The organism is Kocuria sp. WRN011 (genome assembly GCF_002295155.1).
GTDB lineage: Bacteria > Actinomycetota > Actinomycetes > Actinomycetales > Micrococcaceae > Kocuria > Kocuria carniphila.
Window position 1 is genome coordinate 1 of record NZ_NSGI01000009.1, and the last position, 57,671, is coordinate 57,671.

47 protein-coding genes are annotated in these 57,671 nt (G+C 64.5%); 26 read left to right on the top strand and 21 right to left on the bottom strand.

Annotated features, from left to right (window positions below; translation table 11 throughout):
* Positions 1 to 213: 213 nt before the first annotated feature.
* The 3 genes from CKW39_RS12535 to CKW39_RS15330 form a co-directional block, all read right to left on the bottom strand.
* Positions 214 to 2,100: an FAD-binding monooxygenase gene (locus CKW39_RS12535; RefSeq protein WP_095798463.1), complete on the bottom strand. Its 1,887-nt coding sequence runs from the start codon at positions 2,098 to 2,100 to the stop codon at positions 214 to 216.
* A 246-nt stretch (positions 2,101 to 2,346) separates the two neighbouring features.
* Positions 2,347 to 2,757, bottom strand: a complete 411-nt coding sequence (locus tag CKW39_RS12540; RefSeq protein ID WP_095798464.1) for a rhodanese-like domain-containing protein — start codon at positions 2,755 to 2,757, stop codon at positions 2,347 to 2,349.
* A 315-nt stretch (positions 2,758 to 3,072) separates the two neighbouring features.
* Positions 3,073 to 3,564 carry a DUF4352 domain-containing protein gene (locus CKW39_RS15330; protein WP_143469999.1) on the bottom strand — a complete coding sequence of 164 codons (492 nt, stop codon included), beginning with the start codon at positions 3,562 to 3,564 and terminating at the stop codon, positions 3,073 to 3,075.
* Positions 3,565 to 4,201: 637 nt separating this feature from the next.
* On the opposite strand from CKW39_RS15330, the gene CKW39_RS12550 reads away from it, so the two are divergent.
* From CKW39_RS12550 to CKW39_RS12580, 7 genes are all read left to right on the top strand, one after another.
* The gene (locus CKW39_RS12550; RefSeq protein ID WP_095798466.1) at positions 4,202 to 5,713 is read left to right on the top strand and encodes a fumarylacetoacetate hydrolase family protein; all 1,512 of its coding nucleotides are present in this window, start codon (positions 4,202 to 4,204) and stop codon (positions 5,711 to 5,713) included.
* A gap of 40 nt (positions 5,714 to 5,753) precedes the next feature.
* Complete coding sequence (locus CKW39_RS12555) at positions 5,754 to 6,431, top strand: GntR family transcriptional regulator (RefSeq protein ID WP_016997169.1); 678 nt, start codon at positions 5,754 to 5,756, stop codon at positions 6,429 to 6,431.
* A gap of 40 nt (positions 6,432 to 6,471) precedes the next feature.
* Positions 6,472 to 7,983, top strand: coding sequence for a 5-carboxymethyl-2-hydroxymuconate semialdehyde dehydrogenase (gene hpaE / locus CKW39_RS12560; RefSeq protein WP_095798467.1), 1,512 nt, complete (start codon positions 6,472 to 6,474; stop codon positions 7,981 to 7,983).
* Positions 7,984 to 8,093: 110 nt separating this feature from the next.
* Complete coding sequence (hpaD, locus tag CKW39_RS12565) at positions 8,094 to 9,260, top strand: 3,4-dihydroxyphenylacetate 2,3-dioxygenase (protein WP_095798550.1); 1,167 nt, start codon at positions 8,094 to 8,096, stop codon at positions 9,258 to 9,260.
* A gap of 106 nt (positions 9,261 to 9,366) precedes the next feature.
* On the top strand, positions 9,367 to 10,152 hold the full coding sequence (locus CKW39_RS12570; protein ID WP_095798468.1) for a fumarylacetoacetate hydrolase family protein: 786 nt from the start codon (positions 9,367 to 9,369) through the stop codon (positions 10,150 to 10,152).
* Complete coding sequence (locus CKW39_RS12575) at positions 10,137 to 10,970, top strand: HpcH/HpaI aldolase/citrate lyase family protein (protein WP_095798469.1); 834 nt, start codon at positions 10,137 to 10,139, stop codon at positions 10,968 to 10,970. The genes CKW39_RS12570 and CKW39_RS12575 overlap by 16 nt, the downstream gene beginning before the upstream one ends.
* A 21-nt stretch (positions 10,971 to 10,991) precedes the next feature.
* Positions 10,992 to 11,633 (top strand): DUF1345 domain-containing protein, encoded by a 642-nt coding sequence (locus tag CKW39_RS12580; protein WP_095798470.1) that lies wholly within the window; start codon positions 10,992 to 10,994, stop codon positions 11,631 to 11,633.
* A gap of 166 nt (positions 11,634 to 11,799) precedes the next feature.
* Here the strand turns inward: CKW39_RS12580 and CKW39_RS12585 are convergent, their stop codons facing one another.
* The 3 genes from CKW39_RS12585 to CKW39_RS12595 form a co-directional block, all read right to left on the bottom strand.
* Positions 11,800 to 12,447, bottom strand: coding sequence for a hypothetical protein (locus tag CKW39_RS12585; RefSeq protein WP_143470000.1), 648 nt, complete (start codon positions 12,445 to 12,447; stop codon positions 11,800 to 11,802).
* A 240-nt stretch (positions 12,448 to 12,687) separates the two neighbouring features.
* Positions 12,688 to 13,698: a hypothetical protein gene (locus CKW39_RS12590; RefSeq protein WP_095798472.1), complete on the bottom strand. Its 1,011-nt coding sequence runs from the start codon at positions 13,696 to 13,698 to the stop codon at positions 12,688 to 12,690.
* 238 nt (positions 13,699 to 13,936) lie between these two features.
* On the bottom strand, positions 13,937 to 15,232 hold the full coding sequence (locus CKW39_RS12595; protein WP_143470001.1) for a hypothetical protein: 1,296 nt from the start codon (positions 15,230 to 15,232) through the stop codon (positions 13,937 to 13,939).
* Between the two features lie 201 nt (positions 15,233 to 15,433).
* On the opposite strand from CKW39_RS12595, the gene CKW39_RS12600 reads away from it, so the two are divergent.
* A complete protein-coding gene (locus CKW39_RS12600; protein WP_216823179.1) occupies positions 15,434 to 17,089 on the top strand; it encodes an AbgT family transporter in 1,656 nt (551 codons plus the stop codon).
* A gap of 130 nt (positions 17,090 to 17,219) precedes the next feature.
* Here the strand turns inward: CKW39_RS12600 and CKW39_RS12605 are convergent, their stop codons facing one another.
* The 3 genes from CKW39_RS12605 to CKW39_RS12615 all read right to left on the bottom strand — a co-directional run bounded on the left by CKW39_RS12605 (position 17,220) and on the right by CKW39_RS12615 (position 19,942).
* A complete protein-coding gene (locus CKW39_RS12605; RefSeq protein ID WP_095798474.1) occupies positions 17,220 to 17,840 on the bottom strand; it encodes a hypothetical protein in 621 nt (206 codons plus the stop codon).
* A gap of 182 nt (positions 17,841 to 18,022) precedes the next feature.
* The gene (locus CKW39_RS15335) at positions 18,023 to 19,048 is read right to left on the bottom strand and encodes a hypothetical protein (protein WP_143470002.1); all 1,026 of its coding nucleotides are present in this window, start codon (positions 19,046 to 19,048) and stop codon (positions 18,023 to 18,025) included.
* A gap of 75 nt (positions 19,049 to 19,123) precedes the next feature.
* Complete coding sequence (locus CKW39_RS12615; protein WP_095798476.1) at positions 19,124 to 19,942, bottom strand: sulfurtransferase; 819 nt, start codon at positions 19,940 to 19,942, stop codon at positions 19,124 to 19,126.
* Positions 19,943 to 20,021: 79 nt separating this feature from the next.
* On the opposite strand from CKW39_RS12615, the gene CKW39_RS12620 reads away from it, so the two are divergent.
* Positions 20,022 to 20,414 carry a hypothetical protein gene (locus tag CKW39_RS12620; protein WP_254049410.1) on the top strand — a complete coding sequence of 131 codons (393 nt, stop codon included), beginning with the start codon at positions 20,022 to 20,024 and terminating at the stop codon, positions 20,412 to 20,414.
* A 114-nt stretch (positions 20,415 to 20,528) separates the two neighbouring features.
* On the opposite strand, the gene CKW39_RS12625 is transcribed toward CKW39_RS12620, so the two are convergent.
* Positions 20,529 to 21,698, bottom strand: coding sequence for an MFS transporter (locus tag CKW39_RS12625; RefSeq protein WP_095798477.1), 1,170 nt, complete (start codon positions 21,696 to 21,698; stop codon positions 20,529 to 20,531).
* A 40-nt stretch (positions 21,699 to 21,738) separates the two neighbouring features.
* Here CKW39_RS12625 and CKW39_RS12630 point away from each other — a divergent pair, with 40 nt between their 5' ends.
* The 7 genes from CKW39_RS12630 to CKW39_RS12660 all read left to right on the top strand — a co-directional run bounded on the left by CKW39_RS12630 (position 21,739) and on the right by CKW39_RS12660 (position 29,955).
* On the top strand, positions 21,739 to 22,539 hold the full coding sequence (locus tag CKW39_RS12630; RefSeq protein ID WP_095798553.1) for a carbon-nitrogen hydrolase family protein: 801 nt from the start codon (positions 21,739 to 21,741) through the stop codon (positions 22,537 to 22,539).
* A 191-nt stretch (positions 22,540 to 22,730) separates the two neighbouring features.
* Positions 22,731 to 23,852 (top strand): Gfo/Idh/MocA family protein, encoded by a 1,122-nt coding sequence (locus CKW39_RS12635; protein WP_095798478.1) that lies wholly within the window; start codon positions 22,731 to 22,733, stop codon positions 23,850 to 23,852.
* A 155-nt stretch (positions 23,853 to 24,007) separates the two neighbouring features.
* A complete protein-coding gene (locus tag CKW39_RS12640) occupies positions 24,008 to 25,420 on the top strand; it encodes a TIGR01777 family oxidoreductase (protein WP_095798479.1) in 1,413 nt (470 codons plus the stop codon).
* 108 nt (positions 25,421 to 25,528) lie between these two features.
* Positions 25,529 to 26,017, top strand: a complete 489-nt coding sequence (locus tag CKW39_RS12645) for a pyridoxamine 5'-phosphate oxidase family protein (protein WP_158222949.1) — start codon at positions 25,529 to 25,531, stop codon at positions 26,015 to 26,017.
* 623 nt (positions 26,018 to 26,640) lie between these two features.
* Complete coding sequence (locus CKW39_RS12650) at positions 26,641 to 28,191, top strand: hemolysin family protein (protein ID WP_095798481.1); 1,551 nt, start codon at positions 26,641 to 26,643, stop codon at positions 28,189 to 28,191.
* Entirely contained in the window at positions 28,188 to 29,258 is a 1,071-nt protein-coding gene (locus CKW39_RS12655) for a hemolysin family protein (RefSeq protein WP_095798482.1), read from the top strand. Before CKW39_RS12650 ends, CKW39_RS12655 begins: the two co-directional genes overlap by 4 nt.
* A 121-nt stretch (positions 29,259 to 29,379) precedes the next feature.
* Complete coding sequence (locus tag CKW39_RS12660; RefSeq protein WP_311198964.1) at positions 29,380 to 29,955, top strand: DUF3817 domain-containing protein; 576 nt, start codon at positions 29,380 to 29,382, stop codon at positions 29,953 to 29,955.
* A gap of 3 nt (positions 29,956 to 29,958) precedes the next feature.
* Here the strand turns inward: CKW39_RS12660 and CKW39_RS12665 are convergent, their stop codons facing one another.
* The gene (locus tag CKW39_RS12665; RefSeq protein WP_143470003.1) at positions 29,959 to 31,440 is read right to left on the bottom strand and encodes a hypothetical protein; all 1,482 of its coding nucleotides are present in this window, start codon (positions 31,438 to 31,440) and stop codon (positions 29,959 to 29,961) included.
* Positions 31,441 to 31,602: 162 nt separating this feature from the next.
* On the opposite strand from CKW39_RS12665, the gene CKW39_RS12670 reads away from it, so the two are divergent.
* Complete coding sequence (locus tag CKW39_RS12670; RefSeq protein WP_095798484.1) at positions 31,603 to 32,826, top strand: sensor histidine kinase; 1,224 nt, start codon at positions 31,603 to 31,605, stop codon at positions 32,824 to 32,826.
* Between the two features lie 80 nt (positions 32,827 to 32,906).
* Positions 32,907 to 33,611: a response regulator gene (locus tag CKW39_RS12675; protein WP_254049418.1), complete on the top strand. Its 705-nt coding sequence runs from the start codon at positions 32,907 to 32,909 to the stop codon at positions 33,609 to 33,611.
* A gap of 75 nt (positions 33,612 to 33,686) precedes the next feature.
* Here CKW39_RS12675 and CKW39_RS12680 read toward each other — a convergent pair whose 3' ends face one another.
* A complete protein-coding gene (locus CKW39_RS12680) occupies positions 33,687 to 35,018 on the bottom strand; it encodes an MFS transporter (protein WP_095798486.1) in 1,332 nt (443 codons plus the stop codon).
* Between the two features lie 225 nt (positions 35,019 to 35,243).
* Here CKW39_RS12680 and CKW39_RS12685 point away from each other — a divergent pair, with 225 nt between their 5' ends.
* From CKW39_RS12685 to CKW39_RS12695, 3 genes are all read left to right on the top strand, one after another.
* A complete protein-coding gene (locus CKW39_RS12685) occupies positions 35,244 to 36,053 on the top strand; it encodes a PaaX family transcriptional regulator C-terminal domain-containing protein (protein ID WP_095798487.1) in 810 nt (269 codons plus the stop codon).
* A gap of 134 nt (positions 36,054 to 36,187) precedes the next feature.
* Positions 36,188 to 37,009, top strand: a complete 822-nt coding sequence (locus CKW39_RS12690) for an ABC transporter ATP-binding protein (protein WP_254049411.1) — start codon at positions 36,188 to 36,190, stop codon at positions 37,007 to 37,009.
* Entirely contained in the window at positions 37,009 to 39,285 is a 2,277-nt protein-coding gene (locus CKW39_RS12695) for an FtsX-like permease family protein (protein WP_095798488.1), read from the top strand. Before CKW39_RS12690 ends, CKW39_RS12695 begins: the two co-directional genes overlap by 1 nt.
* Positions 39,286 to 39,498: 213 nt before the next feature.
* Here CKW39_RS12695 and CKW39_RS12700 read toward each other — a convergent pair whose 3' ends face one another.
* Entirely contained in the window at positions 39,499 to 40,284 is a 786-nt protein-coding gene (locus CKW39_RS12700) for a VOC family protein (protein ID WP_095798489.1), read from the bottom strand.
* Positions 40,285 to 40,429: 145 nt separating this feature from the next.
* Here CKW39_RS12700 and CKW39_RS12705 point away from each other — a divergent pair, with 145 nt between their 5' ends.
* A complete protein-coding gene (locus CKW39_RS12705) occupies positions 40,430 to 41,623 on the top strand; it encodes a M20 family metallopeptidase (RefSeq protein WP_095798490.1) in 1,194 nt (397 codons plus the stop codon).
* A gap of 156 nt (positions 41,624 to 41,779) precedes the next feature.
* Here CKW39_RS12705 and CKW39_RS12710 read toward each other — a convergent pair whose 3' ends face one another.
* Positions 41,780 to 42,319, bottom strand: a complete 540-nt coding sequence (locus CKW39_RS12710) for a TetR family transcriptional regulator (RefSeq protein WP_095798491.1) — start codon at positions 42,317 to 42,319, stop codon at positions 41,780 to 41,782.
* 197 nt (positions 42,320 to 42,516) lie between these two features.
* Here CKW39_RS12710 and CKW39_RS12715 point away from each other — a divergent pair, with 197 nt between their 5' ends.
* The 3 genes from CKW39_RS12715 to CKW39_RS12725 all read left to right on the top strand — a co-directional run bounded on the left by CKW39_RS12715 (position 42,517) and on the right by CKW39_RS12725 (position 47,038).
* Complete coding sequence (locus tag CKW39_RS12715) at positions 42,517 to 44,061, top strand: MFS transporter (protein WP_254049419.1); 1,545 nt, start codon at positions 42,517 to 42,519, stop codon at positions 44,059 to 44,061.
* A 119-nt stretch (positions 44,062 to 44,180) separates the two neighbouring features.
* The gene (locus tag CKW39_RS12720) at positions 44,181 to 44,705 is read left to right on the top strand and encodes a DinB family protein (RefSeq protein WP_095798493.1); all 525 of its coding nucleotides are present in this window, start codon (positions 44,181 to 44,183) and stop codon (positions 44,703 to 44,705) included.
* 140 nt (positions 44,706 to 44,845) lie between these two features.
* Complete coding sequence (locus CKW39_RS12725; RefSeq protein WP_095798494.1) at positions 44,846 to 47,038, top strand: peptidoglycan DD-metalloendopeptidase family protein; 2,193 nt, start codon at positions 44,846 to 44,848, stop codon at positions 47,036 to 47,038.
* A gap of 103 nt (positions 47,039 to 47,141) precedes the next feature.
* Here CKW39_RS12725 and CKW39_RS12730 read toward each other — a convergent pair whose 3' ends face one another.
* The 5 genes from CKW39_RS12730 to CKW39_RS12750 all read right to left on the bottom strand — a co-directional run bounded on the left by CKW39_RS12730 (position 47,142) and on the right by CKW39_RS12750 (position 53,119).
* Positions 47,142 to 48,140 (bottom strand): hypothetical protein, encoded by a 999-nt coding sequence (locus CKW39_RS12730; protein ID WP_143470004.1) that lies wholly within the window; start codon positions 48,138 to 48,140, stop codon positions 47,142 to 47,144.
* 232 nt (positions 48,141 to 48,372) lie between these two features.
* Positions 48,373 to 49,557, bottom strand: a complete 1,185-nt coding sequence (locus tag CKW39_RS12735) for an MFS transporter (RefSeq protein WP_254049412.1) — start codon at positions 49,555 to 49,557, stop codon at positions 48,373 to 48,375.
* Positions 49,558 to 49,659: 102 nt separating this feature from the next.
* On the bottom strand, positions 49,660 to 50,865 hold the full coding sequence (locus CKW39_RS12740) for a DUF4097 family beta strand repeat-containing protein (RefSeq protein ID WP_143470005.1): 1,206 nt from the start codon (positions 50,863 to 50,865) through the stop codon (positions 49,660 to 49,662).
* 9 nt (positions 50,866 to 50,874) lie between these two features.
* Positions 50,875 to 51,531, bottom strand: a complete 657-nt coding sequence (locus tag CKW39_RS12745) for a response regulator transcription factor (protein WP_095798498.1) — start codon at positions 51,529 to 51,531, stop codon at positions 50,875 to 50,877.
* Positions 51,532 to 51,535: 4 nt separating this feature from the next.
* Positions 51,536 to 53,119, bottom strand: a complete 1,584-nt coding sequence (locus CKW39_RS12750) for a sensor histidine kinase (protein ID WP_095798556.1) — start codon at positions 53,117 to 53,119, stop codon at positions 51,536 to 51,538.
* 194 nt (positions 53,120 to 53,313) lie between these two features.
* Between CKW39_RS12750 and CKW39_RS12755 the strand changes: the two genes are divergently transcribed.
* On the top strand, positions 53,314 to 54,621 hold the full coding sequence (locus CKW39_RS12755; protein ID WP_254049413.1) for an acyltransferase: 1,308 nt from the start codon (positions 53,314 to 53,316) through the stop codon (positions 54,619 to 54,621).
* Here CKW39_RS12755 and CKW39_RS15640 read toward each other — a convergent pair.
* Both CKW39_RS15640 and CKW39_RS12765 read right to left on the bottom strand, forming a co-directional pair.
* Positions 54,578 to 57,055: an alpha/beta fold hydrolase gene (locus CKW39_RS15640; RefSeq protein WP_095798499.1), complete on the bottom strand. Its 2,478-nt coding sequence runs from the start codon at positions 57,053 to 57,055 to the stop codon at positions 54,578 to 54,580. The genes CKW39_RS12755 and CKW39_RS15640 overlap by 44 nt on opposite strands.
* Positions 57,056 to 57,092: 37 nt before the next feature.
* Positions 57,093 to 57,515, bottom strand: a complete 423-nt coding sequence (locus CKW39_RS12765; RefSeq protein WP_095798500.1) for a hypothetical protein — start codon at positions 57,513 to 57,515, stop codon at positions 57,093 to 57,095.
* Between the last annotated feature and the right edge of the window lie 156 nt (positions 57,516 to 57,671).

A 57,671-nucleotide genomic window follows, 5' to 3' on the forward strand; every position in this document is an offset into this window, starting at 1 on the left:
CGGCCAGTTCCATCACCGGCACCAGCCCGGCGGACCCGATGAGGTTCGGCTCGTCGAAGGAAACTGACACGGCAGCAGGCGTGTGGGAAACTTGCATCTGCGAGATGCCCTCTCATCGCGGTGGAACGGAACCCTGAACAAGTCCCATTCTTCCCGGTCAGACGGGCATCCCGTCTTTAATTGCGACCCAAGCCCAGCATGCTCATCGGTGGATCAAGGCTTAGTGAGGACGCCCTCGAAGAACGAGGCCAGTTCGCCGGTTGCGTCCAGGGGTAGGACGGCGGCGACGTAGTGATCGGGACGGACGACTACGACGGCGCCGTCGCGGCTGATCTGGCGCTCCTCGTAGATGTCCTCGTCCGGCAGCGTGGCGTAAACGCGCTCCCAGTAGTTCAGCTCCAGCGGGCCGATCTGCGGCCGGAAGACCCGGGGCACCTGGGTGACGTCCATGTCCGTGTACTGCTGCTGGTAGGTGACGTCCACGTCGAAGAGGGTGGCGTCGTCGTCGCCCTCGCGGCGATAGGCAACCAGCGGGGACTTGGGATCGTTCTGCAGCCACTCGGCGAAGCGCGACGTCGCCGTTTCCTCGCCTGCCGCGGCGCGGTCCGCGTAGACGTGGATGCGCCAGCGGCCGTCCGCGGTGGCCTGGTGACCCTGGTGCAGCGCGTAGGCGTCGCACACGCGCATGACACGAGCGGATTTGAAGCGCTTGCCCACGGGGTAACCGGCGGCCAGGTCCTGGTGCTCGGTGCCCGCGGTGATCAGGGACGGCTGGTACTCGGTCATGAACCCGGCCGGGAACTCCGCCGTCTTGACGTAGAAGTCCTCCAGGTATTTGGGGTCAGGCAGCTTGTCCTGCGGGGTGGCCATCAGGGTGGACCACTCACGGTCGAAGTCGATCAGGTTCTTGGCGATGACCTGGCGTTCCTCGGAATAGGTGTCCAGCAGCGACTCGTTGGCGCGACCGGAAAGCACTGCACCCAGCTTCCACCCGAGGTTCCAGCCGTCCTGCATGGACACGTTCATACCCTGGCCGGCCTTCGCGGAGTGGGTGTGGCAGGCATCGCCGGCAATGAAGACGCGGGGCACGCGGGTGCCGCGGTCCTCGGTGTCGACGTCGTCGAAGTGGTCGGTCAGACGGTGACCCACCTCGTAGACCGAGGACCATGCCACGGACTTCACATCAACGCTGTACGGGTTGATGATCTGGTTGGCGCGCTTGATGATTTCTTCGACCGGGGTCTGGCGCACCTTGCGGTTATCGTCCGCGGCGACCTCGCCCAGGTCCACGTACATGCGGAAGAGCAGACCACCCTCGCGGGGGATCAACAGGATCGAACCGTTGCGGGAGTTGATCGCGCACTTGGTACGGATATCCGGGAAGTCGGTGTTGGCCAGAACGTCCATGACGCCCCATGCGTGGTTGGCGCCCTTGCCCTCGAGCTTGCGACCGATTGCCTTGCGCACGCCAGAGCTTGCGCCGTCGCAACCGAAAACGTACTTGGCGCGGATGGTGCGCTCTTCGCCTTCGCGCTCGCCGGCCACGTAGCGAACCGTGACGGACACGGGGTACTCGGCGTCCTGGCCGACCTCCAGGCCGACGAACTCGATGCCGTAGTTGGGCTCGATCTTGGCGGGCCCGTTGGCTGCAGCCTCCAGGAAGTAGTCGAGCACGCGAGCCTGGTTCACGATCAGGTGCGGGAACTCGGAGACGCCGTGCGGGTCATCCGCGGGGCGCCCGGTGCGCACAATGTTTTCCGGGTTTTCCGGATCCGGGTTCCAGAAGCACATCCCGGTCAGGTGGAACGCTTCCTGGGTGATGCGCTCGGCGAACCCGAAGGACTGGAAAGTCTCCACACTGCGGGCCTGGATGCCGTCCGCCTGACCGATTTCCAGACGGCCGGGGCGGCGTTCGATGACGCGTGTGTTCACATCGGGATACTGGGTCAGCTGGGCGGCGGCGATCACGCCAGCCGGGCCGGTCCCGACGATCAGGACGTCCATTTCATCGGGGAGGTCTTCGGGACGGTCGATTCCGTAGCCCTGGGGCGTTGCAATCCGCGGGTCCTCGGAAACATATCCGTACTGGTGAAACTGCATGCCTTGCTCCTCGAGGTACGTGACGGCGCGCGTCGCTGCGTGCGGCTCTGCTGGTTGAAGTTCAGGTGAGGGGACCCGGCTGGATGTGGCCGGCGTCTCAGGAATGCACACTAAGTCGCATCCGAATCGTGATCCACGTTACTACAAACTAGTACATGAGTGTAATAGTTTTTCGGACTGTTTCTGTGGGTCTGCTCAGCGGTCGGGCTGATGTGCGTTTGGCTGTGGGTCTCGACGAAGTGGCGTTCAGGGCCGTTCGTCAGCCGGATCGGTGGTGGTGGGCAGCCCGGCTTCCACCCATGCGTCGTAGCCACCAACCATGTCGGTGGCGCGGGAGAGCCCCAGCTGGCGGAGGTTCCATGCGGCCAGGGACGACGAGTAGCCATGGCGGCAGAACAGTATGTAGCGGTTATCCCAGCCGGTGGCCTCGGGGATGCGGTACTCGAACGTGGGGTCCAGGCGCCACGGCAGCACGGTCAGATCGATCACCAGCGAGCCGGGGATGATCGCGCTCGTGGCCCGGTGCGTGCTGGTGCGCAGGTCGATCAACAGGGCACCGCGTTCCTGTTCGGCCAAGGCCTGTTCCGGTGTCAGCCGATCCAGTTCCGCGCGGACACGATGAAGCATGGACATAGAGCCGCGCGTATCGAGAGCCATGCGGTGATCCTAGTTGCCGTCGCAATCTGGTCGACGCTACGGCCGCTCCTTGGCGGCCCGTTGCAGCTTGATCGACGGTAGGGCCATCGGCTCACAACGGGATGCAGCCCGATCGACGGTGCGACCACAACTTGGTGGTCCGTTGCAGTCTGATCGACGGTACGGCCAGAAAAACGGGGTTTCGTGGTCGCACAGTCGATCAGAGCGCATGGCATGCGCGCGGGGTGGTCCTAATGTCGAGCAGATTGCGCGATGCCATGAATGGTGCTTGCGGGAGTTTATTAGCAGTTGGCTGGCTGCCGATCGCCAGGGAACCTATTGGGCGGGGTAAGCCCATTCCCAGCCGTTGTTGTCAGAAGCTGGTTCCAAGAGTTCCGGGAGGATGATGACTCCCTCGGCGGTCGGAACATCGAAGATGATCTTGCCGGAAGTTTTCTCGCCAGCATTTACATCGACCGGGACGGTGTCTTCTTCAGGGAGGCATCCGTAGCCGTTGCCGATGATGTCATTGCCTGGCGTTACATTGCCGTCATTGTCCACCGCGCGGAACCCTCCCTGACGCAAACTCACGGAGGGGTGGTAATTCCCCGCTGCGCTCAAGGTGCTCTGAGGTGCAACCTTCACAGATACATCCATGACTACAAAGTGCCCATTTTTGGGTGGCCGGGCGTACGGCCCGGTGCAGACGGGATCGACTTCGATCGAATGCACCATCATCGAGGCAAGTTCACCATGTTCTGGGGTTGATGTGGTGATTGAAGAGCCAGGCACCGTGGGGATGGTTCCCCGGTCGGTCAGCCCGGCCATCTGGGGAGTCTGAAGATCGGAACGTGAGGCAGGAGAGGCTTCATCGCTTGACGCGGGAGCCTCGTTGGCGGGTGCGACGCTCGGGGCTGCCGCGACAGGCTCCTCTGTTTCCCCATTTGAGGAACTACCTACTTTACCCACCGCAATTCCGATGATCAGCGTGAGGACGAGGAGTACCACGGCGCCTATAGCTGCCAGGATCCACGGCCACACCTTCTTTTTCTGAGGTGCAGGTGAGGGGTGGGTAGGAACGTAGGGCATGTCTGACTCCGGGGTTGCGCTGGGAATAATTTCGAAATCTACATGACGCTTCAAGTATTCGATCGGCCAACACGTATGTAAACGTCGACAAAGGGCAAGTATGGGACAGTCAGCTTGGCCGGCCTGGGGTTGAGTGAACGCTTCCTGGGCCACGGGTGGCCATCGGCAGTGGCGCATGTCATACACGCCGCGAAGAAGACCCCGCAACAACTAGTCAAAGCGTGTACAAGTTGGATACGATCAAATCGCGTAGTTCCAGCGATTTTCAGTTACTCCACGCCCGTCTCGTGAGCAAACAGCGCGATCAACCCTTGTCGCCCCGCCGCAGATAATATACGATTTCGAATAACATCCGAGGATAACCAGAGGAGGCTCCATGACTGAGAGCACTCAGAACGTTCCTTCCCAGGTCGCGGCAGTTCCGGTGAAGCCGGGCAAGATCATCGCCGTGCATCTGGCCTACGAATCCCGTGCTGCACAGCGCGGTCGCAAGCCGGCGGTTCCTTCGTACTTCATCAAGCCCTTCAGCTCCCTGGCCGGTTCCGGCGCAGAGGTGGAGCGCCCCGCGGGCACCGAGCTGCTCGCTTACGAGGGCGAGATCGCCCTGGTGATCGGCAAGCCAGCCAAGAACGTCTCCCTGGAGAACGCCTGGGACCACGTTGCCGCTGTGTCCGCCGCCAACGACTGGGGCGTTTACGACCTGCGCGCCGCGGACAAGGGTTCCAACCTGCGCAATAAGGGCCGCGACGGCTACACCCCGGTCGGCCCCGAGCTGATCGACGCCCGTAAGGTCAGTCCGGACCAGTTGCGCGTGCGCACGTGGGTCAACGGCGACCTGGTTCAGGACGACGTCACCGCCGACGACCACATGATCTTCCCGCTTGCCCAGTTCGTCGCGGACCTCTCCCAGCACGTCACGCTCGAAGAGGGCGATGTCATCCTGACCGGCACCCCGGCGGGATCGTCGGTAGCCCAGCCGGGCGACGTCGTCGAAATTGAAGTTGACGCACCCCAGGCCGACGGCGCTCCGAGCACCGGCCGCCTGATCAGTCGCGTCACCGAGGGCACCGCGAGCTTCGATTCAAACCTGGGCGCAATGCCCGCGGTGGACGATAAGCAGCGCGAAGAAGCATGGGGCTCCCGCGAGGAGGCAGGTCTCCCGGCCGAAGATAGCAAGGGCCTGCCCGAGGACCTACGTGCCAAGCTCGAGCAGGCGCCCACCGCTGGCCTGTCCGCGGAGCTGCGTAAGCGCGGCCTCAACAACGTGGTCATCGAGGGTGTCTACCCGCAGAAGGCCGGCACCAAGATGGTCGGCACGGCCAAGACGCTGCGCTTTGTCCCGAATCGCGAGGACCTCTTCAAATCCCACGGCGGTGGGTACAACACCCAGAAACGAGTTTTCGACGCCGTGGGCCCGGGTGAAGTCATCGTGATCGAGGCCCGCGGATCGGCCGGTTCTGGAACACTCGGCGACATCCTTGCCCTGCGCGCGCAGTTCAACGGTGCAGCAGGTGTGGTCAGCGACGGCGGCGTGCGCGATTACGAGGCAGTCAAGGAGATCGGCCTGCCGGTCTTCGCCCAGACCGCACACCCCGCCGTGCTCGGGCGCCGTCATGTCCCGTGGGACCAGGACATCGCCGTGGCCTGCGGCAACGCGACCGTTCTGCCCGGCGACGTGATCGTGGGCGACGACGACGGCGTGATCGTGATTCCGCGCGACATCGCCCAGGAGGTCGTGGACGCGGCACTGGCCAAGGAACACGAGGATGCCTGGGTGGCCGAGCGCGTGGCCGAGGGCAACCCCGTCGACGGCCTGTTCCCGCCCACCGGCGAGTGGAAAGAAAAGTTCCAGCAGTGGCTGGCCGAGAACCCGGTTCCGGGTAACTGAACCGGCTGACACGGAACTGATCAAGGACAGAGGCAACCCCATGACCACCCCGGCTCGTACGGAAGCAACTCAGAAACTCGGTAAGGCCCAGTACGCCTACGAGTGGATCAAGGTGCAGATCCTGGAGCAGGCGTTCACGCCCGGATACCGCTTGGTGCTTGCGAACATTGCCCAAACCCTGGGCATGTCCGTGGTGCCGGTGCGCGAAGCGATCCGTCGGCTGGAGGCCGAAGGACTGGTGACGTTCGAGCGCAACGTGGGTGCCCGGGTGTCCATGGTGGACGGTGAGCAGTACCGCTACTCCATGGAGGCCCTGGGGATCCTGGAGGGTGCGGCCACCGCCCAATCCGCAGCGCACCTCACGGCGAAAGAACTCGCCGAGGCCCGCGAACTCAACGCCAAGCTCGAAGAGTCACTGGAGAACTTCGACCCGGAAACCTTCACCGCGGTCAACCACCAGTTCCACCAGATTCTGGCGTGCCGGTGCCCCAACCAGCGCCTCAACGACATGATCGCCGTGGAATGGGAACGCCTGAATCACCTGCGCACCTCCACATTTTCTTTCGTGCCCAACCGCGCTCGCGCTTCCGTGAACGAGCACTACCAGATCCTGCATTTGATCGAGACCCACGCCCCCGCGGACGCCGTGGAGAAGGCAGTGCGCGAACACCGCACCGCCACACTGCGCAGCTACCTCAACAGCCGCGGAACCAACTGACCAACCGTCCACACCCAGCACACACATTGGGAGTACTCACATGACTACGAACACCGATGCCAAGCCCCAGGGCCTGCCCGATTCCATCCGCCACTACATCAACGGCGAATGGGTGGATTCCATTGACGGAGACACCTTTGATGTTCTGAATCCGGTCACCAACGAGCCCTACATCAAGGCCGCCTCCGGTAAGAAGGCGGACATCGAGGCCGCTGTGGCCGCCGCCAAGACCGCGTTCGAAGAGGGCCCCTGGCCCAAGATGCTGCCCCGCGAGCGCTCGCGGGTGCTGCACAAGATCGCGGACATCGTGGAGTCCCGCGGTGACCAGTTGGCGGCCATGGAGTCCTACGACTCCGGTCTGCCGATCACCCAGGCACTGGGCCAGGCGCGCCGCGCTGCGGAGAACTTCCGTTTCTTCGCGGACCTGATCGTCGCCCAGAGCGATGACACCTACAAGGTCCCCGGCCGCCAGGTGAACTACGTGAACCGTAAGCCCATCGGTGTGGCCGGTCTGATCACCCCGTGGAACACCCCGTTCATGCTCGAGTCCTGGAAGCTCGGTCCCGCGCTGGCCACCGGTAACACCGTGGTGCTCAAGCCCGCAGAGTTCACTCCGCTCTCGGCCTCCCTGTGGCCGGGCATCTTCGAGGAAGCCGGCGTCCCGGCCGGTGTGTTCAACCTGGTCAACGGCTATGGCGAAGAAGGCTACGCCGGCGACTCGCTGGTCAAGCACCCGGACGTCCCCTTGATCTCCTTCACGGGTGAGTCCCGCACCGGCCAGATCATCTTTGCCAACGCGGCCCCCTACCTCAAGGGCCTGTCCATGGAGCTGGGCGGCAAGTCCCCGGCCATCGTCTTCGACGACGCCGATCTGGAAGCCGCCATCAACGCCACCATCTTCGGTGTGTTCTCCCTCAACGGCGAGCGTTGCACGGCCGGTTCGCGCATCCTGGTTCAGCGCGGCATCTACGACGAGTTCGTGGAGCGCTACGCCGCCCAGGCCAAGCGCGTGAAGGTGGGCACGCCCTCGGATCCCAAGACCGAGGTGGGCGCCCTGGTGCACCCCGAGCACTACGACAAGGTCATGTCCTACGTGGAGATCGGCAAGCAGGAGGCCCGTTTGGTCGCCGGCGGTGGCCGCCCCGAGGGCTTCGACACCGGCAACTACGTGGCACCCACCGTGTTCGTGGACGTCAAGCCGGATGCCCGGATCTTCCAGGAGGAGATCTTCGGACCCGTCGTGGCGATCACCCCGTTCGACACGGATGAGGAAGCCCTGGAGTTGGCCAACAACACCAAGTACGGCCTGGCCGCGTACGTGTGGACCAGCGACCTGAAGCGCGCCCACAACTTCGCGCAGGATGTCGAGGCCGGCATGGTCTGGCTGAACTCCAACAACGTGCGTGACCTGCGCACCCCGTTCGGCGGTGTGAAGGCCTCCGGTCTGGGTCACGAGGGCGGCTACCGCTCCATCGACTTCTACACCGACCAGCAGGCCGTGCACATCAACCTGGGCGAGGTCCACAACCCGGTCTTCGGCAAGCAGGACTGACGCCGCGCCGCGGGCCGGTTGGCGCGACCGGCCCGCGGCCTCGCAAGCCCACTGTGCTCGAAAACTTTCGAACCCACCACCTGATCACCCTCATCACGAAGGACACCATCATGACGAATCCCGCTGACCGGACAATGACGTCCTCGGGCTTCTACGTTTCGCAGGAAGCTCCGATCTCCACCGACAACCCGATCAAGACCCCTTCGGTTCCCGCGCCAGACATCCTGCGCTGCGCCTACATGGAGCTCGTGGTCACCGATCTCAAGGTCTCCCGCGATTTCTACGTGGACGTGCTGGGTCTGACCGTGACCGAAGAGGACGAGAACACCATCTACCTGCGCTCCATCGAGGAGTTCATCCACCACAATCTGGTGCTGCGTCAGGGGCCGGTGGCCGCCGTGGCGGCGTTCTCCTACCGCGTGCGCAGCCCAGAGGAACTCGACAAGGCCGTGGCCTTCTACGAGGAGCTCGGCTGCCGCGTGGAGCGCAAGAAGGAAGGCTTCACCAAGGGCATCGGCGATTCGGTGCGCGTGGAGGACCCGCTGGGCTTCCCGTACGAGTTCTTCTACGACGTGGAGCACGTTGAGCGCCTGGCCTGGCGCTACGACCTCTACACCCCCGGCGCCCTGGTGCGCCTGGACCACTTCAACCAGGTCACCCCGGATGTTCCCCGCGCCACCAAGTTCATGCAGGACCTGGGCTTCCGCGTGACCGAGGACATCCAGGACGAAGAGGGCACCGTGTACGCCGCGTGGATGCGCCGCAAGCCCACCGTGCATGACACCGCCATGACCGGTGGCGACGGCCCCCGCATGCACCACGTGGCTTTCGCGACCCACGAGAAGCACAACATCCTGGCGATCTGCGACAAGCTCGGTGCGCTGCGTCAGTCGGACAAGATCGAGCGCGGCCCCGGTCGCCACGGTGTGTCCAACGCGTTCTACCTGTACCTGCGCGACCCGGACGGTCACCGCGTGGAGATCTACACCCAGGACTACTACACCGGCGACCCGGACAACCCCGTGGTCACGTGGGACGTCCACGACAACCAGCGCCGCGACTGGTGGGGCACCCCCGTGGTCCCGTCCTGGTACACCGAGGCCTCCCTGGTGCTCGACCTGGACGGCAACCCCCAGGAAGTCATCGCCCGCACGGACGAGTCCGAGATGGCCGCGACCATCGGCGCGGACGGCTTCTCCTACACCCGCGCCTCCGAGGGCGAGGAGTCCATGCCCGATTGGAAGAAGGGCGAGTACAAGCTGGGCAACCAGCTCTGACCACTCGATTTTCATTATTGGCGACGACGCCGCCGGGCCGTTCCGCACGCGGGGCGGCCGAGCGGCGTCGTCGCCAGTGATATCCGACCAACGCGAGGGAGACCCCATGCTGGAGCAGGAACGCATCACCAAGATCGCGGACGATCTGGCCGCGGCCGAACGCGACCGCACCATGATCCCGCGGCTCACGCAGCAGTACCCGGAGATGACCGTGGAGGATTCCTACGCGGTGCAGAACGAATGGCGCCGCCGCAGTGAGGAATCCGGGCGCCGCCTGGTGGGCCGCAAGATCGGGCTGACGTCCAAGGTCATGCAGGAGGCCACGGGCATCAGCGAACCCGATTACGGTGCGATTTTCGCCGATCAGGTCTACGAGAACGGCTCCGTGATCAAGCACGATCAGTACTCGAACGTGCGCATCGAGGTGGAGCTGGCGTTCGTGCTCAAGGACGAGCTCAAGGGTCCGAACGTGAGCATTTTCGACGTGCTGCGTGCGACCGAATACGTGGTCCCCGCCCTGGAGATCCTGAGCTCGCGCATCGAGATGGAGGGCCGCACCATCGTGGACACCATCTCGGACAACGCCGCCCTGGGCGCCATGGTCTATGGCGGCAATCCTGTGGCTCCGGATGCCGTGGACCTGCGCTGGGTCTCCGCGTTGCTGTACCGCAACGAGACCATTGAGGACACCGGCGTGGCCGCGGCCGTGCTCAACCACCCGGCCAACGGTGTGGTGTGGCTGGCCAACAAGCTGGCCGCTCACGACGACTCGCTGCCCGCCGGGAGCATCATCCTGGCCGGATCGTTCACCAAGCCCATGTGGGTCTACCCCGGTGACACCGTGCACGCTGACTACGGAGATTTGGGAGCCATTACATGTCGGTTCGAGTGAACAATCTGATCCAGTCCTTCCGAGCAGAGGACGCGGCCAACCTGCCGGGAGCGCTGCCGAGCCTCAAGGACCTCTTCCCGCTGGCTGACGGTGAGCAGCCGGTCGTGGGCATCTTCCTCTCGTCCGGTGACCCCACGGCTGCCGAAATCCTGGCCGGTACCGGGTTCGATTACCTGTTGATCGATGGCGAGCACTCGCCGCCGTCGCTGGAGACCATCCAGTCCCTGCTGCGGGCTATGGCCGCCTATCCCACGCTGGGCATGGTTCGGGTCCCCGTCAACGACGAGGTCATCATCAAGCAGTACCTGGACCTGGGCGTTCAGACCCTGGTGGTGCCGATGGTCGATTCGGTCTCCGAAGCCCAGGCCGCCGCGCGTGCGGTGGCCTATCCGCCCGAGGGTGTGCGCGGCGTCGGCTCCGCATTGGCCCGTTCCGGGCGCTGGAACCGCATCCCCGACTACCTGGCGCGAGCACGCGAGACCATCACGCTGATCGTGCAGGCCGAATCCGCGGCCTCGGTGGAGAACATCACCGAGATCGCGGCGGTCGAGGGCGTCGACGGCGTGTTCATCGGCCCGTCCGACCTGGCCGCCTCCATGGGGCTGCTCGGTCAGCAGACCCACCCGGACGTGGTCGCCGCGGTCAAGCACGTGATCAGCGAGGCCAAGGCCGCGGGCAAGTTCGTGGGCGTCAACGCCTTCGCCCAGGACCAGGCGCGGGACTACCTGGCCGCGGGCGCGGATTTCGTGAACGTGGGCGCCGACGTCGCTCTGCTCGCCAACGGCAGCCGAGCCCTGTTGGAGGCTTTCCAGAAGTAGGCGTCTATTTAGACTGGTGACATGGCCACCAAGTTCAAGAAGCCGCCGTCCGGGCACTTGCGACTCGCGCTCGCCGTGCTCACGGGGGTGATCGCCTGCTTGATTTCCACGTTCTTTCTGACCCTGCCCATGAGTCTCCTGGTGGGACTCGTGTTCATGGCGGGACTGTTCGTGGTGGCTTCCGTCGCGGTGCTGTGGCCGATGTCCTCCGAAGGGACGCGTGCGAACGCCAACCGGGAGGACTTCAACCCGCTCCTGGAAGAGACACTGGTCGTCTCGGTCGCCCTGATCGGCTTGGTGGGGATCGTGGTGATCCTGCTGCGTGGACACGACCAGGAGCGAACCGCCGCCGCGGCGCTCGGGCTGCTGGGGATCTTCCTGTCCTGGGCCATGCTGCACCTGATGTACGGGGCGCGCTATGCCAACTTGTACTACGCGGAGCCGAAGGGCGGCATCGACTTCAATAGTTCCGATCCGCCCAAGTATGTTGACTTCCTGTACATGGCCTTCACCCTGGGCATGACCTACGCGGCGTCGGACACCAACGTGTCCCACACGGCCATTCGCTCCGTGGTCACGCGGCACGCGTTGCTGTCCTACATTTTCGGAACCGTGGTGCTGGCGGCCGCGATCAACCTGGTGCTGGGTGTGGTCGGGGGCTAGTTCGCAGTGAACCTGGCCAGCTGGCTCACGTGATGTGCAGCTTTGACCACCAGACATGAGAAAGGGCTTCGAGGAAGATTCCTCGAAGCCCTTTCTCATCCGGTCCTTGTCGTCCGGTTCAAGAGTTGGATGGTGCTGTGGGGTGGTGCATGAATTCATTCGGCGATCAGTAGTTGTAGGTCTTGGTGGTAACCCAGGACATGATCTGTGCGGCCTCTCGTGCATCGAAGGAGCCGAGTTCTCGGTCCATGGCCGCTTTGATCTGGGCATTGGTCATGGGACGTTTCTTGTTTCCCACGAAGGTGCTGATGCGCATGTCCAGAACCTCACCGGTCCCCAATCGAATGCCGTTGTGGGCAACCGCGGGGTTGTCCACGAAGCGCCACTCAAGGGTGTCGTACCCGGGAGCACGTCCCGGGGTGTGAACCAGCACCACTTTCACGGGATGGTCCGTACGCGGGGTGACATTCAGGACGCGTGCGTGATCCGCGCGCGGCTCCCACTTGACGGGGTCGGACTCGGTGCGCACGTACACCGTGCCTTTCAGAGTCCGGGACGGGTTCCACATGGTGGTGATGTCAGTCGACTCATATCCGAAGTGGCTGGTCCACCGCGAGAAATAGGTGACGACGGCTTGTTGACTGGCGAAGGAGATCTCGGTGAAGCACTTGGAGGCCCGAACGGGCTGAGATGGTGCCGTCACGCAGGTATCCGGCAGGGGGTCCGCCGCCTGCGCGGCTCCTACCGGAGCGAACGTGAAGGTCATGGCGATGATTGCTGAGCTAGCCCCGATACGGGCTTTCATGTGTGTCATGAGTAAAGAGTGAACCCACCGACATACGTTTGCAATAGTAAATACATAGTGTGACTAAACTGTGACATTAACTCTGCTTGGCGATGGATCTGCAAGTCGGAAGGGGTTCCGTGCGGATGTCTGGCTCTTGTTCGCGTCCAGTCTTGGGGTCATCCGACGGCGCGCGAAGCCCCCGGGTGGCGTTGTCGCTACCCGAGGGCTTCGTGTTCCGGTCCTCTCAGGGCCGGGTCGGTGGTGACATTAGTTGACGCGGATCGACTGCAGCATGGCCTGGACGGCGGGCACGTCCTGGTGGGTGTTGACGTGGCCGGTCAGGGCGGTCCTGACTTCATCGTCCGTCAGGTGCCTGCCGGTGGTGTTGATCGGTTTGTAGATGAATTCGGCCGACAGTTCACGCCGCTGGTTCGCTTCCCCAAAAGCGACCAGTCCGGAGGAATTGACCTGGGTCAGTCCGAAGAGAATGGCGTCCTCGTCAGGGGTGTCTGCGTCGCGGTGGTACGCCGAGTAGGTGCTCACTCGCGAACCCAATCGCTCGGTCAGTGGCGTATCCTCACCGGGCATCATGTACCGGGGTGAGGTGAGCCAGTCGTCGCGCAGGGGTCGAACGTCCGTAGTGGCAATTCGGCCCACGGTCTGTCCGGTCTTGCTGGTGACTTCCAGATAGCCCTGGTCGGTCCTAACCGTCCACGTGGAGGGGTGGTTCATCGTGAAGGCCCCGTCCGGTGAGGTGTAGGTCTGATCGAGGATCTCGGGGTGGCCGCCCGGGGGTGTTTCACCGGACAGGTCTTCCACAAGTTGCACCGATTGCAGGATCGCTTCCACGGTGGCCCCGTTCTTGGAGTGCACCGCCTTCTGGGCAACCTGTGCGGCCTTCTTGTCGTTGAGGGCCTTGCCGGATTTATTCACGCCGGCCTGCTCGAAGTAGGCCCACAATTCGTCGTCGCTGTCTGCGGCAGCCATCGAGACCAGGCCGCTCGCATTGACCTGCGAGAGCCCCCAGCCCATGCTGTCCTGCGTCGGGTTGGCGGCGGAGTTGTAGCCGGAGTAGGAGGCCACGTGATCGCCCACGATCTCACTCATGACCACCGCCGGGTTCGACTTGTACTGAGTGACATGGCGCCCCATCCAGGCCGCATCCGGTCCGTTGAGGCTCTTGGGTGAAACGTGACCGGTGACGGAGCCGTCCGGGCTGGTCAGTTCCAGGTACTCCTTGTCTGTGGAGACCGTCCATGAGGCGGGGTAGTTGAGCATGTACTTGCCGTCCGGCGAAGTGTAAGTCTGAGTGAGCGCTTCCGCCTTCTGCGCCTTGCCTCCCTTGTTGGAGTGGCCGGCCTTCCTGGTCGACGGTGCAGGATGAAGTTGTGATCCGGGACGCTTCAGCCGTCGTATGTGAGCATGGGAAGGCCCGAGTAGCGATCGCTACCCGGGCCCTCGGTCTCCGGTCCTTTCGGTGCCGGATCGGGGTTCGTCCACTGTCTGGACGAAGTGATTAGCCAACGGACACCGCGGCGTCGACCAGGCGGATGGACTGCAGTATGGCCTTAACCGTCGGGACATCCTGGAAGGTCGTATCGACCTTGTTCAAAATCTCCTTCGCCTCCTCATGGGACAGCGCCTGGTTGGTCACGGTGGGAGGCGTAGCGGTGAACTCAACCCAGAGTTCACCCGTGCCGGAGCCGTCCAGTAGCGACACCATGCCCGAGGAGTTGACCTGTGTCAGCCCATAGAGCGCCAGGTCCTTGTCGGCTGACTCAGGGCTGTGAACATACGCGGAGTAGGTGCTGACCTGGCTCCCCAGCTGTTCGGTGATCGGCGATTCAACTCCACCATCTCCCATGGTCCTGGTGGTGGTGAACCACTCCTCGGTGGCCGGTCGGACGTCCGTGGTGGCAACGCGTCCGGTGAACTCTCCCGAGGGGCTGGTCAGCTCCAAGTACCCCTTGTCGGTCTTCGCGGTCCAGGATGCGGGGTACTTCAGCGAGTAGCGACCGTCGGGCGCCGTGTAGGTCTCCGTCAACGCCTCCGCTTCACCCTGGGCGGGCGGTTCGGGCGAGGCCTCCGGGGTGATCGCGACCGACTTCAGGATGGCCTGAGTCGTGACACCGTTCTCTGATTTCACCGCCTTCTCGGCGGCCTTCGCCGCCTCGGCGTCCGTCAGGGCCTTGCCGGTTGTGTTCACGCCGGTCTGTTCGAAAGAGGCCCACAGTTCTTCCTTGCTGTCGGTTTTCCCCAGCGACACCATGCCGCTGGCGTTGACCTGGCTCAGCCCGTGCGCCACGAAATCTTGTTCAGGGCTGTCCCCGGCCTTGAAGCCGGAGTAGAGGCCCACCGTGGTGCCCAGAAGTTCGGTGAGGCGCTCGGCGGGATAGGAGGTCATGTGATCGAGGTGGCGATCCGTGAACCATTCCTCACCTGGGCCGTGCGTTCCGGTTGCGGACACGTGGCCGGTGACTGAGCCGTCAGGGCTAGTCAGTTCCAGGTAGCCCTTATCGGTCGTGGCCTGCCACGAGGACGGGTACTTCACGGAGTAACTCCCGTCGGGTGACGTGTAGGTCTCCGTGAGGGCACCGGTCGTCTGTTTCGCACCCCTCGAGGCGGCCTGCGTGTTCTCGCTCTGCGCCGGGGACGACGTCGCTTGCGACGCAGTCGCGGATGCGTCCTGCGCCGTGGTGTGTTGCGTTTCGGACGCTGTGCTTGCCGGGGTCGAAGTGCCGCACCCGGTCAATGCGATAGTGGTGGATATTCCGAGGGTTACAGCCCAGTCGCGGGCTTTTCTGTGTGCCATGTCTCCGAGTCTTTCGAGACTCCCGCTGGTTTGCAATGGTAAACAGTGGATCGTAATAGACCTGTGATGTGTGCCACTAAGCTGCTATGACATGGGTAATTGCTCTCGGGAGGAGTGTGAAAGCCCCGTCTTGATAGTGTCGTGGGGCACTCGGGCATGAGCGCCGCGCCCCTTCGACCTGACAGCCGATGAGAGAACTCCATGACTGAAACCGAGGCCGCTACCACGGCGAAAAAGACGAACGGTTCATCCACGAGCGCGGCGGATGAAACCCAGGAAAAGCCACCGAAAAACGGGCCCATGATCCGCGCGCTCAGCGTGGTGGAGGTGTTGGGAAATAAGCTGCCGGACCCGTTCTGGTTGTTCGTGATTCTGGCCGGCGCGGTGGTGGCGCTGTCCGCACTGCTGTCGAGCATCGGCATCACGGCCGTGAACCCCGCCGACGGCGAAGAGGTTGCGATTCAGAACCTTCTCACCCCCGAGGGCGCCCAGCGCATGGTGGGGGAGGCCGTCGAAAACTTCGCGACATTCCCGCCACTGGGCGTGGTCATCACCGTGCTCCTCGGTGTTGCCGTGGCCGAACGCACCGGCCTGATCAACACCGCGGTCAAGCTCGTGGTGTCGCGGGTATCCGCCGGTTGGTTGACCTTCGTTCTGGCCCTGGCCGGTGTGACCGGCTCCGTTGCCTCGGACGCCATTGTCGTGGTGCTGATTCCCTTGGGCGCCGCAGCGTTCAAGGCCGCCGGCCGCTCCGCCGTGCTGGGTGCGGTGATCGCATTCGTCTCGTCCTCCGCCGGCTTCAACGCCTCGCTGGTCGTGAACCTGACCGACCCGCTGTTGGGCGGCATCACTCAGTCCGCTGCGCAGCTCGTGGATCCCGAGTACACGGTCTCTCCGATCGCCAACTATTTCTTCTCCGCGGCATCCGCAGTGGTCCTGGCCCTGGTCATCACCGTGGTTTCCGAATTGGTGCTCACCAAGCTCTCCAAGCGCTACGAAGCCGATGAGCTGAGCCAGCAGGAAGCGGCCGAGCAGGCCGCTGACGAGAACGGCAACGGCGACGAGGCCGAAACCCTCACCGAAGAGGATCTCTCATCCACCTCCCCGCGTGAGATCAAGGGACTCGTTGCGGCAATGATCGCGCTGGCCATCGGCTTGGCTATTTACTTCACCCTCATGTTCATGCCCAACACTCCGTTCCCCGGTGAGGACGGATCCCCGCTGACCTCGGTGCTCATCAGTGGTGTGGCCGTGCCGATCGCACTCCTGTTCTTCCTGTGTGGCTCCGTCTATGGCTGGGTGGCCGGCACCCTGAGCAAGCCCTCCGATATACCGCCCATGATGGCCTCGGCCATCACCCAGGTGGCCCCGCTCATCGTGCTGTTCTTCGCGGCATCGCAGTTCATCGCATGGTTCGATTGGTCCAACATGGGCACGGTGCTCGCGATCAAGGGCTCGGAGTTCCTCGGCGACGCCGACGTGCCCACCGTGGTCCTGTTCGCCGGCTTCGTGCTGTTGGTCGCCGTGGTGAACATCCTGATCACCTCCGGTTCCGCGCAATGGACGCTGACCGCTCCCGTGGTCGTGCCCATGTTCATGTACCTGTCGATCCCGCCGGAGACCACGCAGATGCTATTCCGTATCGGCGATTCACCCTCGAACGTGGTGTCCCCGCTGAACCCGTTCTTCGCCATGACCTTGGGCTTCATGCAGCGGTGGTACCCCAAGGCGGGCATCGGCACGCTCATGTCCCTGACCATTCCGGTGTCCCTGGCGATGCTGGTGGTCTGGTTCCTGTTCTTCCTCGCGTGGTGGGGTCTGGGAATCCCGCTGGGCCCCGGCTCGCCCACCCGCTGATCGCGCACGACGGCGCCCGAGCGGCGTCGTCGGCGTGGCCAGACCACGAAAAAAGGTTCCGTATCCCCGATTCCAACGCTGGAATCGGGGATACGGAACCTTAAATCGCACCTGGGCGGTGTGAAACGCGCTAGTGGCCCTCACGAGGAGTCATGTAGCGCTCGCCGTCCTCGGTTTCTTCCAGGTTGTAGTCGTGCTCCTGCTGCTGCACCCGGTCTTCGACGGCGCGAGAATGCGTAATCGGCTCGGGGCCACCCGTGTTCTCCGGGGTGCCGTAAGTCTCGGCCTCCGAGCTGTCGCCGTCGCGGTCGTTGCGGGCAGCCTCAGTGAGGTCGCGGCCTTGAGGGCTGTGCAGGTCCTCGCCAGCGGGCGGGAGGTTGGGGACATTGGGGTCCTTCCGACCGACGGGCGGTTGGAACTTGCGTCCCGCCGCCATGGCCGACGAATCGACGTCATGACCGTGCTGGGCCTCGACTTCGGCCGCGTCCACGTTGGGGAAACCCGTCTCCTTGATGGCCTTGGGCGGCTTGCCACTGCCTCGAGCGGCGCGTTCGTCGGAGCGGGAGGCTTTCGCGTTGGTGGCTCCGTCTGCGCGACGATCTCGGGCTTGATGCCCGGGGTTGTCGGCTTCTTCGTCGGACTTCTCGCGCTGACCGGTCTCGTGATCGTCGTCGCGGCTCACGGGCTGGTCGGGGTCGTCGATTTGGCCGGCCGAAGCAATGGGGTCGGAATTCTCGGGTCGCTTGGTCATGGCTGCCTCCTCGTCAGGGGTGTCACGGATGACACTCGTTGATTCCAATATTGGCACTGAACTGCATAAAACGTAAGCATCCTGACTGGGCGTCGCGCCGCCTGGACGCAGAGAAGGGCCGGGGACCGCGTATGCGATCCCCGGCCCTCTCCCGGCGATGACCTCTCCCCGTCAACGCGGTGTCAGCCCAAGTGGTGGACGGTTCCCAAGATGTTCTGGGCCGCCAGGTGGTCCGGGTGCTGGGGGATCCCGTCGATCACCTGCTCGATCTCCGGGCCCGTCAGCTGGGGCTCGCCCTCGCCAATGATGGCGTACAGCTGGGCATCGACCACTCGCCCGTCACTCAGTGCCAACCCCGATCCACCTGTGGTCGGGTCCTGAAGGCGCCAGCTCAGCCGATCGGTGTTGAACGGGCCGTCCGTACGACCCACCACTACGTTCGCCGCGTGATCCGACCCCTGCGCCTGGCCGTAGACCGTGCGTGTGTGACTCATTTGGGGCATCTCGGGCTTGGTGGCGCCGGCCTGTCGGATGTCGATCCCGCCCTCGACGGAGCCGTCCGGGGAGCTGATGCTCATGGACGAGTCAGACGTGGCAATCACGGTCCAGTGCTCCGGGTAGGCGAAGAACAGGCGCCCCTGATCCATCGCGGCCAACTTCAGACCCGGGGCGTACTTGCCGTTCGTATCCAGACCCACCCGGGGTGAGTTCTCCGGAGTCACCACGGGGTAGCCACCGGGGCCCTGCGTCGGGGGCTCCGCGGCGGGGGTCGACGGCGCTGCCGGCGCCTCGGTCGCGGGGGTTCCGGGCTTCGGGGCCGACGGCGTTCCCGCAGTGGGTGCCGGGTCTCCGGTCACGGCGGGGGTCGCCGGAGCGGGGTTACCCGAGTTGCCCGTAGACGGTGCTGCTGCTGGTGGGGATGCTGCGGGTGCAGCGCTGGCCGGGGCCGATGAAACAGGAGCTGAAGTAACAGGTGCCGTGGTAGCGGGCTGGGTGCCGGTGGTGCGGGCGGGTGCGGGGTTCTCGGTGATGCGGGTAGTAGCGGTATCGGTGGAGGTATTCGGGGTCGAATCGGAAGGCGCGGCGACTGATGTGCCGTTCCCCTGATTCGACTGCGGAGCGGCGGTCATGGCCCCGCATCCGGTGAGAGCGACAACAGCGGTGAGTCCGAGGAAGGTGGCCCAGAACCGGGCCTTCATGTGGGTCATGTCACATAGCTTGGACGGCCTCGCATTACTTTGCAATAGTGAATGTGCTTAAGTTACCAAGCTGTGACTTGGGGTTCAGTTCGGTAACGGACTGGTCTCGGCCGGGCGGTCCGTGTGGGCGTACTGGGACCAGCTTCCGGGGAATAGTCGTCCGCGCCCCAGCCCGGCGAATTCGGCCACCAGTAGGTTGTGGCACGCTGACACGCCGGAACCGCAGTAGGAAATCATGTCGTTCGCGTCCGTCACGCCGGCGTCCTGGAAACGCTTCCGCAGTTGCTCGACGGGCTGCAGGGTCTTGTCCTCGGCCAGGTGCTCTCGGGCAGGTACGTTGTGCGCGCCGGGGATGTGCCCCGACCGCGGGTCCACGGGGTCCGGTCCGTGACCGTCGAAACGGGTTCGATCGCGCGCGTCAATCACCGTGCCGCCGCCGGCTGCTTCGTCAATGGTGGCCAGTGCCTCACGGGGCCAGGGGGTGGGTGTGAAATGCGCCGGTTCGGGGTTCTCGAAGTGCGTGTCCAAGGAGTCGGGTGGGAAGGCGTCGATGCCGCCGTTCAGGAGCGCGGCGTCGTGTCCCGTGGTGCGCAACATCCAGACGAGACGCGCGGCCATCACGCCACCGGCATCGTCGTAGGCGACCACCGTGGTGTCATCGCCGATGCCCGCAGCGGACATGGCCGCAGCGAAGTCTTCGGAAGTGGGGAGCGGATGGCGGCCGCCCTCCGGGGATGCGGGCGCCGCTAAGGCTCCGGAGACATCCACGAACACGGCGCCGGGCAGGTGGCCTTGCAGGTAGGCGGCGCGGGCGCTGCGGCCATCCAGGTACATGCGGGCGTCCGCGAGTACGACTGAATCGCGGTGTTCCTGCAGCCAGTCGGCGGTGACGAACGGTTCCATGTGGGTCTCCTTCGAGCGTGTTATCGCCACTTTACGACGCTGCCCAGCTTGCCGGAATGCGCTCGGGTTACCGTTTCCCATGACCAACAATCTGATGCAGAAGCGCAAAGGCGCACATAAGTCCGCACTGTTCACGGGCCTGGCGCTCACGGGAATGGGTGTGCTTCACCTGGTGCAGCCGCGGCCGTTCGAACGACTGATTCCCGAGCAGTTGCCCGGAACCGCGCGGCAGTGGGCCATCGGATCGGGGTATGCAGAACTCGCAACGGCCGGACTGTTGCTCGTGCCCGCCACCCGCAAGCTGGGCGGTGTCGCGGCCACGGCGCTGTTCCTCGGGGTGTGGCCGGGCAACATGAAAATGGCGTGGGACTGGCGCCACCGGCCGATGGACAAGCAGCTCATTTCCCTGGGTCGCTTGCCGTTGCAGATCCCTATGATTGCGAGCGCGGTGAAGATCGCCAAGTACGCCTGACCGCCGAGTGCACCCCACACTGGACAGCTGGCTGATGCCCATGTGCGGGGTGCCCGGAGGCTCAGCAGCGGTGGCGCGTTTGTCCCGCCAACGCGGTCAGGACATGGCGCGCGGTCAGGACGTAGCTGTGGAGCGCACCCACCGTGCGTGGGCCGTGCTGGCAAACACCGTGATCCCCAGCCCCGCGATCGCCCCGATGCCGAAGATGGTGCCGAACCGAGCGGCGTCGGCGAGACCGGCCGTGACGAACGTGCCGGCAGCGGCACCGAGGAACAGCGACGTGACGAAGAACGAAACGGTCGTGGCACGGGCGTTGGGGGAGACCTCGGTGGCCCAGCCCTGCACGGACGAATGCAGGATCGCATTGGTCAGGCCGATGCACACGGCCGTGATCGTCAGGGGAATAGGTGTGGCGGACAGGGCGGAGGCGCCCATGCCCAGCACCATGAACACGCCGCCCCACACCATGCACTGGGTGCGCGAGAACCGCCGCGAGAGCACCCGCATGATGGGTGCGCCCACCACCACGCCCAGGCCATAGGTCGCGCCCAGCACGCCGGCCAGGGCCACGCTCACGCCCACGCTCTGCAGCGCGGGAACCACGTAGGTCAGGATGCCCACGAGCACCACGCCCTCGGTGAAGGCCACGGCGTAGACCACGAGCGGCCACTTGGTGAAGGCGCCTCCCTTGGCGGTGGACGTGCGTTCGGGTCTGGGAGCGCGCACGTGACGCAGCAGAATCAGTAGCGCCAGGCACGCGACAGCCACGATGCCGAAGACCACGCGCCAGCTGAGCCACGCCGCAATCGCCCCGGTGGTCAGCGTGGCCACCGCGTTGCCGATCGATGAGTACGCGAGCAGATCCGAGAGTGCATGCACCTTGGCCGGGCCGATCCGGGTGTCCCCGATGAGGGTGAGCAGCGTGGGATACAGCGCACCCACCGTGAGTCCCACGAACCCTCGGGCGATCAGCAGCGCGACGTAACCACTGGCCAGAACGCTCGCGATCGAGCCGAACACCACGCCGATCAGCGCAACCCGCAGCACGATGTGGCGCCCCCACCGGTCACTCAGCACGCCCCACAGCGGTTGCCCCAGGGCGTAGAGCAGCGAGTAGACGGTGAACAACTGGACGACTTGGCGCACATCCAGGCCGGTGTCGTTGGACATGATCAGCAACATGGGTGGCGTGCCGAAGCGGTCGAAGAAGGACACAAAGCCCACGGCGCCCAACGTCCATGTGGGGACCTGTTGGGGATTTCCGGCGCTCGCGGGTGAATTCATGCTCTCCATCCTGCACCCCGATCCGGATACGCTGGAAAACATGCGCATCGCCATCGGACAGATCCTCAGCTCGCACGATCCGCAAGAAAACTTGGAACAGGTGCAAGAGCTTGCCGCTCGCGCCGGGCAGGACCGCGCGGACGTGCTGGTGCTGCCAGAGGCCACGATGTTCGCCTTCGGTCGCAGCCTCAAGAACGTTGCCGAGCCGGTCGATGGCCCGTGGGCGCAGGCGGTCTCGCAGGCTGCTCAGGAGCACGGCGTGGCGATCGTGGCGGGCATGTTCAGCCCCGGCGACGAGGGCCGCGTGCGCAACACCGCGGTCATCGCGCTCGCGGACGGTCGAGTGCTCAGCTACGACAAGACCCACCTTTACGACGCGTTCGGCTTCAAGGAATCGGACACCGTACAGGCCGGCGCTGCACCGGTCACCTTTGATCTGGCCGGCGTCACCGTGGGCGTGGCCACCTGCTACGACATCCGCTTCCCCGCACTTTTCACGCACATGGCCGCCGACGGCGCTCAGGTCGTCCTGCTCGGCGCCTCCTGGGGCGATGGTCCCGGCAAGGTCGAACAGTGGGAACTGTTGGCGCGCGCGCGAGCCCTGGATGCGACGTCGTACGTCGTGGCCGTGGGGCAGGCAAACCCGGCGTCGGTGGGTCGCAAAGTTGAGGGCAACGCACCGCTGGGTGTGGGGCACAGCCTGGTCGCCGCACCGAACGGCTCCGTGGTCGCGTCGCTGGAGGATGCACCCGATTACCTGGTGGTGGACTTGGATCTGGACCTGGTCGAGAAGACACGCAAGTCCATTCCGGTGCTGGAGAACGCGCGCGACTTCTCGTAACGGTTTTGGGGTTCCCTATTACCGAAATCCATGGGTAGAAGTGGAATAGGGAACCATAAATCGCGGGTGTTGTGCGCGCTGGGTGAACGACCCCTGACAAGGCTGAGAGCCGCACGTAGGGTGGAAACAGTTGTCCCGATAAGCACGCTGACTGACTCGGCGTGGAAGCGACACCACTCTTGGAGGTTCACATGTCCCAGAAGATTGACGGCCCCGTGCGTTTTGCCGTGGTGGGGGTCGGCCAGATTTCCCAGCAGGCGTTCATCCCGGGTCTCACCCAGATCAAGGATGCCGAATTGGCTGCGTTGGTGACGTCCAGCGCGGAAAAGGCTGAGGAGATCGGCCAGGAGTTCGGCGTGGCCGCTTATTCCTACGAGGAATATCCGGCGCTGCTTTCTTCCGGCGATATTGACGCCGTCTATGTTGCCACCCCCGTTTTCCGGCACCGCGAGTTCGCGGAACCGGCTCTCGAGGCCGGGTTGCACGTGCTGCTCGAGAAGCCCATGGAAACCTCAGTGGAGGACTGCCAGGCCATTATCGACGCAGCCGATAAGTCCGGTGCCACGCTGATGGTTGCCTACCGGCTGCACCAGGAACCAGGCACCGTGGAGATGATCGAGAAGGTCCGCGACCAGAAGGTCATTGGCGACCCCCGCTATTTCTCATCCGTGTTCTCGCAGGATATTGCGGAGGAGAACCACCGCGGCCACTCCGGCTACTGGGGTGGGCCGATTCCGGACATGGGCACTTACCCGCTCAACGAGGTGCGCAACCTGTTCGCGTCCGAACCCATCGCGGTTCACGCCGTGGGTGTGCGTACTCCGGGTCGGGAGTTCAACTTCGACGACACCGTGGCCGTGACCCTGCGCTTCCCGGAGGACCGGCTGGCCCAGTTCACCATTTCGTACGCGTCCGAATCCGCTGAACGCTTCACGATTGCCGGTACCGAGGGGGAAATTACCGCGGAGCCGTGCTTCGGTTTCGGAGAAGGCGTGGGCATCAGCTACACACTCACCAAGGACGGTAATTCGGAAAGCTTCGCCCACGACCCGGTGGAGCAATTCGGAGGGCAGACCCAATACTTCGTGGACTGCATCCGCGATGGCGTACAGCCCGAACCGTCCGGTGAGGAAGGCCTACTGGACACCCGCGTTCACGAGGCCGTACTGCGCTCACTGGAGACCGGTGAGGTCGTGAGGTTGGATCCGTACGAGCGCGACCGCCGCATCACCTCTGATCAGGTGCGCAAGGTGGCCCCGGCTGACGAGCCTGAAGACGACGAGCTCGTGGATCAGGTTCCGCAGAACGGTTGATCACTGCGGCGATTTCAGCTCGCTGAGTTCAGGTTTCATGCACCCCGTCCCAACACGGGTAGGGATCCTGGGCTCAACGCCTTTAGCCTTGAGAACTCGCTTTTCAGCCCCGAACGTCGCCCGAGAATTTCCGCTCACAGAACGGACGCCCCGCCATGGCACAGCAGTTCGAGTACGAAACCCGACTGACCCAGCCTCGTGATGAGGTATTCGCGTGGCATCAACGTCCCGGCGCCCTGACCCGGCTCACCCCGCCCTTCGGCGGTGGGCCGGACAAGGTCACGGAGGCACCCACGGACGGGATCGAACCCGGCTCGCGCGTGAAGTTGGGCGTGTCCGTGCCCGGAACCTTCGGCACGGTGCACGTGCCTTGGACGGCTCGTCACGGTGACTGGGATCCGCCGCACTACTTCACCGATCGCATGGAACGCGGGCCACTGGGGGAGTGGGAGCATCGGCACAACTTCGAAGAAACGTCGTCCGGTGGCACGCTCGTCCGTGACCAAGTTACGGTGCGTGCACTGCCCACCTCCCTGGACAAGGCCAGCGGCCCGAGTGACAAACTCATGCGGGGTCAGTTGGAACGCATCTTCGCCTACCGGGAGCGGCAGTTGCGCGGGGACCTGGACTTCCATGACGAGCACCGCGGACCTCGGCTGCGGATCGCCGTGGGCGGAGCCTCCGGGCTGATCGGATCGCAGGTGTGCGCGCTCCTGGAAACCGGCGGTCACGAGGTGGTGCAGCTCAAACGCGGTGGTTCCACCGGTCCGGGAGTGATCGGCTGGGACCCGGCCAAGGGTCGACTGAACCCGCGGGATCTGGCGGGGATCGACGTCGTACTCCACCTGGGCGGGTCGAGTATCGCCACGCGCTTCACGGACAAGAACAAGGCCGAGATCCTGCGCTCGCGCGTGGCCAGCACCAAGCTACTGGTGCGGGCGATCGGGCAGGTTCCGGCCGACCAGCGGCCGCGCGCCCTGGTGGTCGGATCGGCCGTGGGCTATCACGGGACCGATCGCGGGGACGAGATCCTGGCCGAGGAACAGCCTCCCGGTGAGGGATTCCTGGCGCACGTGTGCGACGAGTGGGAGAAGGCCGCTCACGGTGCGGAGGTCTTTGGCGTGCGCGTGGTCAACGTGCGCACCGGTCTCGTGCTGACCCCGAGCGGTGGTCTGCTGCGACCCCAACTGCCCCTCATGACGGCGGGGTTGTCCGGGCCGCTGGGTGGCGGTAAGCAGTGGCAGAGCTGGATCGGAATCGACGATATGGCCGGTGCGGTGGCGCACCTGGTGCTGTCGGAGGACGCGTCCGGTCCGTACCACCTGGCCGCGCCCAATCCGGTACGGCAGAAGGATTTCGCGCGGATCGTCGCGGGGGTACTGCACCGACCCGCCATGGTGCCCACGCCGCTGGCCGGACCGCGAGCGTTGCTCGGCAAGGAAGCCACCGAGGAACTTGTGGCCGCAAGCCACCGGGTGGACGTGTCCAAGTTGTTGGGGGCCGGCTACCGCTTCCGGCACGCGGACCTGCGTGCGTGTGCCGAGCACATTTTGGGGCGGGTGGGCTGAGCCTCGTTGGCCCAGGCAGCACTTGCCGATTAATGACGCACGATTTTGTCCGGCTGATCAGAGTCGTGAGATCGGGTCAGCACCATCAAATACGCAATGGAGGAACACATGGGAAACACGGACGGCAAGACCCAGGCAGTAGAAACCATCAAGGAACTGATCGACGGAATTAGCACGTGCGTCATCGCCACGCACACCGCGGACGGCGGCATCGTGACCCGTCCGATGGGTGTGCAGGACAAGGATTTCGACGGCGATTTGTGGTTCATGACCTCCCGCGATTCGGACCTCGTTGAGCAGATCACCGCCAACGACCAGGTCAACGTGACATTCGTGGGGAAGGGTACCTGGGTGTCGCTGCGCGGTCGTGCAGAGTTGGTCGAGGATCCGCAGCGCAAGGAAGAACTCGCCAGCGCACTGACCGGTGCGTTCCTGCAGGCGGACCCCAAGTCTCCCGAAGCCGCACTGATTCGCGTGAACACCGAGGCCGGTGAGTACTGGAGCTCCGAGGGCGTCAAGACCGTGCTCTCCCTGATCAAGGCCCGCGTCACCGGCGAACGCCCGGACGCCGGCAAGAATGACACCGTGCAGCTCTAATTCTTCGGTAGCGATGAGCGAGGCCCCGCGGTTACGGATTTTGAGTCCGTGACCGCGGGGCCTTGTGACGTCCGGGGCCAGTGACGTCAGGGGCCCGGGGGTGCCTTGTGACATCTCGGGCAGAGGTTAACATGGCTGTACATCTGGGGTAGAGGTTCGCAGCGAAACCTGGGATAAATCTACGTCCCTCTGCCAATAATGTTCAGGGCACCGATAACGGCGCTAACCTCTACCCCAGATGTTCACCTGGAAGCCAGGAGCGCTAACCTCTGCCCCGGATGTTCACGGGCCGATACGTGGGGACTTGTACGCGAGCTCGGAACCCGGCGACCCGGTGCCAGAGGTTCCAAGCCCCATGGCTGGCCCCCTACACCATGCCCCATCCCCCGAGGCCGCCCCCGCCTCACCCACTTGACCAACGTCACTCGGCATGGTTCGGCGAGTTTCTGTATTCTTTTCTCCGTGACATCTCAACTCTCCCGGCACGCGGCGTACTTCGGTGTACCCGCCTCCGCCGATGACAAGGAGTCGGACAGTCCGAAGAGGCGCAGTCCTCTTCCCCGATCCGGCACAGCCCCCAGCCCGCGCTGCATTGCAGCCCCCATGTCGAGTGAGGTGGTCTGGTGCTGACAGCCTGGTTCCTCCTTCTCGTTTTCCTTCTCTTGGTTCTGGCCAACGCATTGTTCGTGGCCGTGGAGTTCTCGTTCCTCACCGTCGATCGGCAAGCGGTTCAGCGCGCCGAAGCGGAAGGTGACAAGCGCGCCGTCGTCATCGAAGGCAGCCTCAAGAAGACGTCGACCAACTTGTCCGGCGCCCAGCTGGGTATCACCGTGACCAGTTTGACGGCTGGCTTCATCACCGGCCCCGGTATCGGTGAGCTCTTACGTGGTGGTCTCGGCTGGGCCGGTATGCCCGACGCCGCGGCCACCGGTGTCGCCACCACGGCCGCGTTCATCGTGGCAACCTTCACGCAGATGGTGTTCGGTGAGCTGGTCCCCAAGAACTGGGCCATTGCCGATCCGATGCGCGTGACCCACGTGGTGGTGTACCCGCAGAAAATCTTCATGTTCCTATTCGGCTGGTTGGTCAAGGTCCTGAACGGATCCGCGAACGCCGTGCTGCGCTTCCTGGGCTTCACACCCACGGAAGAAGTGGCCAACGCCCGTACCGCCGCCGAGCTGGCAGCCGTGGTGAACCGCTCTGGCCGCGAAGGCACCCTGGAAGCCGGAACCGCCGAATTGGTGGCCCGCTCCATCGAGTTCGGTGAGCGCACCGCTGCTGATGTGATGCGCCCGCGCCCGCGAGTGACGTTCTTAGAATCCGATGACACCGTGGAGCACATGCTGCTCACCGCAGCGGAGACCGGTCACTCCCGTTTCCCCGTGATGGGTGAGTCAGTGGACGAGATCGTGGGGATCGTGCACTACACCCACGCCTTGGCCGTGCCGTTCGAGGAGCGCTCGACCAAGCGCGTGGCCGATATTGCCGCCCCGGCGGATGTCGTCTCGGAGTCCATGACCCTGGACCCCCTCATGCGTAAGCTGCGCGGCAAGGGTCTGCAAATGGCCATTGTGGTGGACGAATACGGCGGCACCGCCGGCATCGTGACCCTGGAGGACCTCATCGAGGAAATCGTGGGCGAGATCGATGACGAGCAGGACACCCGGATCCAGCGCTTCCGGCGCACCCGTGACGGCGGCCTGGTGGTTTCCGGTCTGCTGCGCCCCGACGAACTCGGCGACGTGCTGCGGCTGGACATGCCCGAAGGTGAAGAGTCGGACACCTTGGGCGGGCTTATGGCCGAAGAGTTGGACCGGCTGCCTCACGTGGGGGACACCCTGACCCTGGAAGCTGTCGACCACACACACCGTGACGAGGACGACCTGCCCACCAAGGCCAACATCCATCTGGAAGTGGTCCGCATGGACCAGCACCGCGTGGACCGGATCCTGGTGCGCCGTGAAGGTGGCGACCCGGACGAGCAAGGTGGCTCCACAACCTCCACCGAGTGGAAACCCCCGGCGGGCAGGAATGATCCTCTGGGTGGCGAACCGCGGCAGCCCGAAACCGCCGAGGAATTCCAGGCGGCGCAGGCCGGACTGCAAGGCAACCCCTCGTTCCGTCGCGATGACGACGTCTCGGTCGAGGATCCCCGAGAGGAGCAGCAGCGATGACCACCAGCACCGCCATTATCGTTCTCATCCTGTTGCTCGCGGGCAACGCATTCTTCGTGGCCAGTGAGTTCGCCATGGTCTCGGCCCGCCGCGACCAGCTGGAACCCAAGGCCGCGGAAGGCTCCAAGACCGCTAAATATGCCCTCAAGGGCATTGAAAACGTGTCGACGGCGCTCGCGGCCACCCAGCTCGGCATCACCGCGTGTTCACTGCTGATCGGTGCCGTGGGCGAGCCCGCGATCGCGCACCTCATCGAGCAACCGCTCGAGTACTTCGGTGTGCCCGAAGCGTTGCTGCACCCGATTGCCCTGGTGATCGCGCTGTTGATCGTGACGTTCCTGCACATGGTGCTGGGAGAGATGGTTCCCAAGAACATCGCGATTGCTGTACCGGGCCGCTCGGCCATGGTGCTCGGGCCCATCCTGCACGGGTTCGTCATGGTGTTCCGCCCGTTTATCTGGATCATGAACGAGACGGCCAACCACCTGGTTCGTTGGTTCTTCCGCGTGGAGCCCAAGGACGAGGTCGCGTCGTCGTTCACGTCCGAGGAAGTTCGCGGGTTCGTGGCCGAATCCGGCCGCGAGGGTCTGCTCGACAACGACGAGATCCAACTGCTCACCGGCGCGTTGAACTTCGAGAACATGACCGCCAAGGATGTCGCGCTGCCCCTGAGCGGCATGCGCACCGTTCCGAGCGACATCACCGCCGCGGGTATCGAGTTGATGTGCGCGGAGACCGGCTTCTCGCGATTCCCGGTGCAGGACCAGAACGAGCGCCTCATGGGCTACATCCACACCAAGGACATTCTGGGATTGCCGGAGCAGATGCGTCACGTACCCATCCCGGCCGCATCGATCCGTCGGTTTGCGCGCGTGGCCCCGCAGGACAAGTTGCGCAAGGTCACCCGCACCATGCAGGCCGACGGCGCTCACTTCGCCCTGGTGGGCGAGGTCGCCAGGGATTCCCGCACCACGGACGAGTCGGTTGACATCGTGGCCCTCGAGGACGTGTTGGAGGAGCTCGTGGGTGAAGTCCGAGATGCCACGAGCAAGCCGGTCGCGGACTGACCTGCCACTCGAGAGCAATCCGAGCAACCGGGGCAGTCGAATCAATCGATCGGTGGATGACCCGTCCGCAACCGCACTTCCATAATGGTGTGACATCAGTTCTGTGATCCCAGGGAGAAACATGCCCAGCCAGTCAGCTTCAGCAGCATCCGGAGAGCGCGTGAACAACGCCGCGAATCCGAACACCAGCACGTCTCCGACCGACACGCCGCGCGTGAGCCCCCGGGGTCTCTACCGCGTGGTGGCCACCTCGGAGATGATCACGTGGGCGTTGCTGATCGCGGCCATGATCGGCAAGTACGCACTGGGTGCACCGGACTGGACCATGCGGATCGCAGGCAGCATCCACGGCTTCGTGTTCCTGTCCTACTGCGTGTCCACCGTGGTCGTGTGGACGGATCAGCGCTGGCCTGCGCCCAAGGGAATTCTGGGCCTGCTCCTGGCGGCCGTTCCGTTCGCAACGGTTCCCTTCGAACGTCACGTGGACCGTAAGGGTCTGCTGTCGTCGCAGTGGCGTGTGGCTCCGGCCGGTGGCGCACCGCAGAACGGCCAGGAACCCGCTCGCACTGCTGCCGAGCGGCTCCTGGCCGTGATCCTGCGCTGGCCGATTCTCTCGGCCGTGATCTTGGTGGTGTTCGTGGCCCTGTTGTTCACGATCTTGCTGAACGCAGGCCCGCCCACCGAGTGGTTCAACTAGGGATTACCCCGCCAGAGCTGCTGAGCGGCCCGGCACACTCCACGACTTGCCGTTGAGCGACACGCTGCGGTGGGTGTTGGTCGGGTTCACCAGTACGTAGCGGTTGTTGGACAGCTTGCGCACGAGCACCTGGTTCGAGGTGGAGCGCGCACCCGTTCCGTAGACCCCGTTGTTCACGGCGTCCCGCAGCTCACGGACGCCAGCGGCATTGGGGTTCACGGAGCGGTCCGTGACCCTCTCGGCCAGGCCGGTGTTGCGAGCGATCTGGTCCTGGCAGTTCTCGACCTGCGGGATCACGGCCTTCACGCCGCGCGCGCCCGAGTCGCGGGTCAGCAGGGTCTGCCCCAGCAGCATCCGGTAGTCGCGTTCGCGGCGAGTATCGGCTGCCCTGGCCACCGCGGTATTTCCCGCCTTGAGGCACTGTGCGCTACCGTTGATGGCCTTGCCCTGGCCGTAACCTGCGGCACCCACGGCCCGCTTCGAGACTGCGTAGTCATGGTTCAGGATCGGCATGCCCGCGGCGGTGAGTTGGCGATTCACGTCCGCGGACTTCCTCAGGTATGCGGTGGACAGGGGAGAGCCATTGCGGTCCTGCGTGCTGAACTCGCGCATCGCAAAGTCCACCGCACCGGTGCGCGCCAGTTCATTGGCGCGGGCCACGTTGGAGGGCTTCTCAGGGTAGATGCCGAGGTTCACGGCCAGGGGAACATCGCGCTTGAGGCGGTTGTCCAGCTGGCGATTGACGCTGTCGACCACGGCGGTTGCACGGCGCGCGTAAGCATTGTCATCCGCCCACGGACCCCACTTACCCACGTAATCCATGTCCTGGCCGTGTCCGGCGGTCATCGCGACGTCGTCGAAGAACACACCGTCGAACTTGGCCGGGCGCGCCTTGGTCACACGACCGGGCAACGACGGCGCTTGGAGCAGCTTGGCCGCGGCGGTTGCGCACGCGTCCGCGTACCCATTCGAGAGGTTGGAAATGGTCGAGTAGTTCCAACCGGGGTAGGTGGCCATACCCATCGAGTTGGTGGCCACGCGGGAGTTCCGGGGAATAACGCCGAACTTGCGGCCGTCCGACGAGGGGTCCGCACACGTGCGTTGGAAGGCGCCGTTCTCGGGACTGCGCTCGGACATGGCGCCCAGGTTCATGTAGGCGTAGAACGTGGTGCCGGGGTTGGCGGCCTTCATATCGGCCAGCGTGCACTCGCCGCGGCCACCGGCCACCGCAACGGTGGGATCGACGATGGCGTCGGAGACCTTGCCGACGAGCTGGCCACCGGGGCACAGCTGCTGTGGCTGTTGGAAACCGTGCAGATAGGCCGGCGCGGTGCCGGAGGGCGGTGTCGGCGCGGTGGGTGTGGTCGGAACCGGAGCGGCCTGAGCGGGCATGGTGGTTGCCACCAACGTGAGCAGGGCGGTCATGGTTCCGGCAATGGACAGGGATCGGCGCGAAGTACGCGAATGTTGGGATCTGAATCGCATGCCAAAAATGTAACGAAACAGTAACGAATGGGTGTGACTAGCAGGTATGTTGCGGATGTCTCTTTAGTACGCATTCTGATGAAAGCTCAATGAGCCCTTCATCAAGTCACTCATACTCGAGCACGACGACCCTTGGCACGAAAGCTCGCTACCCTCGGATCGATGGCACTCCACGTACGGCTCGCGCGCTGGGCAGAAGAACACCCCCACCTCAGTAATGCTCTGCTGATGGGTGGTGGGATCATCTTTTCGCTGTTCTTCATGACTGCCGGAGCGCTGGACGCAGGCAAGAGTTTTTGGTGTGCCGCGGTGGTGGCACTTCCGTTGTTCTTCCGGCGAGCGGCACCCGTGGCAACGGCCTTCGCCGTGGGGGTTCTGGCCCTCGGCGTGCTGGTGCTGTTCAATGTCGCCGCCATCGGGCTCTGCATGTGGGCCGTCCCGTGCCTGATGTACACGGTGGCGGTGCGTGCGTCCAAGAAGAAGCGACGCACGGTCCTGATCGCCGCGCTGTTGGGGTGCTTGGTGTTCGCCCTCATGTGCCGCAGATGGTTCTTCGTGTTCTTCGAAGACGGCACGGTCCTGGAATGGGTGCTGGCGTCCTTGATGTTCTTCGTGGTGAGTGCGTTGTTCGTGATCGTCGCGTTCCTCGCGGGAGATCTGGCGCGCAACCGCTGGCGCCGTCGTGAACAACTCGAGGACCGGGCCCGCCGCCTCGAGGTGGAGCGCGAGCAAGAAGTACGGATCGCCGCCCAGGATGAACGCACGCGCATCGCCCGGGAAATGCACGATGTGGTCGCGCACTCGCTGTCCGTGGTGATTGCGCAGGCGGACGGCGCCCGGTACGCGGCGGCGTCGAACCCGGACGTGGCCGCGCAGACTCTGGAGACGATCGCCGAAACTGCACGCGGGTCGTTGACCGAGATGCGCAAATTACTGGGCGTGCTGCGTACCGATGACGAGACCGAGACCAAACCCGTGCCGCAGCTCGGCGACATTCCCGAGCTGGTCCAGTCGGTGAAGGCCGCGGGTCTCCCCGTGCAGTTCACTGAGAAGGGCACGCCCGCACTCAGCACCGGAGCGCAGCTGAGCCTCTACCGTGTGGTGCAAGAGGGGCTCACCAACGTCCTGAAGCACGCGTGGCAGGCTTCGTCCGTGCGCGTGTCCATTGAGCACCGCCCGGATTTTTCGTGGGTGGAAATCATCAATGACGGCGCGGGGGGTAACGATTCACCCCGCGCGCCGGGCGCCGGTCACGGGTTGCAGGGCTTGCGTGAGCGTGTGGCTCTGTACGGTGGGGAGATGACGGCGGGTCCACACGCGACTCGATCGGACGTATTCGTCGTTCAGGCCACCATTCCCACGGACATCCCCACGGAGGACGCGTGAGTTCCACCCCCGCAGAGCCCACCGCCGCATCGCGAGTGCTCATCGTTGACGACCAACCTCTCGTGCGCGGCGGTTTCCGCATGCTCGTGGATTCCCAGCCGGATCTCACGGTCATTGGCGAGGCCGGTGACGGTCAGGAAGCCGTGGACTTCGTCGCGGCTGCTCTGGGGACGGACCGCGTGCCGGACGTGGTGCTCATGGACGTACGCATGCCCCGGCTCAACGGCATCGAGGCCACTCAGGCCATCCTTGCGGCGCACTCACAGACCAAGGTCATCGTGCTCACAACGTTCGATCTGGACGAATACGCCCTGGACGGCATTCGTGCCGGGGCCAGCGGGTTTCTCCTCAAGGACGCTCGCCCCGAGGAGTTGCTCGAAGCCATTCGCACCGTCGCCCGCGGGGATGCGGTGATCGCGCCCTCCACCACGCGTCGCTTGCTCGACCATTTGATTGCCGATTCCTCCAACGACGACGCCGCTCCCGCAGACGCCGCGCATGCGTCACCTACGGGGGTGGCCGGGAACGCAACGAGCCCGGGGCAGGTGCCCGCGGCGGCGTCGAATCCGTGGGAGAACCCGCGACTGGCATCGCTGACCGCGCGCGAGCGAGAAGTCTTCGAGCTCGTGGGGCGGGGGCTGTCCAACGCGGAGATCATGTCCGAACTGTTCCTCTCCGAGCCGACCGTGAAAACGCACGTGTCCCACATCCTGGCCAAGCTGGGTGCCCGCGACCGGGTGCAGGCCGTGGTGATTGCCTACGAAACCGGAGTGGTCACTGCCTGACGGTGCCGCCTGAAACGCTCATGTGAAACGCCCCGCAAATTCGAGATTCGCGGGGCGTTTCGTGGAGCTATGGGTTTAGTGCTCGTAGGTGTGCAGGTCGATGTTCTTGGACTCCTTGGTCAGCAGGATGGCGATGCCACTGATGGCCGTGAGGATGCCCAGGTAGAGCAGCACGCGGCTGATCTGACCGTCGGCGCCGTACAGGGTGGCCAGGATCGAGGGCGTGAAGCCCGCACCCAGCAGGGTGGCCATCTGGTAACCCACGGAGGCGCCGGTGTAGCGAGCCGCGGTGCCGAACTGTTCGGAGATGAACGCCGCCAGCGGACCGTAGATGGTGCTGTGGCAAGTGAGGCCCACCATGAAGGCGAAGAAGATCAACAGGATGTTGGAGGATGCAAGCCAGTTGAAGATGGGGAGCAGCAGGGCGATGAAGGCAACCATGCTGATCAGCATCACCGGGCGGCGACCCAAGCGGTCGGACACCTTGCCCATCACGACCACCACGGCAACGGACAACAGTGAAGCGGTGGCAAACGCGTAGAGGACGGGCTGACGCTCGGCACCGTGGGACACCGCGTAGGTCACGGCGAACGAGGCCATGACCACCTGCAGGGCGAAACCGGCCGCACCGCCGAACATCACCAGCAGCAAGTTCTTGGGGCGGCGGATGACACTCCAAATGGGGAGAGCGGCCTTCTTAGGCGAGTTCTCATCTGCCTCAACGGCTGCGGCGAAAATGGGGCTCTCGGAGATCTTGGCGCGGATCACGAGGCCCACGATCAGCAGGGCGGCCGAAAGCAGGAACGGTACGCGCCAACCCCACGAGAGGAACTGATCTTCGGGGAGAGAGGCGAAGAGGCCCATGACAAAGGTTCCCAGTGCGGAACCGGTCGGTGCGCCGGCGTTGACGAAGGACGCCGCGAATCCGCGTTTCTTGGGCTCTGCGTGCTCCAGGGCCATGAGCGCGGCACCGCCCCACTCGCCACCGATGGCAACGCCCTGCATGAGGCGCAGCGTCACCAGGATGATGGCGCCCCACGAGCCGATGACGGCACCGGACGGGATCAGGCCGATCAACGTGGACGCCACACCCATGATCAGCATGGACAGGATCAGCATCTTTTTACGACCCAGGCGATCGCCGAAGTGACCGAAGATGACGCCACCGAGAGGGCGGGCGATGTAACCCGCGGCAAAGGTGCCGTAGGAGGCAACGGTTGCGGCCAGCGGATCCAGGCCGGCGAAGAAGACGTGCGGGAAGACCAGTGCGGCGGCGGTGGCGTACAGCAGGAAGTCGTAGAACTCGATGGTGCTGCCCAGGTAGCTGGACAGGACCACGCGGCGCGCTTCCTTGCGCTTTTCCTGCACGCTCAGCTGGTTCAGCTGAGGGGTGACTGTTGCGGACATGTGAACTCCTAGAAGGCGGCAAATGCGCCACGGCAGCGGGAACTGGAAAAGGTCTGCGGATCGAGCCATGACTGACGCAATCTGTGGTGCGCATCACGTTAGACAACTATTGTCCGTTAACTCAATCAATTGTCAAAAGTCGTGAAATGGATATGCTTGATTCCGCACGAACGTGGGCGTTCATCTGTCCTCGGGAATGCCCGCCCCCGCTGCCAGAAGGACTTCATGAGCACTGACACCGCGCCCTCGGACCTCCCGGAGTTCGAAGGACCCACGGCGCAGACCGCCATCATGGCGCTGTTTGGCATGTACGTGGCGGTCGAGGACTTGTGGCTTACGACCAAGGGGATCATCGAAGTACTCAAACCTCTGGGCGTTTCCGAGGACGCAACCCGCATGACCTTGGCTCGGATGTCCAAGAAGGGATTCATGACCAAGCAGCGTCTGGGCCGGGAAACGGTGTACTCCATTGGCGCTCGAGGCATGCCGGTTCTGCAGGAGGGATACGTGCGCGTGCACGACCCGGATGTGCTGATGCAGGATTGGGACGGTCAATGGACCCATGTGTTCTACTCGCTCCCCGAAAAGGCCAGAAATCTGCGGCGGCAATTGCAATCCGCGCTCGAATGGGGCGGGTTTGGACGCTTGCAGAACGGCGTGTGGGTCGCACCGGGTGTCCTGGACGTGGACCGCTTGGTGAGTGCCATCGAGGGCAGCGAGTGCGTCCGTGCGTTCACCAGTGTTCCGGCCGGTTCCACGACCCATGACCAGATCCTGCGGGAAGCTTTCGATCTGGCCGAGATCTCGCGCGGTTACGAAGAGTTCATCGAACGCTGGAGTCCCTTCGTCATGGACCACAACGCATCATTGCACCGCCGGTTGTTGGTGAACACGGAATGGTTGGAGATCACCCGGCGAACCCCCATGCTTCCCGCGGCGCTCGTACCCACAGACTGGCCGGCGCGCACAGCGCAGGATGTCTTCACCGAAGTGGACCGAGTGACGTCCGTAGACATCAAGTCCGCGGTCTCCTGACTGCTGCGAGGCTGAATTCTCATTCCCGAGCATGGTTTGGCGCGGCTGTCTCAGACCCCAGGATGAGGGGATGACCTGCGGGTTCGGTACCCCCGCCCGATGTGCTCGTGTCTTGAATTGGACAGAGTTGAAGCATGAACACGACTCGCACCGAAACCCAGCAGCCGACCGGCCAGATACAGGCAGGCTCCACCGCATCGTCACCCACGGACCAGAATTCTGCGCGGCACACGCAAGGCCAGCACCAGCAACACCGCTCGCTGGCCGTGGTCGCCGCGAACGTCTCCCGCACCTACGGAACCGGTGAGGCCTCCGTCAAGGCGTTGGACCGAGTGAGCATTGAAATCCCCGCGGGCACCCTGGTGGCCGTAATGGGTCCCTCCGGATCGGGTAAATCGACCCTGGTGCACTGCTTGGCCGGCTTGGACGTTCCGGACAAGGACCCCAACACGCGCATCGTGGTGGGCGGCCAGGACATCACCGGCCTGTCGGACGATCAGCTCACCCGCTTCCGCCGCGATCACGTGGGTTTCGTGTTCCAAGCATTCAACCTGGTGCCCACGCTCACCGCGCGGCAGAACATCGAACTTCCCCTGTCACTCGCCGGCAAGAAGGTCAACGCGCAACGGCTCGAGGCACTGGCTGACACACTGGGCATCCGCTCCCGGTTGGAGCATCGACCGGACGAGATGTCCGGAGGTCAGCAACAGCGCGTGGCGATCGCGCGTGCGCTGTTTCCCGAACCGTCGGTGATCATCGCGGACGAACCCACCGGCGCTCTCGACAGCACCACCTCCCACGAGGTCCTGGGCATGCTGCGCCGCAGCGTGGACGAGTTCAACCAGACCGTGGTCATCGTGACGCACGATCCCGAGGTCGCCAAGGCCGCCGACCGCGTGGTCCGGGTCAGGGACGGCCGCATCCAGGCCGACGACGCCGCGACGGGTGATCACTGATGCGCGCCGTCGTCCTGTCCAGACTCCGCCTGCAGTGGACTCGCTACCTGATGGTTCTTGCTGTGGTGGCGGTGTCCGCCGGATTCATGACTGCCGCACTCGGCCTGTCGAGCACGCTGACCGCCAGCATGACCAATGATGTGGTGGCTCAATACAAGAACGCGGATGCCGTAGTCACCACCAAGGCAGACGCGACTTCCAGCTTCAGCGCCACCCCCCAGCAGATTGATGAAATCTCCCGCGTGGGCGGGGTGGACTCCGTGTGGGCCCAGTACTCGACGATCGCCATCCCCAGCTCCTCCACCGTTGCCGCTGACGGTTCGGCCGCGCCGGTGGCCAACCTGCCGGATGACCCGTCGCTACTCCCGGCAAAGATCGAGCAGGGAACCTTTCCGAACTCAGCTGACCAGGCGCTGGTTTCGGAGTCCCTCGCGGAAAAGCTCAAGGTGGGAGTGGGGGGCACCGTTTCCCTCCAGGAACTGGCCGGCGCACCCGCTGGGGACGGTGAGGCGGCCGGCCAAGGTGTGGGAGCGCCGTCGGCGGCCAAGAAATATTCGGTGAGCGGCCTGAGCGAAAATTCGGCCACGGGAGCGTTCGCGAGCCTGTGGCTCACCAACGACGGCCTGACCCGTTTCTCGCCCGGTCAGATGATGGGGGACCGCCCGTTGCAGGCAATCCAACTCACGCTGGATGGTTCCGCTAACGACGCCCGAATCCAGGGACTGAACACCGATGTGGCCAGGATTCTGGCGGCCGGTCAGGGGGAACAGCCAGAGCTCCGGGTGATTACCCCCGAGCAGTTGACCGAAGAAACCATCGATCAACTCGCGGCAGGATCCAACGTTCTGACCATGTTCTTGCTGGCTTTCGCGGGGCTGTCGATCCTGGTCGCCCTGCTGGTCGTGACCAACACGCTCTCGGTGCTGACCGCCCAGCGTGCCCGTGAACTCGCACTGCTGCGGTGCGTGGGTGCCACGAGCAAGCAGGTGCGTCGCTCGGTGCTCACCGAAGGACTGGTCCTGGGGATCGTGGGTGCCCTGATCGGCGTGGCCGTCGTCTGGGGGCTCGCCGTGGTTCTGAAAGCATCCGGTCTGATCAGCGTGGTGACCGTGACGGTGGCTCCTCGTGACCTCCTGGTGGGTTTCCTCACGGGCATCGTGCTCACCATGATTGCCTCGCTCGGTCCCGCCCGCCGCGCCCACGGGGCCTCGCCACTGGACGGCTTGCGTGGTTCTCGTGCCGCCGACGGCGTTCCCCGCGTTCGCGTGGTCCTGGGCGCCTTGATTCTCGTGGCCGGCGCCGGGACCCTGGTACTCGGGGTGGCTGTGCATGAACCCCTTCTAGGCATCGCCGGCGGTCTGGCGAGCTTCCTGGGCGTAGTGATGACCGCGCGGTTGTACCTACCCCCGCTCGTGCAGGGGGTGGGACGAATCCTTCCCGGTGGCCAGCCCTCCCGCCTGGCCGCGGTGAACGCCGCCCGGTATCCGGCGCGCACCGCAACCACAGCCACCGCGTTGTTGATCGGCGTGCTGCTGGTGGCCACCGTACTCACCGGCCAACACGTAGCCAGGGCCAACCTGCTCAGCGAACTGGATCAGCAACGTCCCGTGGACATCTCCGTTCCCGCAGGGGCGGGACAGGTGAGCCCGGATCAGATTCGTGAGATCTCGGAGTTGGACGGCGTGCTGGGCGTCAAGACCACCGACCCGGCCGCCGCGGACGGTGCAGTCGCCCAGATCGACGCTGTTCAGTCCCTGAATACGTCTGCCGCCGCGCAGTTGCAGGAAAAGGTCGCCGGCATCCTGAACGTGACCGCGGGCGATCTCCAGGGCGCGCTCCTAGAAAAGGCCAGTTACGTATCCATCCTGGAAGTGATGCTCGCGGTCACCCTGGGACTGCTGGCCGCAGCGGTGGTCGTGTCCGTGCTCGGTATCGCCTCGACCATGTCCCTGTCGGTGCTCGAACGCGTCCGCGAGAACTCCCTGTTGCGGGCGCTGGGCCTGACCCGCCGACAGTTGGCCGCCATGATCCGCCGCGAGGCACTCGTGATCTCACTGGTGGCCACGATCGTGGGCCTGGTGATCGGTTGGGCCTTCGGAACACTGGGCGTGATGTCCCTGGTGACCGAGGACATGACCGTGGAACTGACGGTTCCGTGGGCCGGCTTCCTGGCGATCATCCTGGCCGCCGTGGTGGTGGCGGTGCTGGCCTCGGCCGCCCCGGTGCGCCGGGCCACCCGAGTCTCTCCGGTGGAGGGTATGGCCCGGGTGGACTAGCCGCTCCCGTCGCCCCGGTTCGTCTCTCGCCGGCAACGGACTCACCGATTCATTTCAGCCGGTTCGTCCTCGGCTGTGACCGGCGGCGACCGGCCGTGACTGGCCGCGAAGAACAAGGGCCCGTCATCCGACCGACCATCGGATGACGGGCCCTGCTCCCCATCTGGTGGGGTGTTGGCGGCAGCGTGTGTACCGGCACCGCCGCGGAGCACACTACTCCTGTATCTGGATGATTTGGAAGGATGCCCCCTGGGGGTCTTGGACAGTTGCCAGGCGGCCGAAAGGTGAGTCCTCGGGGCCGTCCAGCACGGTGCCACCGAGCTCCTTGAGCTTCTCCAGCGACTCGTCAGTGTTGTCCACGCCGATGTACAGGCGCCAGTAGGAGGGCATATCGCCCCACGGGGAGGCGTCGCACAAACCGGCGGTGGCAGCGCGGTCCTCACCGTTGGTCACGTATCGGAACTCCTCGTTCTCGTCCCCGCCCATGGCGTGCGTATCCCAGCCGAGGGCCTCGCGGTAGAAAGGCAGGGCGGCGTCGAAATCGCTAACCATGGCTTCGAACCACACGGGCGAACCGTGCTTGCCCGTGAACTCGAAACCGTCGAACTGATTGGGCTGCCACAGTCCAAAGGCGGCGCCTGACGGATCCTCGGCGATCGCCATGGAGCCCAATTCGCCCACGGGCATGGCGGGGTAGTAAATCTTGCCACCCTGCTCCGTGATCTTGTTCAGGGTCAATTCGATGTCGTCCGAGTGCAGATAGACGGTCCAGGCGGTGGGGTTCTGGGGCTCCTCGGTGGGACCCTCCGGACCCATCAGGCTGCTCATGGCGCCGCCCACCGGGGCGCCATTGTTGGTGATCATGTTGTAGTGGCCGAAGTCTTCACCCTGGTCATCGAAACTCCAGCCGAACATTTCGCCGTAGAACGCTGCGGCACCGTCCAGGTCGTGGGTTCCCAGGTCCATCCACGTGGGTGAACCAGCGGGTTGAGTGCTCATAACCGTACTTCTTTCACGTGGGGCGCTTGGCGCGCCCGTGCACTGCCGAGCCTAGGACCACTTGAAAGTTGCCACCAGGGTGATTGAGTAGATTCCGAGCAAGCTAACGGCAACGCGGCGCGATGGCGCGCCCAGGAGGTTCATCATGGAAGTTCGACCCAACGACCAGTTGTCGTTCACGGTTCCCAACGAGCAGATCATCGAGTGGCGGCGTCAGATGCACGCCCATCCGGAGCTGTCGTTCAAGGAGGTCAACACATCCCAGTGGGTCGAGGACCTGCTCCAAGGCATGGGCATTGAGACCTCCCGTCCCACACCGACTTCCGTGCTGGGTGTGCTCAAGGGCACCGGTCAGGGTCCAGCCAAGAACATCGGGCTTCGCGCGGACATGGATGCGCTGCCCGTTCAGGAGGAAACCGGCGAGGAATTCTCATCCACGGTCGACGGCGTGATGCACGCCTGCGGCCACGACACCCACACCGCCATGCAGTTGGGCGCGGCCAAGGTGCTGTCCGAGAACACGGACCTGTTCGGCGGCACGGTGACTTTCGTGTTCCAGCACGCGGAAGAACTCAATCCCGGCGGCGCACAGGAAATGGTCAGGGCCGGTGCCATGGAGGGCTTGGACGGGATCTTCGCCCTGCACGTGATGAACGCTCCCGTGGGAACCGTGCAGGTGCGCCCGGGCCCCGCGACGTCGCTGGCCGGTGGCGGTTGGATCACCATCAAGGGCCAGGGCTCGCACGGTTCCATGCCGCAGAACAGTATTGATCCCGTTCTCGTCGCGGCACAGGTGGTCGTGGGGCTCAACACGATCGTGTCCCGCAGCGTGGACCCCTCGCACTTCATGGTGATCAACCCCGGCATGATCCAGGCGGGTCAGGCACCCAACGTAATTCCGGACAGCGCGACCATTGGCGTCTCGGTCCGCACCCGCACCGCCGAAGACACCGGCCTCGCCTTCCGTCGCATTGAGGAACTCACCAACGGCATCTGCGCGGCTTACGGGGCCACGGTCGAGTACGAGTGGGTGGACGCCTACGACATCGTCTACAACGACGCCGCTCTGGCCGCCCAGGCGCTCGAGTCCGCCAAGAAGGTGGCCGGGGACGACAACGCCTGGGAGGGCGAGATCTCCTCCGGCTCCGAAGACTTCTCGGCCTTCGCCAACGAGGTGCCGGGCTGCTTCATCATCCTGGGCGGCGGCGACGCGGAGCAGGGCTTCCCCTTCCAGAACCACCATCCCAAGTTCAACGTGCGGGAGGACTGCCTGGCCATCGGTACGGCCCTGGAGGTCCAGCTGATCCTGGACCTACTGGGTCCCGACGCCGCGGAGTGAGTCGGCCGCGCCACTGACCCGCCGGAGGGGTGGCGGGCGAGCGGCCCTACATCTCAGGCAGCGAGTCACGGCCGCGAACATTATTGGCACGGGGTTGCTGCGAACGAGGGGGTTCAGGCGCAATCCTGTGCCAGATATGTCCGTGGGGCCAGGCAGTTACGCAGTCAAGCGCTCCAGCGCGGCCATCAGTTGCTCGAGTGTCTTCTGTTTCTCCGCCGAGCTCTCCGGCAGCAGACCCATGGACGCCTGCTGATACAGCCCATCGCCCATGCACACCACGGCGGTGGCGACTACGGGGTCGCCGACATCCTCAAGGACCGCGGCCAACCAGTTTTTCTCGATGCGCGCATAGGCGGCGCGAGCGGCGTCGTCGCCGGCCTGGATGAGGCGAGAGGCGACGATCAGCGCGCGGTCCAGCGCGCTGTCCTCGTAGAGCGAGGTGGCGAGGAACTCGCGCGCGGCACCCCGGGGCGAGGCGGTTAGACGCTCGAGGTCCTCGGTCGCGAGTGACTCGAGGTTGACCAGCATGGCGTCCACCAGGGCCCGTCGGTGCGGGAAGTGGTAGAGCAGGCCGCCCTTGGAGACCCCGGCGGCCGCGGCGACGGCGTCGAGGGTCGCGGCGCGCTCGCCGTCCGTGAGGACGATGCGCTCGAAGGCCTCGAGCAGCTTGTCCCGAGCCAGGGGTTTGCGTGGCATGTGAGCAAAACCTCTCCCCAACGGATCCGGGGAATATTGCCCCGCTTTCATTGTTAACTGTACCGTCTAGTCGGTACAGTAATTAAATGGCCCGTGCCCACTACGGCACCGCCCGCGCAGTACGACGAAGTACTTTTCGCGAATCAACGCCGAACATTCGGCAGCAGAGAACCGAGGAGGTCTTCATCGTGTCCACCATGATCGATCAGCGACAGAAAGCTGGTGCCCGAGAGTGGGGCGCCCTGGCCGTCCTCATGTTGCCGGTGCTACTGGTATCCGTGAACAACACGGCACTCAGCTTCGCCCTGCCCGCTATTTCCCGGGCCCTGCACCCCACGGCTTCGCAATTGTTGTGGATCGTGGATGTGTATCCGCTGATCCTGGCGGCCCTTTTGATTCCCATGGGCAGCCTGGGGGACCGGATTGGACGGCGCAAGATCCTCATGATTGGTTCCACGGGTTTCGGGGTCATCTCTGCCTTGGCCGCCTTCGCGCCCACCGCCGGGTGGTTGGTGGTCGCCCGCGTGGGGATCGCCGTGTTCGGCTCCATGTTGTTGCCGGCCACTTTGTCCTTGATGCGCACTGTGTTCCGCGATGACCACCAACGACGCCTGGCCATTGCGATCTGGACCGCCGGCTTCAGCGCGGGTGCCGCCCTGGGCCCCATTGCCGGTGGCTTCCTGCTGAATCACTTCTGGTGGGGCTCGGTGTTCCTGCTGGCCATTCCGGTTCTCGTGGCGTTCTTGGTCGCGGGGCCCTTGCTGCTGCCGGAATCCCGTGACCCCAACCCGGGGCCGGTGGACCCGCTGTCCATCGTTCTCGCCATCCTCGCCATGGCCCCGGTCGTCTACGCCATCAAGTCCATGGCCACCGGAGGTTCCGTACTGCAGGGGCTGTTGATCATGGCGTTCGGTGTGCTCAGCGGACTGCTGTTCGCCCGCCGCCAGGTGGCCAAGAACTACCCGATGCTCGACCTCCGGTTCTTCCGCAGTTCGCGCTTCTCCGGTGGTCTCACCGTCAATGTGATGGCCAGCATCGCGCTGTTCGGTTTCCTGTTCTTCCTGACCCAGCACCTTCAGCTGGTGGGCGGTAAGGACCCCATGACCGCGGGTCTGTTGATGGTTCCCGGGCTGTTGCTGGCCATCGTGACCGGTATGGCTGCCGCGAAACTGGCCGTGAGGTTCGGTGTTCGCCCGGCGATCGTCGCGGGACTGTTGCTGATCGCGGGCGGTTTCATGATCGTGGCCTTCACCGATCAGCAAAGCTCTGCGGTTCCGGTGTTGGTGGGCTTTGCAGCCATGAGCGCCGGTGGCGGACTGGCCACCACGCTGTCGACCGACCTGGTCGTGTCTTCGGTACCCGAGTCCAAGAGTGGTGCGGCATCGGCCGTGTCCGAAACCGGCTACGAAGTGGGCGCCGTTCTGGGCACCGCCGTGCTCGGCGGTCTGACCACAGCTTTCTACCAATCGCGCTTGGACCTTCCCCAGGCACTCAACCCCGAGCAGGCCGACGCCGCTCACCAGACCTTGGGCGGCGCCGTGGAGGTGGCCCAGAGCGGACCGTGGGCGGAAAGCGTCATGGAAAGCGCGACCGCGGCTTTCTCCTACGGCATGCAGGGCAGCAGCCTGGTGGGAGGCATTGCGATGGTACTGGTCGCTGTCGTGATCTTCCGGGTCCTTCGCGCGGACCGAAAGGTCCGATTCCACGAACCCCTGCCCACGGACCGCATCGAGTTCAACTGATCTGGATTCGTTGGGTCCGGCCGACCTGCCCCGACTGTCACGGGACCGAAACCCCTTACGGGGCGAGCGGCGTCGTCGTAAAGTGACCAGCGGAAACGTCGAGGGAAAGGCAGCGAATTATGAGCGCGAACGAACTGTTGGTGGATGCGGCGCAGCGACCCGCGCAGGTGGCAGGCGAGGTACTGGACGGCATCACGGAGGACGTGCTCAATTGCATGCCGGAGGGTAAACACAACTCGATTGCCTGGCTGATCTGGCATGCCGCTCGGCAGCAGGATATGCAGATCGCTCACCTTTTCGGGGCAGAGCAGGTCTGGACCGCGCAGGGCTGGGACCGGAAGTTCGACCTGGACCGGGACGCGAACGATTTCGGCTTCGGTGACACCCCAGAGGACGTCGCGCGCGTCCACGTGACCGACCCAGATCTGCTGCAGGGTTATCTGGACTCCGTCACCGCGGCAACGGTCGACTATCTGCGTCCCCTGAGCGACGCGGACTTGGACGAAATCATCGACGAATCCTGGGATCCGCCCGTCACGCGCGGGGTGCGGATCGTCTCCACGATCGACGACGCCGCACAGCACCTCGGCCAGGCTGCGTACGTTCGCGGGCTGGTGCAGGACACCTGGCACGGAAAGTACTGAAATGTCGCGGAATTAAGCGGTTAAGTGGGCAAGGCGACACTGTTTATCAACCCTGGATTCATCTAGGATTGCTGTACTGACTATCGGTGTCGAGGGCAAACGTCATCGAGGTCAAGAATCTGGGGAGATTACAACTGATTATGGCTCGTTCACGTGCACGTCACACGGCGGCCAAGCGCCCATCCATGGCCTTGACCGCTTTCGCTTCGTTCTCTGCCTTGGTGGCGGTCAGCGTTGCGCTGAGCAACGGCTCAGCGCCGGCACCGTGGGAATCCGCGTACGCCAACGAGTCCTCGGGCGAGTCGTCCGAAAACGCGCAAGATCGCGGTACGTTCGGCCAGCCCCAGGCCGATGAACAGGGCGAATCCCGGCCCTCCTTGTTTGCCGCCGTGCCCGATGACGCACTCATTTCGGACGTTCAGGACACCCCCCAGGATTACGTGGCCAGCCAGGTGCATAACGTGTCCGACCGCGGAACCGGTTCTGCGCCGTCGTCGGTGGCTCCTGCGAAGCGGGCCCCCGCCACGTTCGAGGGCGAACTTCCTTTCAACACGATCATTGCCCCTGCCCAGCCGCCCACGGTGCTGGACGGCGGTCAGTTCGGCTGGCGCGTAGCCCCGGACACCAAGGAACGCGAGTTCCACAACGGCACGGACATCTCCACCTCTGAGGGCACCCCGGTCGTCGCTGCCCTGGAAGGCACCGTCACCGCGGTGTTCTGGGACGAATGGGGTGGTAACCGCGTTGAGGTTTCCCATGCGGACGGAGTGAAGACCACTTACAACCACCTCAAAGACGTGATGGTTCAGGTGGGCGACCCTTTGAAGGCATCCGAGCAGCTCGGCACCATTGGTCAGACCGGCCTGCGGGTGACCGGCCCGCACCTGCACTTCGAGACCTGGGTCGAGGGTAAGGCAGTGGACGCCCAGTCCTTCGATTGGGAGACCGGAGAAGGCATCATCCCCGCCTCCCGACCCAAGTACTCCCTGGAAGATCAGGCCCAGACCGATCAGGCCACCACCGACAACGGTTCCGTACCCGGCACCGACAACGGCCCCATGTCCGATGTCCCCGAGGACGAGCAGGAACGAATCATCGCGCTGAGCCGGGAAACGGCTCCGGCGGAGGACGTGCCGGCAGAGTCATCTGTCTCTGATTCCGGCAACGGCGACGGCGCGGGTGCCGGTTCCGGCGACGGTGCTGGTGCTGGTGCCGAGCCTGGTCCGGTCGCGGAGCGGCGCGCGGCAGAGGCACAACCGAGTCAGTCACGTGAACCGGAGGATTCGGCCACTCAATCCCATTCCGCACGACCCGATCAGAGTGGCGGCTCGCAGTCTCCCTCGACTGAGTCCCGTTCCGCTCAGCCCAGCCCGTCTCGGAGCTCCTCCAGCTCCAACGACGACGCCGAGGGTCGGGTGAACGCGGGCAGCCCGTCCGGCGCTACCTCCAATGCCACGAAGTCCCGCCTGAGTAGTGGTACGTCGCAGGGAAGCGGCTCCGGCGCGTCGTCGAACACGTCTGAAAAGGACAACGGTAAGAAGCCCGACCCAACCAAGAAGCCGAAGCCGAGTCAGCCTGCCACGACCTCCGAGCCCAGCGAACCTGCGTCAACGGGCGACCCGGTCAAGCCCGCTCCCGCCAACACCGGCAAGTCGAAGCCTCAGCCGACGCCGACTGAGACTGGCAAGCCCAAGCCCCAGCCGGTTCCTACTGACACTGGCAAGCCGAAGCCCCAGCCGGTTCCTACTGAGACTGGCAAGCCCAAGCCGCAGCCGACGCCTACTGACACGAAGAAGCCGGCGCCGGTCGAACCCACTAAGCCTGCAGAACCGACCCAACCGGCCGATCCGCCGAAGGCTCCGAAGCCCGAGACCACCAAGCCGGCCGTCCCCGGTGCGCCGGTCGAACCGGGAACCCCGCCGGAAGACCCCAAGGGCGATACTCCGTCAAACGACAAGCCCGCAAAGCCCACGGTCAACCCGTACGAAGCAGATATCACCACGCTCACCACACTCGAGCAGCTTCAGCAGCGCACTCAGGTGTTCGTGAATCAGCAGCTAAGGCTGACTCCGGAGCAGCAGTTCGGCACGGGTTCGCAGTTAAACGCTCAGCTGCCGTTGTTGTCGCAGCAATTGGTCACTGTCAAGGTGGATCAGCAGGATCCGAAGTTCACGGCCCAGCTGACTGCAACGCAGGAGGCGGTCGAGAAGGCCGCAGCCGCCCCGAAGGACAAGAATCTCACGGACGCGGCCACAGTGGAACTCACCAAGTTGCAGACGATGCTCGCTAAGGTCCCCACCTACGTGGACCCCGCCTCATCACCGGCTCGCTGACCCACCCGACTGGCACGCTCAGCTGATCGGCCTGACCGACCCACGTAGTGGATTTATGGTTCCCTATTCCCTTTTCGGGCACGAAAATCGGGGATAGGGAACCTTAAAACTTTCGCGTAGGCGGGCCCAGGTTCCTGGCCAGAAAGTTGAGCCATGTTCGACGCCGCTCGGGCTCCCAAAGATCGCGCCAGACAAGCACTTGCACGTCCCAGCCGGAATCGCGGATGAGCTGGATCCGGTAGTTTTCGTCCTCGTAATGAGATCGCTTCTTGTAGTGGACTTCCCCGTTGTACTCGATCGCGGTCATTGAATCGGGCCAGGCCAGATCGATGTAGAAATGTCGTCCTTGCGGCGTCACATGATAGTTCGTCCTGGGTGGTGGGAACCCGTGGCGTAGCGCGATGAGCCGGGTGAGCGTTTCGTTGGGTGACCACACCTGGTCGTATGCAGCTCGAAGAGCGGCGCGGACGCGACGTACCGACGGCGAAGTGGGTGGGAACAACTCGAGTGCATCCTCGATCACGTCCGCGGTGAAGTCTCGCAGGGTCACTTTTTCATCGACAACGATTCTGCGTGACAGTAAAGCGTCAACACACGCAATGAGTCTCCACACCGACAGATAGGGAGCCGCCACGACCAGAGCCTCGACCGGATGCGCGACAAAACATCCCCAAGGGCCGTAATAACGGCTGAGACCGCGGGACTTGGTCATCCGAAGCTGACCGGCGAAAGTCCGAACGCGGGTTCCGTGCCACGACAGATGGGGAGTCAACTTTGCCGTCTCAAACTCAGACTCCCTCTCTCCCGCCCGGTGGCCCAGCAGCGGATTGACCCAGCTCTGTGTTTCCCCGATGGGCAGATCCAAGAGTTCGAGTGCGTTCAGTCCGGTGACACGCAGATGGTTATCGCGCGTCCGCAGGTGCTGCTGCAGAAGCGCCGCTCTCTGGAGGGGAGACAACGGCTCGGAACTTTGCGCCCAGACCCCTCTGGCGAGCAATTGCATGGTGGGGTCTCGAACGAGCTGCTCATTCCGGCGACCCCAGTCGGCGAAAGACTTCACCACTGGACGCTCACCCAGGTCAAGAGCGGGAACACGTTTCATGCCTGGAACCTACGCGAATACCCGCCAACGCGGATTTCGTTATCCACAGGCTGCGGTTCCGCCGTCTCTCAGGGCCTCGGTGACGGAACTGTGTCTGGACATTGGTGACGTTTTAAGGTTCCGTATTACCGGATTTCGCCTCCGAAAACGTAATAGGGAACCTTAACTCAGGCTGGAGGCTGGAGGCTGGAGGCTGGAGGCGCGGTGGGGACAGCGGACTAGCGGCGGGGAGCTAGCGGCCCCTGCCGCGGATCCGCAACGACCGGGCGAAGACGATCGCCAACAGGCCCATAAGAGGCACGAAGAGGATGGCCAGTCGCAACCCCACGGAGTCCGCCAGAGCACCCACCAGCGGAGGCGAGATCAGGAAGATCACGCGCATGCTCCAGCTGACCAGGGTGAGTCCGGTTCCGGGTTTCAGCCCGGGAGCGCGGTCTGCCGCGGCGTAGGCGCTGGGCACCAGGGTCGCGCAACCGAAACCGGCCAGGCCGAAGCCCACCAGGGCCATGGGAACGTTGGCCGCGATGATCACGGTGCCCATGCCCAGGAAGATCAGGGCACCACCGAAGCGCGTGATGTTCACTTCCCCGAAGGCATTGATCATCCGGTCGCCCAGCAGCCGTCCGATGAACTGCGCACTCACCATCACCACGTAGGCGAAACCCATCACGGTCACCGGAGCGCCCAGAGTGTCACGAAGATACACGGCACCCCAGTTGTTGCCGATGTCTTCGACCAACACCCCGGACATCGCAATCACAGCGAAAGGCACGAGCGCCAGCAGCGCCTTGCCCGCACCCGCGGGGATGATGGGCACGCCAGCGGTATCCGTCATGACCTCCGCGGGAACTTCGTGACTGTCCGGGAGGGAGAACCGCATGGCACCCAGGGCCACCGCCGCGAACAGGACGCCGCTGAGCGCCAGGTGCAAAGGCAGCGGTAAGTGCAGCGCGATCGCCGCGGTGCCCATGAGCCCGCCCAGCACGGCACCCACACTCCACAGGGCGTGCATCGAGTTGATGATCGAGACTCCGGCCAAACGTTGCACCCGCAGACCCTGGGCATTTTGAGCGGTGTCGACAACGGCGTCCAACGCACCCGCCAGCAGCAGCCCCACGAAGAACACCGCCACGTGTGGAATGGAGGCCGCAAAAAACACTGAACCCGCCAGGAGTACGGATCCCACGGCGGCAGCTCGGGCGGTTCCGAAGCGTCGGATGATCGGCGCGGGTAACGGCCCCGCCACCACACCACCGATGGGCAGCGCGATCAGCACCAGCCCGTACATCGCGTTGGTCAGCTCGAAAATGTCCTTGATCTCCGGAAGCCGCGGCAGCAGGTTCGCGTAAATCGCACCGTTGGTCAGGAACAGCAGCGACACGGCGATGCGGGCTTTGAGGATGCGCGATGGACTCACGGGAACCAGCGTATGGCCTGAGTCAATACGACGTGAAAGCGGGCCCGCACCTCACCTGGAGGAACGGGCCCGCTGGCCGTGCGGGGTGCTGACGGTAACGAGCTAGTTGTTCCGGAACTCCCAGGGGTTCTCCGACATGGCCTCGTCGTAGGCGGAGCTCCACTCTTCGCGCCAGTAGCGCATGTCCGCGCTGTCTTGCGCGCTCGCCGGCTCACCCGCAACGAACAAGCACGGACGGCCATCGGGCGCGGTTTCACAGGCGTCCTGGCTGGTCCAGGCGGTTGCGATTCCGTTCTCGTCACGCGCGGAGTTCGACGGCGCCGCGCTGGCCTTGCTCGAGGCCCCGGCGCTCGGCGACGCGCTCGCGGAAGCCGACGGGCTCACGGAAGGCGAGGGAGCGGCGTCGTTGTCGAAGCGCGAGTCAAACGAATCGTTCCACTGCCTGCGATCGGGGGTGACCGTCTCCGGGGAGCGCGGGTCGTCGAAACCCTGCTGGGAGCTGGCCGGGTACCAATAGTCGGCGGTGGGCAGCTTGAGCTCGTAGACCCCGGACTCGGCAGTCACTGAGCTCTGCTTCGGTGCCTCGCCGGATGCCCGCACCGAGGTGAAACCGTTGCGGGTGTGGGCGTCCAACCGGTCGCTGACCTCGATGCCGTCCAGCAGCACCTGACCGTTGGTGGTTCGGGCGTCAATCACTGAGGCCTTGACGGAATCCGCACTCACGGAGCCGAACTTGGACGTGGCGGTGATCTCATCGAACGCACCGGTCACATGCACCAGCCCGTGTTCCGCGGTGAGGTCGAGGGAGGTGTCAGTGTCACTCTCCGGCACCGTGATCTCGATGTTGTTGATGGCGCTGTTCCACCGCGAGGTCTGCTCGGCTGCGTCCACGCGGATCACGCCGTCGGATTCCTGGGGCGCACGCTGGTCGCCCAGGCCCCAGCCGAATTCCTGCCACTTGACCTCAACGTTCTCGACCGTGGGACTCGTGAGGACGCGAACGTTGGCGCTGTCCGAATCCACCACGATCTTCGAGGCCTCGGAGGAAGCGGTCCAGGTGTCGGTGCGTTCCTGGGTCATCACCGCGGCTGTTGCGGCACCCGCGCCGCCCACCAACAGGGTCAGCGCACCCAATCCGCCGATGATGCCGGTCGCTGTGTTCCAGCCGCGGCGCTGACCTCGGTTGATGGGCGGGTTGGTGGGGTGCGGTCCCGCAGCGCGCGAGGAATCGTAAGGCACCCGGGGTGAGGGTTCGGGCGATCCGTGGGGAGCGCCGTCGGGCTGGGAGGGAGGAAAATGTGTGCTCATGGCGGTGTCCTAAAGGGAGTGGTCCGGGTAGCCCAGGTACTTGAGAACGGCCAGCACACGGCGGTTGCCGGACGCTGACGTCACCCCGAGCTTCATGAAGATCGAGCCGATGTGCTTTTCCACGGCCGATTCGGTCAGGTACAGATTCGTGGCGATGGACGCGTTGGACAGGCCCTGCGCCATCAGCCCAAGGACCTCGCGCTCGCGGGGCGACAGCAGTTCCAGGTCCTCACGCTGGCGGGAGCGCACCAGAATCTGGGTCAGCACCTCGGGGTCCAGGACGGTTCCGCCCTCGCCCACGGTCTGCACGGATTCCAGGAATTGGTCCACGTCCGCCACACGGTCCTTGAGTAGATAACCCAGGCCTTCGCGGCGCGAGGCAATCAGCTCGGACGCGTAACGCTCCTCCACGTACTGGGAGAGCACGAGCACGGCCACCTGCGGGTGCGCGGAGCGGATGAGGACCGCGGCGCGAATGCCCTCGTCCGTGAAGGACGGTGGGAGCCGCACGTCCACCAGCGCAAAGTCCGGCCGGTGTTCCTCCACGGCCTTCACGAGACCCTCGGCGGTGTCGGTTTCGGCGACCACTTGGTGGCCGGCGTCGGTGAGGAGACGGACCAGGCCGGCTCGCAGCAGCACGGCGTCTTCGGCGATCACGATACGCACGGGGTCACGCTCCTTGATTTTCGACGACGTCGCTCGCGGCCCGGCTGCCCGACCGCACGTTGCGGTCGGACTCGTTGCTGTCGGAGTCGTGACGGTCCGGTTGGTTGGCGTTGGCGCTGGTGCCGGTGCGAGCCGGTGTGTTCAGCGGGAGCTGCACGATGACCTCGGAGGGCCCACCCGTGGGGGAGTTCAAGAAGAACTGGCCGCCCGCGGAGCGGATCCGGTCTTCGATGCCGGACAGGCCACCACCGGGTACCACCCGTGCGCCGCCGCGGCCGTAGTCGCGGATTCCCGCCACCACGGTGGAGGTGCCTGGGATGTCACCGTCCTGGATGGAGACGGCCACGTCAGCGGTGCGGGCACCGGAGTGCTTGATGGCATTGGTGAGGGACTCGGAGACCGCGAAGTACACGGCGGCCTCGGTCTCGGGCGTCAGTCGGGGGACGTTCACGTTCACGTTGACCGAGAACGGGGCCTGAGCGGCAACCGCGGAGATGGCGGCGTCGAGCCCGCGATCCTCCAGAACCGCCGGGTGGAAACCGCGCGCCAGGCGGCGGAGCTCCGTGATAGCGGCCTTGGTGGTTCCGTGCGCCTCGCTCACGAGTTCCTTGGCGTAGGCGGGGTCGGTGTCGATGCGCGACTTGGCCATCGAGAGGTTCATGGCCACCGACACCAGCTGGGGCTGAACGCCGTCGTGCAGGTCGCGTTCGATGCGGGAGCGTTCGGTGTGGGCGCCGCGGACCGCGGATTCGCGGGCCTCGGTCGCGTATTCGACCTGGCGGCGAGCCTCGGCGGCCTCGCGGCGGAGAGCTGCCGACTCGCTCATCCGCAGCAGGGTAGCGGACAGGCCGCGGTGGGCCAGGGTGAGCAGGGCCAGTAGGACTACGCCGATCAGGAGGCCCAGAATGCTTGCCAGCACGCCGGTCCATTCGGGCCACCCCTGAACCGGGGTGAAGAAGCGCTGCGCAATGGAGTTCTCCGGAGCGAACAGCGGCGAGAACGCGCCCACGATGCCCGCGCCAATGGTCACGAGCGAGAACACGGCCAGCGCACCCAGGATGAACGTGAGGATCAGGTGCAGGAAACCCAGCCACATGGAGCTGTCGGTCGCGTCCAACCACAGTTGGTGGGGAACGCGCACCCAGTCCGTGCGCGGCGTGCGGCGCCGCTGCGGGTCACGCAGGTCCAGGCCGAACGACGACGCCGAGCGCCGCCGTTCCAGCCACACCGCCGCCCAGATCACGTACACGGTTCCGGCCAGGACCAGCAGGCCCAGACCCACCGCGGGGATCATGGCGACACCCGTGAAGATCAGGGTGCCGATCACGATGATCCAGAAGAAGTTCAGTAGTGCGTCGATGACCAGGTCCGTGGCTCCGAAGAACATGGTCTTGGGAGAGAAGGTGCTCCACTCGCTTACGGAGTCATGGGAGACGGTAGAAGAGCCGCGTGAAGGAGCCGGAGACTGCGGCGGCTGTGGAGGCTGCGGAGTTCCGTGCGGCGGCAAGGGGCGGGTGTGCTGCGTATCTGCCGGAATCGCTTCCGTGGGTTCCCACGGTGGAGTCGGGCGCGGGTCTGGAGTGGTCATGTCCATAACGCTACGGTTCTGCCCCTGTTTTCCGCGCCAGAGCTAGCCACCGAGTCGGGGTGGGGTTTTCCCCACCTCCGGCGTTCGGGCTCGCGTTGGAGGCGGCCAGTGAAGTCGAAGCGAGCGGCGTCATCTCACTCCACCAACGCGCGGCTTCCTCCAACACACGTGTGTACCTGCATACACTGATGCTCATGAGCGACGGCGTTCAGACCCACTCCGCCCCCACCCGGGCCAATGGCTCCGTGGCGCTCGCGGACCGTGACCTCGCCTCGGACGCTGCACGCGTGGGATGCGTGATCGCGGTGGTGTTCATTCATTTGCTCATGGTCACTCTCACTGCGGATCCGGACACCGGCGAACTCGTTTCCGTGCTGGTCCCCGAGGAACAGACCTGGTACTGGTGGGCCACGTGGATCCTGCAGGTCATGCCGCTGTTCTTCGTGGTGGGTGGCGTAGCCACGGCGGGGGCGCTGCGGCGGTGTCGGGCCAGGGGAGCGGCACCGGCGGAATACGTGCGGGAACGCACGCTGCGACTCATGCAACCGGCGGCCGTGCTGTGGCTGGTCTTCGCGATCAGCGCCATGGCGGCCTTGGCGCTCGGGGTAGGCGAAGAGCTCGTGACGTTCGCGCTGTCCGGCATGGGAATGCCCCTGTGGTTCTTGGCGGCGTATCTGATCGCGCAAGCGCTGGCGCCCGCCTTCTTGGAATTGCACGAACGCATGGGCTGGGTGTGGTGCTGGTTCTTGCTCTCGTGCGTGGTCGCAGTGGATCTCTTGCGGATGGCCACGGATCAGCAGTGGTGGGGGCTGCTGAACATGCTGTTCGTGTGGCCGCTCATTCAGCAACTCGGGTTCTTCCGGGCGGACGGATGGTTTGCGGCCCGCGGCACGCTCACGCTGCTTCTGATCGTCGCCGCTTGCTACGCGCTGCTGGCCGTGTGCGTGTTCTCAGGGCGTTATGCCCCGGACATGCTCACCAACCTGAACCCGCCCACGGTGTGCATGGTGTTGTTGGGGCTGGCCCAAGCGTGCCTGCTGCAGGTGTTCACCCCGGCCCTCAACCGACTCATGCACTGGCGGCCCGCTCAGGCGGTCACGTATGTGGTGGGAACCCGTGCCATGACCATTTACCTGTGGCACCTACCGGTGATCATCCTGGTGATGGCCGCGTGGTTCTTCGCGGGAGGTTACGATCCGGTTCCCGGTTCAGCGCAGTGGTGGTTGTTGCGGATCCCGCTCGCTGTGCTGTGCTGGGTGGCCGTGCTGGCCGTGGCCACGGCGTTGCGCCGAGTGGAGCGAGCCTCGGCCAAGCCGTGGGGCAAGCTACGGCTGACACCGCTGGCCGTCCTCGTCGGGTTGATTTGCGCGGTGGTTCCGCCGCTGCTGGAGATCGTCACTCTGTTGACTCCGGCCCTGGTGCTCTGGGGTGCTGCGGGATCCGTGGTGTGCCTGGTCATCATGAAGTGGGGCGTTGTGCCGGGGCCACGAGGTGTTCGTTGACGTACCCGAGCAGGGTGGGCATCAGCGCGGGATGCAACTGATGACCCATGCCGGGGATCTCGATGAACGTGGCACCCGGAATGGCCTCCGCGGTCGCGGGCCCGCCATCAGGGCGCACGATCTTGTCCTTGTCGCCGTGAATCACCAGTGTGGGCGCGGCGATGTCCGAGAGCACCTCCGCACGGTTTCCTGACGCACGGATCGCTCCGATCTGACGCCGCATGGCCGCCGATTCGCCGTGCGGGTTGAGCGATCGATCCCAGTGGGCCGCGGCCAACTGGGCCTCGTAGGCTTCATCGATCGGGTACCCCGGCCCCGCCAGGTGCCGTCCGATGATCGTGCGGCCCCTGATGTACACGGAGCGATTTGGCGCTCCCGGGAGCATCAGCATCGCGGCGGTGGAGGTCGCGGTGGTGCCGACTTGGGGATCGCCGGTGGTTGAACAAATGGAGACGAGCCGGCGCACCAGCGGCGGATGATGAGCGGCCAAGGATTGCGCGATCATCCCGCCCAGGGAGAAACCGATCAGGTCCGCTCGCTCGATGTTCAGCGCTCGCATGGTGTCCGCGACGTCTTCGCTCATGTCCTCCACGGTGTACTGGTCCTCGGGGAGGTCACCACTGAGGAGCTGCCGCGCCGAAGGGGCCTTGGAGGTGGCGCGGAACGAGCGGCCCTCGTCCCGGTTGTCGATGCGCACCACGCGGAACCCCTCTGTGACCAGGGACTTCACGAACGAGATGGGCCACGCGGTGAGGTCGAAGGCCAGGCCGGTGATCATGATGACCGCGGGGCCGTCCATGGGCCCATCGATGCGAACGCACATGGTGCGGCCGTCACCGAGATCAATGATTTCCTCCGCGCCCGAATCTCCCGGCCCCGCGAGCAAGGTCGGGAGTTCCTGAAGAACGGGGGCGGCGGCGTCGTCGAACCGCAAGAACTCGTCGACCACGGGCCGTGACCGAAGTTCGCGACGGTCCGCCAGATAACTCATGGACATGAGCCATGGGCTGCGGGTGCCTTGCTTGGGGAGGCCGTCCAGGGCGCGTTGGACGTACCCGGCGTCGAAGTCGAGTAGTGGTTTGGTCTTGAGGCCCTCCGGCGCGAGCGGTCGCACGGAGGCGGCGCCAATTCCGTCCATGTGTGCGAGCAAGCGCGAGAACCAATCCACGAGCAAACCGATTTTGAGCGTCCAGGACGCGTTGGTGTACCCGATCGCGAACGCGAAATTGGGCATGTCGCTCAGCATCACCCCGCGGTAGGCGATTTTCTCGGTGAGGTCCGCGGGTACGCCGTCCAAGCTGAAGCGGGCCCCACCGAACAACAACACGTTGAATCCCGTGGCGGTGATCAGGATGTCCGCGGAGATGTCCTCACCGCTCTCCATGCGCACGCCGGTCTCGGTGATTTCGTCTATGGTGCCCGTGACCACGTGTCCCGCCTCGGACTTGAGGGCGCGGTAGAAATCCCCGCCCGGTGCCACGCACACGCGCTGATCCCACGGTTTATAGGGCGGGTTGAAGTGTTCCTTCACGGAGACGTCGTCGGGCAATTGCGACTTGTTGACCGCAGCAATTGCGCCCTTGACTAGGTGCGGCGCGATCTTGCTGGTCTTCCACAGGAACCGCTGCTGGCGCGTGGCCACCGCGCGCGCCAGATGCGAGGTCCGCTCCTCACCGAGTCTCGGCTTGAGCGCCTTGGCCAGCTGATTCTCCTTGGGGACGGGAATGATGTAGCTGGGCGTGCGCTGCACCATGGTCACGTTCGCGCCCCGCTCCACAAGCGACGGAAGCAGGGTGACGGCGGTGGCACCGCTGCCGATGATCACCACGTTCTTGCCCGTCACCTCCGTGTCCTGGGGCCACAGCTGCGGGTGGATCACGGTGCCGCCGAACTGCCTCAGTCCCGTGATGTCGGGTTCGTTCGGCTGGTCATAGCGGTAGTAACCGGTCGCATTGAACAGCCACGAGGCAGTGACCTCCAGGTATTCGCCCGTTCCAGTGGGTTCTTGGGGCGTCGACGACGCCGCACTGTCACCTTGCGTGGGTGCCGCCCGGGCGGTGCGTTCCACGGTGACGCACCAGTGACTGTGTTCGGAGGACCAGTCGGCGGCGACCATGCGCTGGTTGAAGCGGATCAGCTCGTCCACGCCGTATTCGTGAGCGGTGTCGCGGATGTATTGCAGGATGGCGGGGCCTTCGGCAATGGACTGCGGTCCGGTCCACGGTCGGAACTCGTACCCGAAGGTGTACAGATCCGAATCCGCACGCACCCCCGGGTAGCGGAACAGATCCCACGTGCCGCCGGTGGCATCACGGGATTCCAGGATGCCGATGCTCTTGTGCGGATGCCCCCGCCGGAGTTTGCACGCAGCACCGATTCCGCTCAGACCTGCACCGATGATCAGGATGTCGAAGTGCTCAGCGTCCGTGGACATGGTTCATGAATAGCAAGTGTTCCTGCGATTTACATGATCAGTCCAGGTGGTCCCATACGCTGAGGTCTTGCCAGCCGACTGTCACTGTGCGGAGGTACTTGGCTCCCTTGACCTCACGGGCAGCCTTCTCTGTGGCGAAGACTCCCAGGGGTGCCGGATTGCGATCCGCGGAGACGTGGGAGTGGCGAGTCCGTTTGCCCTCGAACACGATGAAGAGCTGATCGCCGTCCCCCACGGCGGGCGCGTCCGGAACGGTGAACCGTTCCCACATGACGCGGTACGTGGGGCGAACAGAGAGTTGTTGCTTTTCGATGGAGCGTGCATCGAACTCGGTGCGGGTCACTGCCACGAGCGGAGCATCCGAAGACTCCGGGTGCTGTTGGAAGACCAGGAACACCTCTGGATCGCTACTGCGGAAGTTGAGAATCTTCTCAAGAATGGATGTGAACGGACGGTTCATGAATTAACCATGACCGACATCCATGCCTTTGTCTGCACTGTTCGCGTTTGTGAAGGCAAATTCGTCAAGTGTTACCCAACTAGGAGCGATGCCTCAATACGTTTGCATGAGGCCGCCGGGACCGCGGACGTGACTGCTAGCATGAAGTGGACCTTA

Coding starts and splice junctions, on each gene's coding strand:
- CKW39_RS12535 (WP_095798463.1), bottom strand. CDS start 2,100: ATGCAGTTTCACCAGTACGGATATGTTTCCGAGGACCCGCGGATTGCA.
- CKW39_RS12540 (WP_095798464.1), bottom strand. CDS start 2,757: ATGGCTCTCGATACGCGCGGCTCTATGTCCATGCTTCATCGTGTCCGC.
- CKW39_RS15330 (WP_143469999.1), bottom strand. CDS start 3,564: ATGGCCGGGCTGACCGACCGGGGAACCATCCCCACGGTGCCTGGCTCT.
- CKW39_RS12550 (WP_095798466.1), top strand. CDS start 4,202: ATGACTGAGAGCACTCAGAACGTTCCTTCCCAGGTCGCGGCAGTTCCG.
- CKW39_RS12555 (WP_016997169.1), top strand. CDS start 5,754: ATGACCACCCCGGCTCGTACGGAAGCAACTCAGAAACTCGGTAAGGCC.
- hpaE (WP_095798467.1), top strand. CDS start 6,472: ATGACTACGAACACCGATGCCAAGCCCCAGGGCCTGCCCGATTCCATC.
- hpaD (WP_095798550.1), top strand. CDS start 8,094: ATGACGAATCCCGCTGACCGGACAATGACGTCCTCGGGCTTCTACGTT.
- CKW39_RS12570 (WP_095798468.1), top strand. CDS start 9,367: ATGCTGGAGCAGGAACGCATCACCAAGATCGCGGACGATCTGGCCGCG.
- CKW39_RS12575 (WP_095798469.1), top strand. CDS start 10,137: ATGTCGGTTCGAGTGAACAATCTGATCCAGTCCTTCCGAGCAGAGGAC.
- CKW39_RS12580 (WP_095798470.1), top strand. CDS start 10,992: ATGGCCACCAAGTTCAAGAAGCCGCCGTCCGGGCACTTGCGACTCGCG.
- CKW39_RS12585 (WP_143470000.1), bottom strand. CDS start 12,447: ATGACACACATGAAAGCCCGTATCGGGGCTAGCTCAGCAATCATCGCC.
- CKW39_RS12590 (WP_095798472.1), bottom strand. CDS start 13,698: ATGCTCAACTACCCCGCCTCATGGACGGTCTCCACAGACAAGGAGTAC.
- CKW39_RS12595 (WP_143470001.1), bottom strand. CDS start 15,232: ATGGCACACAGAAAAGCCCGCGACTGGGCTGTAACCCTCGGAATATCC.
- CKW39_RS12600 (WP_216823179.1), top strand. CDS start 15,434: ATGACTGAAACCGAGGCCGCTACCACGGCGAAAAAGACGAACGGTTCA.
- CKW39_RS12605 (WP_095798474.1), bottom strand. CDS start 17,840: ATGACCAAGCGACCCGAGAATTCCGACCCCATTGCTTCGGCCGGCCAA.
- CKW39_RS15335 (WP_143470002.1), bottom strand. CDS start 19,048: ATGACCCACATGAAGGCCCGGTTCTGGGCCACCTTCCTCGGACTCACC.
- CKW39_RS12615 (WP_095798476.1), bottom strand. CDS start 19,942: ATGGAACCGTTCGTCACCGCCGACTGGCTGCAGGAACACCGCGATTCA.
- CKW39_RS12620 (WP_254049410.1), top strand. CDS start 20,022: ATGACCAACAATCTGATGCAGAAGCGCAAAGGCGCACATAAGTCCGCA.
- CKW39_RS12625 (WP_095798477.1), bottom strand. CDS start 21,698: ATGAATTCACCCGCGAGCGCCGGAAATCCCCAACAGGTCCCCACATGG.
- CKW39_RS12630 (WP_095798553.1), top strand. CDS start 21,739: ATGCGCATCGCCATCGGACAGATCCTCAGCTCGCACGATCCGCAAGAA.
- CKW39_RS12635 (WP_095798478.1), top strand. CDS start 22,731: ATGTCCCAGAAGATTGACGGCCCCGTGCGTTTTGCCGTGGTGGGGGTC.
- CKW39_RS12640 (WP_095798479.1), top strand. CDS start 24,008: ATGGCACAGCAGTTCGAGTACGAAACCCGACTGACCCAGCCTCGTGAT.
- CKW39_RS12645 (WP_158222949.1), top strand. CDS start 25,529: ATGGGAAACACGGACGGCAAGACCCAGGCAGTAGAAACCATCAAGGAA.
- CKW39_RS12655 (WP_095798482.1), top strand. CDS start 28,188: ATGACCACCAGCACCGCCATTATCGTTCTCATCCTGTTGCTCGCGGGC.
- CKW39_RS12660 (WP_311198964.1), top strand. CDS start 29,380: ATGCCCAGCCAGTCAGCTTCAGCAGCATCCGGAGAGCGCGTGAACAAC.
- CKW39_RS12665 (WP_143470003.1), bottom strand. CDS start 31,440: ATGCGATTCAGATCCCAACATTCGCGTACTTCGCGCCGATCCCTGTCC.
- CKW39_RS12670 (WP_095798484.1), top strand. CDS start 31,603: ATGGCACTCCACGTACGGCTCGCGCGCTGGGCAGAAGAACACCCCCAC.
- CKW39_RS12675 (WP_254049418.1), top strand. CDS start 32,907: ATGCTCGTGGATTCCCAGCCGGATCTCACGGTCATTGGCGAGGCCGGT.
- CKW39_RS12680 (WP_095798486.1), bottom strand. CDS start 35,018: ATGTCCGCAACAGTCACCCCTCAGCTGAACCAGCTGAGCGTGCAGGAA.
- CKW39_RS12685 (WP_095798487.1), top strand. CDS start 35,244: ATGAGCACTGACACCGCGCCCTCGGACCTCCCGGAGTTCGAAGGACCC.
- CKW39_RS12690 (WP_254049411.1), top strand. CDS start 36,188: ATGAACACGACTCGCACCGAAACCCAGCAGCCGACCGGCCAGATACAG.
- CKW39_RS12695 (WP_095798488.1), top strand. CDS start 37,009: ATGCGCGCCGTCGTCCTGTCCAGACTCCGCCTGCAGTGGACTCGCTAC.
- CKW39_RS12700 (WP_095798489.1), bottom strand. CDS start 40,284: ATGAGCACTCAACCCGCTGGTTCACCCACGTGGATGGACCTGGGAACC.
- CKW39_RS12705 (WP_095798490.1), top strand. CDS start 40,430: ATGGAAGTTCGACCCAACGACCAGTTGTCGTTCACGGTTCCCAACGAG.
- CKW39_RS12710 (WP_095798491.1), bottom strand. CDS start 42,319: ATGCCACGCAAACCCCTGGCTCGGGACAAGCTGCTCGAGGCCTTCGAG.
- CKW39_RS12715 (WP_254049419.1), top strand. CDS start 42,517: ATGATCGATCAGCGACAGAAAGCTGGTGCCCGAGAGTGGGGCGCCCTG.
- CKW39_RS12720 (WP_095798493.1), top strand. CDS start 44,181: ATGAGCGCGAACGAACTGTTGGTGGATGCGGCGCAGCGACCCGCGCAG.
- CKW39_RS12725 (WP_095798494.1), top strand. CDS start 44,846: ATGGCTCGTTCACGTGCACGTCACACGGCGGCCAAGCGCCCATCCATG.
- CKW39_RS12730 (WP_143470004.1), bottom strand. CDS start 48,140: ATGAAACGTGTTCCCGCTCTTGACCTGGGTGAGCGTCCAGTGGTGAAG.
- CKW39_RS12740 (WP_143470005.1), bottom strand. CDS start 50,865: ATGAGCACACATTTTCCTCCCTCCCAGCCCGACGGCGCTCCCCACGGA.
- CKW39_RS12750 (WP_095798556.1), bottom strand. CDS start 53,119: ATGACCACTCCAGACCCGCGCCCGACTCCACCGTGGGAACCCACGGAA.
- CKW39_RS12755 (WP_254049413.1), top strand. CDS start 53,314: ATGAGCGACGGCGTTCAGACCCACTCCGCCCCCACCCGGGCCAATGGC.
- CKW39_RS15640 (WP_095798499.1), bottom strand. CDS start 57,055: ATGTCCACGGACGCTGAGCACTTCGACATCCTGATCATCGGTGCAGGT.
- CKW39_RS12765 (WP_095798500.1), bottom strand. CDS start 57,515: ATGAACCGTCCGTTCACATCCATTCTTGAGAAGATTCTCAACTTCCGC.